Annotated in this window: 46 protein-coding genes and 4 tRNA genes; 26 read left to right on the top strand and 24 right to left on the bottom strand. The window is 63.3% G+C overall.

Annotation, left to right across the window (positions count from 1 at the left end; genetic code table 11):
* Positions 1–221 precede the first annotated feature (221 nt).
* The 5 genes from DI606_RS09045 (at position 222) to DI606_RS09025 (ending at position 4,789) form a co-directional block, all read left to right on the top strand.
* A tRNA-OTHER gene (locus DI606_RS09045) sits at positions 222–303 on the top strand.
* 155 nt (positions 304–458) lie between these two features.
* Positions 459–2,621, top strand: coding sequence for a TonB-dependent siderophore receptor (locus tag DI606_RS09040; RefSeq protein WP_293981856.1), 2,163 nt, complete (start codon positions 459–461; stop codon positions 2,619–2,621).
* Between the two features lie 13 nt (positions 2,622–2,634).
* On the top strand, positions 2,635–2,937 hold the full coding sequence (locus DI606_RS09035) for a hypothetical protein (protein ID WP_293981853.1): 303 nt from the start codon (positions 2,635–2,637) through the stop codon (positions 2,935–2,937).
* The gene (locus tag DI606_RS09030; protein ID WP_293981850.1) at positions 2,934–4,511 is read left to right on the top strand and encodes a PepSY domain-containing protein; all 1,578 of its coding nucleotides are present in this window, start codon (positions 2,934–2,936) and stop codon (positions 4,509–4,511) included. Before DI606_RS09035 ends, DI606_RS09030 begins: the two co-directional genes overlap by 4 nt.
* Positions 4,508–4,789 (top strand): hypothetical protein, encoded by a 282-nt coding sequence (locus DI606_RS09025; protein ID WP_293981848.1) that lies wholly within the window; start codon positions 4,508–4,510, stop codon positions 4,787–4,789. The genes DI606_RS09030 and DI606_RS09025 overlap by 4 nt, the downstream gene beginning before the upstream one ends.
* Before the next feature lie 6 nt (positions 4,790–4,795).
* Here the strand turns inward: DI606_RS09025 and thiE are convergent, their stop codons facing one another.
* The 6 genes from thiE to tkt form a co-directional block, all read right to left on the bottom strand.
* Entirely contained in the window at positions 4,796–5,500 is a 705-nt protein-coding gene (gene thiE, locus DI606_RS09020) for a thiamine phosphate synthase (RefSeq protein WP_293981846.1), read from the bottom strand.
* Positions 5,493–6,005: a hypothetical protein gene (locus tag DI606_RS09015; RefSeq protein ID WP_293981843.1), complete on the bottom strand. Its 513-nt coding sequence runs from the start codon at positions 6,003–6,005 to the stop codon at positions 5,493–5,495. The genes thiE and DI606_RS09015 overlap by 8 nt, the downstream gene beginning before the upstream one ends.
* A gap of 5 nt (positions 6,006–6,010) precedes the next feature.
* Positions 6,011–6,916 carry a fructose bisphosphate aldolase gene (locus tag DI606_RS09010; protein WP_293981840.1) on the bottom strand — a complete coding sequence of 302 codons (906 nt, stop codon included), beginning with the start codon at positions 6,914–6,916 and terminating at the stop codon, positions 6,011–6,013.
* A 103-nt stretch (positions 6,917–7,019) separates the two neighbouring features.
* Positions 7,020–8,222: a phosphoglycerate kinase gene (gene pgk / locus DI606_RS09005; RefSeq protein WP_293981838.1), complete on the bottom strand. Its 1,203-nt coding sequence runs from the start codon at positions 8,220–8,222 to the stop codon at positions 7,020–7,022.
* A 71-nt stretch (positions 8,223–8,293) separates the two neighbouring features.
* Positions 8,294–9,304 carry a type I glyceraldehyde-3-phosphate dehydrogenase gene (gene gap / locus DI606_RS09000; protein ID WP_293981836.1) on the bottom strand — a complete coding sequence of 337 codons (1,011 nt, stop codon included), beginning with the start codon at positions 9,302–9,304 and terminating at the stop codon, positions 8,294–8,296.
* Positions 9,305–9,334: 30 nt separating this feature from the next.
* A complete protein-coding gene (tkt, locus tag DI606_RS08995; protein WP_293981834.1) occupies positions 9,335–11,305 on the bottom strand; it encodes a transketolase in 1,971 nt (656 codons plus the stop codon).
* Between the two features lie 161 nt (positions 11,306–11,466).
* On the opposite strand from tkt, the gene DI606_RS08990 reads away from it, so the two are divergent.
* From DI606_RS08990 to DI606_RS08975, 4 genes are all read left to right on the top strand, one after another.
* Positions 11,467–11,688 (top strand): hypothetical protein, encoded by a 222-nt coding sequence (locus tag DI606_RS08990; RefSeq protein WP_293981832.1) that lies wholly within the window; start codon positions 11,467–11,469, stop codon positions 11,686–11,688.
* Complete coding sequence (locus DI606_RS08985; RefSeq protein ID WP_293981829.1) at positions 11,681–12,016, top strand: cell division protein ZapA; 336 nt, start codon at positions 11,681–11,683, stop codon at positions 12,014–12,016. The genes DI606_RS08990 and DI606_RS08985 overlap by 8 nt, the downstream gene beginning before the upstream one ends.
* 201 nt (positions 12,017–12,217) lie before the next feature.
* Entirely contained in the window at positions 12,218–12,805 is a 588-nt protein-coding gene (locus tag DI606_RS08980; protein WP_293981826.1) for a 5-formyltetrahydrofolate cyclo-ligase, read from the top strand.
* A complete protein-coding gene (locus DI606_RS08975) occupies positions 12,802–13,038 on the top strand; it encodes a DUF2842 domain-containing protein (protein WP_293981824.1) in 237 nt (78 codons plus the stop codon). Before DI606_RS08980 ends, DI606_RS08975 begins: the two co-directional genes overlap by 4 nt.
* A 39-nt stretch (positions 13,039–13,077) precedes the next feature.
* On the opposite strand, the gene DI606_RS08970 is transcribed toward DI606_RS08975, so the two are convergent.
* The 3 genes from DI606_RS08970 to DI606_RS08960 all read right to left on the bottom strand — a co-directional run bounded on the left by DI606_RS08970 (position 13,078) and on the right by DI606_RS08960 (position 14,539).
* A tRNA-Asp gene (locus tag DI606_RS08970) sits at positions 13,078–13,154 on the bottom strand.
* A 90-nt stretch (positions 13,155–13,244) separates the two neighbouring features.
* Positions 13,245–13,321, bottom strand: a tRNA-Asp gene (locus DI606_RS08965).
* A gap of 42 nt (positions 13,322–13,363) precedes the next feature.
* Positions 13,364–14,539: an AI-2E family transporter gene (locus tag DI606_RS08960; protein ID WP_293981821.1), complete on the bottom strand. Its 1,176-nt coding sequence runs from the start codon at positions 14,537–14,539 to the stop codon at positions 13,364–13,366.
* A gap of 136 nt (positions 14,540–14,675) precedes the next feature.
* Between DI606_RS08960 and DI606_RS08955 the strand changes: the two genes are divergently transcribed.
* Positions 14,676–15,140: a hypothetical protein gene (locus DI606_RS08955; RefSeq protein ID WP_293981817.1), complete on the top strand. Its 465-nt coding sequence runs from the start codon at positions 14,676–14,678 to the stop codon at positions 15,138–15,140.
* 4 nt (positions 15,141–15,144) lie between these two features.
* Here the strand turns inward: DI606_RS08955 and DI606_RS08950 are convergent, their stop codons facing one another.
* From DI606_RS08950 to thyA, 4 genes are all read right to left on the bottom strand, one after another.
* The gene (locus DI606_RS08950) at positions 15,145–16,434 is read right to left on the bottom strand and encodes a dihydrolipoamide acetyltransferase family protein (RefSeq protein WP_293981814.1); all 1,290 of its coding nucleotides are present in this window, start codon (positions 16,432–16,434) and stop codon (positions 15,145–15,147) included.
* A 6-nt stretch (positions 16,435–16,440) separates the two neighbouring features.
* The gene (locus DI606_RS08945; protein WP_367119467.1) at positions 16,441–17,481 is read right to left on the bottom strand and encodes an alpha-ketoacid dehydrogenase subunit beta; all 1,041 of its coding nucleotides are present in this window, start codon (positions 17,479–17,481) and stop codon (positions 16,441–16,443) included.
* A gap of 50 nt (positions 17,482–17,531) precedes the next feature.
* Positions 17,532–18,827 (bottom strand): 3-methyl-2-oxobutanoate dehydrogenase (2-methylpropanoyl-transferring) subunit alpha, encoded by a 1,296-nt coding sequence (locus DI606_RS08940; protein ID WP_293981811.1) that lies wholly within the window; start codon positions 18,825–18,827, stop codon positions 17,532–17,534.
* A 121-nt stretch (positions 18,828–18,948) separates the two neighbouring features.
* Positions 18,949–19,881 carry a thymidylate synthase gene (gene thyA, locus DI606_RS08935; protein ID WP_293981809.1) on the bottom strand — a complete coding sequence of 311 codons (933 nt, stop codon included), beginning with the start codon at positions 19,879–19,881 and terminating at the stop codon, positions 18,949–18,951.
* Between the two features lie 176 nt (positions 19,882–20,057).
* Here thyA and DI606_RS08930 point away from each other — a divergent pair, with 176 nt between their 5' ends.
* The 11 genes from DI606_RS08930 to DI606_RS08880 all read left to right on the top strand — a co-directional run bounded on the left by DI606_RS08930 (position 20,058) and on the right by DI606_RS08880 (position 31,789).
* The gene (locus DI606_RS08930; protein ID WP_293981806.1) at positions 20,058–20,360 is read left to right on the top strand and encodes a JAB domain-containing protein; all 303 of its coding nucleotides are present in this window, start codon (positions 20,058–20,060) and stop codon (positions 20,358–20,360) included.
* A 109-nt stretch (positions 20,361–20,469) separates the two neighbouring features.
* Positions 20,470–20,546 (top strand) — tRNA-Pro (locus DI606_RS08925).
* A gap of 68 nt (positions 20,547–20,614) precedes the next feature.
* Complete coding sequence (locus tag DI606_RS08920; protein WP_293981803.1) at positions 20,615–20,839, top strand: hypothetical protein; 225 nt, start codon at positions 20,615–20,617, stop codon at positions 20,837–20,839.
* 269 nt (positions 20,840–21,108) lie between these two features.
* Positions 21,109–22,743 (top strand): TldD/PmbA family protein, encoded by a 1,635-nt coding sequence (locus tag DI606_RS08915; protein WP_293981800.1) that lies wholly within the window; start codon positions 21,109–21,111, stop codon positions 22,741–22,743.
* A gap of 25 nt (positions 22,744–22,768) precedes the next feature.
* Positions 22,769–24,103: a TldD/PmbA family protein gene (locus DI606_RS08910; RefSeq protein WP_293981797.1), complete on the top strand. Its 1,335-nt coding sequence runs from the start codon at positions 22,769–22,771 to the stop codon at positions 24,101–24,103.
* Positions 24,104–24,119: 16 nt separating this feature from the next.
* Complete coding sequence (locus tag DI606_RS08905) at positions 24,120–24,815, top strand: DUF4159 domain-containing protein (RefSeq protein ID WP_293981795.1); 696 nt, start codon at positions 24,120–24,122, stop codon at positions 24,813–24,815.
* 43 nt (positions 24,816–24,858) lie between these two features.
* Positions 24,859–25,848, top strand: a complete 990-nt coding sequence (locus tag DI606_RS08900) for a MoxR family ATPase (RefSeq protein ID WP_293981793.1) — start codon at positions 24,859–24,861, stop codon at positions 25,846–25,848.
* A gap of 19 nt (positions 25,849–25,867) precedes the next feature.
* A complete protein-coding gene (locus DI606_RS08895; RefSeq protein ID WP_293981859.1) occupies positions 25,868–26,746 on the top strand; it encodes a DUF58 domain-containing protein in 879 nt (292 codons plus the stop codon).
* Positions 26,743–27,888: a BatA domain-containing protein gene (locus DI606_RS08890; protein WP_293981790.1), complete on the top strand. Its 1,146-nt coding sequence runs from the start codon at positions 26,743–26,745 to the stop codon at positions 27,886–27,888. Before DI606_RS08895 ends, DI606_RS08890 begins: the two co-directional genes overlap by 4 nt.
* Positions 27,885–30,002, top strand: a complete 2,118-nt coding sequence (locus DI606_RS08885; RefSeq protein ID WP_293981787.1) for a DUF4175 family protein — start codon at positions 27,885–27,887, stop codon at positions 30,000–30,002. The genes DI606_RS08890 and DI606_RS08885 overlap by 4 nt, the downstream gene beginning before the upstream one ends.
* Positions 29,999–31,789 (top strand): carboxypeptidase regulatory-like domain-containing protein, encoded by a 1,791-nt coding sequence (locus tag DI606_RS08880; protein WP_293981784.1) that lies wholly within the window; start codon positions 29,999–30,001, stop codon positions 31,787–31,789. Before DI606_RS08885 ends, DI606_RS08880 begins: the two co-directional genes overlap by 4 nt.
* Here DI606_RS08880 and DI606_RS08875 read toward each other — a convergent pair.
* On the bottom strand, positions 31,765–32,223 hold the full coding sequence (locus tag DI606_RS08875) for a hypothetical protein (RefSeq protein WP_293981781.1): 459 nt from the start codon (positions 32,221–32,223) through the stop codon (positions 31,765–31,767). The genes DI606_RS08880 and DI606_RS08875 overlap by 25 nt on opposite strands.
* Positions 32,224–32,339: 116 nt before the next feature.
* Here DI606_RS08875 and DI606_RS08870 point away from each other — a divergent pair, with 116 nt between their 5' ends.
* Positions 32,340–33,011, top strand: coding sequence for a spermidine synthase (locus DI606_RS08870; protein WP_293981778.1), 672 nt, complete (start codon positions 32,340–32,342; stop codon positions 33,009–33,011).
* Positions 33,012–33,014: 3 nt separating this feature from the next.
* Here DI606_RS08870 and DI606_RS08865 read toward each other — a convergent pair whose 3' ends face one another.
* The 5 genes from DI606_RS08865 to DI606_RS08845 form a co-directional block, all read right to left on the bottom strand.
* The gene (locus tag DI606_RS08865) at positions 33,015–36,224 is read right to left on the bottom strand and encodes an error-prone DNA polymerase (RefSeq protein WP_293981775.1); all 3,210 of its coding nucleotides are present in this window, start codon (positions 36,222–36,224) and stop codon (positions 33,015–33,017) included.
* Entirely contained in the window at positions 36,221–37,690 is a 1,470-nt protein-coding gene (locus tag DI606_RS08860) for a DNA polymerase Y family protein (protein ID WP_367119466.1), read from the bottom strand. Before DI606_RS08860 ends, DI606_RS08865 begins: the two co-directional genes overlap by 4 nt.
* Positions 37,668–38,300, bottom strand: coding sequence for a hypothetical protein (locus tag DI606_RS08855; protein ID WP_293981769.1), 633 nt, complete (start codon positions 38,298–38,300; stop codon positions 37,668–37,670). The genes DI606_RS08860 and DI606_RS08855 overlap by 23 nt, the downstream gene beginning before the upstream one ends.
* Positions 38,301–38,540: 240 nt before the next feature.
* Positions 38,541–39,386, bottom strand: a complete 846-nt coding sequence (gene fghA / locus DI606_RS08850; RefSeq protein WP_293981767.1) for an S-formylglutathione hydrolase — start codon at positions 39,384–39,386, stop codon at positions 38,541–38,543.
* A 10-nt stretch (positions 39,387–39,396) separates the two neighbouring features.
* Positions 39,397–40,509, bottom strand: coding sequence for an S-(hydroxymethyl)glutathione dehydrogenase/class III alcohol dehydrogenase (locus tag DI606_RS08845; RefSeq protein ID WP_293981764.1), 1,113 nt, complete (start codon positions 40,507–40,509; stop codon positions 39,397–39,399).
* Positions 40,510–40,990: 481 nt separating this feature from the next.
* Between DI606_RS08845 and DI606_RS08840 the strand changes: the two genes are divergently transcribed.
* Entirely contained in the window at positions 40,991–41,179 is a 189-nt protein-coding gene (locus DI606_RS08840; protein WP_125998553.1) for a hypothetical protein, read from the top strand.
* A gap of 21 nt (positions 41,180–41,200) precedes the next feature.
* Here the strand turns inward: DI606_RS08840 and DI606_RS08835 are convergent, their stop codons facing one another.
* On the bottom strand, positions 41,201–41,497 hold the full coding sequence (locus DI606_RS08835) for an HU family DNA-binding protein (RefSeq protein ID WP_125998554.1): 297 nt from the start codon (positions 41,495–41,497) through the stop codon (positions 41,201–41,203).
* A gap of 254 nt (positions 41,498–41,751) precedes the next feature.
* On the opposite strand from DI606_RS08835, the gene DI606_RS08830 reads away from it, so the two are divergent.
* Positions 41,752–42,861 (top strand): helix-turn-helix domain-containing protein, encoded by a 1,110-nt coding sequence (locus DI606_RS08830; protein ID WP_293981759.1) that lies wholly within the window; start codon positions 41,752–41,754, stop codon positions 42,859–42,861.
* 91 nt (positions 42,862–42,952) lie between these two features.
* Here DI606_RS08830 and DI606_RS08825 read toward each other — a convergent pair whose 3' ends face one another.
* The 3 genes from DI606_RS08825 to DI606_RS08815 all read right to left on the bottom strand — a co-directional run bounded on the left by DI606_RS08825 (position 42,953) and on the right by DI606_RS08815 (position 44,967).
* Positions 42,953–43,552 (bottom strand): hypothetical protein, encoded by a 600-nt coding sequence (locus DI606_RS08825; protein WP_293981756.1) that lies wholly within the window; start codon positions 43,550–43,552, stop codon positions 42,953–42,955.
* Positions 43,549–43,728, bottom strand: a complete 180-nt coding sequence (locus tag DI606_RS08820; RefSeq protein WP_125998557.1) for a hypothetical protein — start codon at positions 43,726–43,728, stop codon at positions 43,549–43,551. The genes DI606_RS08825 and DI606_RS08820 overlap by 4 nt, the downstream gene beginning before the upstream one ends.
* 582 nt (positions 43,729–44,310) lie before the next feature.
* The gene (locus DI606_RS08815; RefSeq protein WP_293981750.1) at positions 44,311–44,967 is read right to left on the bottom strand and encodes a UPF0489 family protein; all 657 of its coding nucleotides are present in this window, start codon (positions 44,965–44,967) and stop codon (positions 44,311–44,313) included.
* A 314-nt stretch (positions 44,968–45,281) separates the two neighbouring features.
* Between DI606_RS08815 and DI606_RS08810 the strand changes: the two genes are divergently transcribed.
* Positions 45,282–46,511, top strand: a complete 1,230-nt coding sequence (locus DI606_RS08810; RefSeq protein WP_293981747.1) for a hypothetical protein — start codon at positions 45,282–45,284, stop codon at positions 46,509–46,511.
* Between the two features lie 128 nt (positions 46,512–46,639).
* Here DI606_RS08810 and DI606_RS08805 read toward each other — a convergent pair whose 3' ends face one another.
* Entirely contained in the window at positions 46,640–47,149 is a 510-nt protein-coding gene (locus DI606_RS08805; protein WP_293981744.1) for a lytic transglycosylase domain-containing protein, read from the bottom strand.
* Between DI606_RS08805 and DI606_RS08800 the strand changes: the two genes are divergently transcribed.
* A complete protein-coding gene (locus DI606_RS08800) occupies positions 47,136–47,384 on the top strand; it encodes a hypothetical protein (RefSeq protein WP_293981741.1) in 249 nt (82 codons plus the stop codon). The genes DI606_RS08805 and DI606_RS08800 overlap by 14 nt on opposite strands.
* Positions 47,385–47,442: the final 58 nt, after the last annotated feature.

Here is a 47,442-nt window from a genome sequence, read left to right as displayed (position 1 = left end):
GGTCACTGCTCAGCGGCAATCAACACCTCAGGCCGGTCACGATGCCATCAGCGACCTCAATTTGCCCGCTTGCAGGCGCTTTCAATCCTGCGATCCGAGCATCTGTCAAACCAACTTTGTTCGCCATATGATCCTGCTACCTTAGGTAGCTTTTTGTAGTGGATACTGGCGAACATTTCAAGAACAATGCGGACAATGAATCGCAGATTTCTGCCGTTGTTGGACGCATACGGAAGCGTAAGGACCCTCTGATTTCAGCTCTTAATCAGCGGGTCCTAGGTTCGAGCCCTAGTGCGTCCACCATTCCCCCTTTCCAATATCGAAATCGCTCCGCGCCGGCATGTCCGACGCGGATTTTTAGTGCATGGCATGCTGACCCCAAAGGGTGCTATTGCTAATGACTTGCATATCGATTCCGGCATGGCTAGAGACGGCCCAAATCAAAGGGACTCATCGATATGCCTGTTCTGCTGCCCATGCTCGTTGCCGCCACCGCCACGAACATGATGCCCGACGCTGCCGCCGATGGCAGCGCGCCCAGCGAGATCATCGTGACCGGTCAGCGTACGGAGGGCGACGATGACTATGCGGTGAAGAAGCAGACCACCACGATGCGCTTCCCCCTGTCGCAGCGTGAAACACCCCAGTCGGTGAGCGTCGTCACCCGCGCGCAGATCGAGGATTTCAAGCTTAACGACATCAACGACCTGCTCAAGACCGTGCCGGGCGTTCAGGTGCAGGCGCAGGAAACCGACCGCATCTATTATTCGGCGCGCGGTTTCGACATCCAGACATTTCAGATTGACGGCATCGGCCTGCCTTTCGCATTCGAGGTGCAGACAGGGTCCATCGATACCGCGATCTACGACCATATCGACGTCGTGCGCGGTGCGCCGGGCCTGCTGTCCTCCACCGGCAATCCGTCAGCGGTGGTGAACTTCATCCGCAAGCGTCCGACCAAGACCTTCCAGGCGAGCGGCAGCGCGCAATATGGTTCGTTCGACCATCTGCGGCTCGACGCGGACGTAAGCGTGCCGCTGACCTCCAACGGGAGCGTCCGCGCCCGTGCGGTCGGCGCCTATCTCGATGAGGACAGCTATCTCGACCGTTACGGCCTGCGCCGCTGGACCGGCTACGGCATCGTCGAAGCCGACCTGACGCCGCAGACGACGCTGACCTTCGGCTACGGGCATCAGGACCATCAGAGCCGCGGCGCGACATGGGGGGCGCTGCCGCTCTATTACACGGACGGCACCCGCATCGACCTCCCACGCTCGGCCAATACCGGGACGGACTGGGCAGGATGGAACGTCATCGACCGTCAGATTTTCGGTGATCTCGTCCATCATTTCAACGACGACTGGCATGCCAAGCTGACAGTCGTGCGCCGCGCCGTCAGCGAAGATGACAAGCTGTTCTATGTATATAACAACCCCAGCGCGGCCTTCCCCGACGGGATCGACCCGGCGGAAACGCCCAAGGGGTTAAATGTCCGCAGCTATCCCGGCGCGTTCAAGGCGCAGACCCGCAACCTGACCATCGACGGCTATGTGGCGGGCAAGATCAGCCTGTTCGGCCGCCAGCACGACCTCATGTTCGGCGTCAATCGCAGCGCCCAGCGCTATATTCAGCAATCGAGCTATGACTTCGGTAGCATCAATGTGGTCCTGCCGCTCGACCGGATTTACGATGGCAGCTTCCCATTGCCCGATTTCCCCACCACCTACAGCAGCGACCCTGCTTCAAGCAGCAATTACAACACGCGCCGCGAAACCGCTTATGGCCTGGTCCGCCTCAACCCGGTCGATCCGCTCAAGATCATGCTGGGTGGAAACGTCACTCACGCAACCAGCAAGGGCTTCTCCTACGGCGCGCTCCAGAATTACGACTGGACGCGGTTCCTGCCGTTCGTCGGCGCGACCTACGACCTGACCGACAGCGTCAGCGCCTATGCAAGTTTCGCCACCATCTTCAATCCGCAGACGCAGACCACCGCGGCCCGCGAACTGATCGCGCCGATCAAGGGCGACAATCTGGAAGCAGGGCTCAAGGGTGAATGGTATGGCGGGCGCCTCAATGCCAGCATGGCCCTGTTCCAGGCACGACAGAAGAATACGGCGGAACTCGCCGGGTTCGACAGCAGCATCGGCCAGAACGTCTATCGCGGCGTCAACGCCAAATCGCAGGGCGTCGAATTCGAATTCGCGGGCATGATCGCGCCGGGGCTTCAGGCGACGGGCGGCTACACCGTCATGCGGGTGCGCGGCGATGACGACCGCCCGGTGCGCACCTTCGTTCCGCGCCAGCTCGGCCGCCTCAACCTTACTTACTCGCCGCCCTCGCTCCCGGCGCTGAAGCTCGGCGCGGCGGTCCAATATCAGACGAAAATCTATCTGGAGCCGGGCGCGTTGTCGGTCACCACGCAACGCCCGATCCGCATCACGCAGCCGAAATATGCGCTGCTCGACCTTCTCGCCAGCTATAAGCTGACGGAGCAGGTGCAGCTGAGCGTCAATCTCAAAAACGTGACGAATGCCAAATATCTGACCGCGCTGAATTTCGATCAGGGCTATTATGGCGCACCGCGCACGGTGCTCGGCACCATCAGCCTGCGATATTGACGGAAGGATCGGGATGACCGGCGCAGGACAGAGATGGTTGCGGGTGGCGCTTGCCGGGCCGGGTGCCGTGATCGTCGCGCTCGTCATGATGGCGGGCATGGCGCTGTGGCTTCCGGGCGGCGCTGCGGGGATCGACAATCTGGTCCTGCCGCTGGTGCTCGCACCGCTGATCTGGGCTGCGCTGTTCTTTCACGCCTGCCTCGACCGGAGGCTGGGCCGCGTCGCGTTCATTGCCTTTGCGCTCTTCATCGTCCACGCAGGTCTGATCGCCAACCGGCTGCTCGATCATGACGCCGCGCAGGAGACGCACCGATGATCCATCTGCAAAAGGATGAGACCAAGGCGATGGTCGCCGTGCACGGCTGGTCGGGCGTCCTGCTCGGCCTGCTGCTTTATGCCGTGGTCCTGACCGGCACCGCCGCAGTTTTCGCTGAGGAGATCGGGGCATGGTCGGCAGGGCATGTCGCCACCCAGTCCGCGTTCGAACGCCCCATAGGCGCTGCCCTGCGCCGTTTGGGCGAGCAGACCCCGGCGAAATATCATGAGGGCGTCGACCTGTTCGAAGTCGGCGACCACGACATGGGTTTCTTTTTCCACCGTCACGAGATGGATCATGGCGAACTCGTCGCGCGCGGCATTTTCTACGTCATCGGCAAGGACGGACGGGCCATCCACCGGCAGGAAGGCACCAGCGAGGACGTCTACGGCGCGCGCAACGACAATGCACTGAGCGCTTTCCTGGTCGACACGCATGTGCGCCTGCACGTCCCCAATCCATGGGGCCTGCTGCTGACGGGCATTCTGGGTCTGTCGATGCTGGTCGCGGCGATATCCGGCCTTCTCATCCACCGCCATCTTTTCAAGGATATCTTCACCCTCCGGCGCAAGGGCAACCCTGTCCTCGTCCATCGCGACCGGCATAGCGTCGCCGGAACATGGAGCCTGCCCTTCGCCTTCATCCTCGCCTTCACCGGCAGCTTCTTCTCCTTCTTCGGCACCGTCGGCGTGCCCCTGGTGGCGATGGCGGCGTTTAGCGGCAATGTGCAGGCGCTTCAGGAAGCGGTTTACGGCAATCCCGGCAAGCCCGATCCCCGCCCCGCCGCCATCGGCAATTTCGACCGCATCGCCAGCGATGCCATAACCCGCGCGGGCGCGATCCCGACCTTCGTCACCATCGAGAATTTCGGGCGTGCCGACGCCAAGGTGACGACCTATCACCCCCCGCGCGAAGCCGCGATCGCACCCATGTCGCTGCTCTACAACGGCGCAACCGCCGCCTTCGAGCAGGAAAAGCCGCTCGTGGGCACGAAACCGTCCGCAGGGGGCACGCTGGCTGCCATCATGTCGCCTCTGCATTTCGGCAATTTTGCGGGGATCCTGTCCAAGGCTGTCTGGTTCGGCCTCGGCTTCGCCATGTGTTACGTCACCTATACCGGCATGACGCTCTGGCTGGCGCGGCGGCAAGGCGAAGCGCGCTCGCTCGGCTGGCTGGAGCGGAGCAACATCGTCGTCGGTATCGGCCTTCCCTTCGCACTGGCGACCTCCGCTGCTGCCTTCCTCATGACGATGCGGCTGGGCGAGGCGGTCTGGTGGACGCCTGCCGGATTCCTCATCGGCTGCGCATTAGCGATCCTCGCCGGGATCATCCTGCCCACCGCCGAACAGCTCATCCTTGCCCTTAGGCTCGGCACCGGCGTCCTTTTCCTCGTCCTGCCGATCCTGAGACTGCTGGAAGGCGGGCCGGGATGGGGCGAAGCGCTTGCCGCTGCGCAGCCGGTGATCCCTGCGCTCGATCTCGCCTTCATCGTCGCGGGAGCGTGGGCGTTGCAACCGCTGCTTTCGAAATCCTACGGTCGCCGCGACGCCGTGACGCTTCAGGCAGCCGAATGATGGTCAGCCTCCCTTATGTCGCACTCGCTGTTTCGACCGCCTTCATCCTGTGGCTCAGCCTTGGCGATCCCAAGCGGCGCCGCACCGAAAGGCTGATGGGGGCGGGGCATTCCGCCGCCGTGCGCCGGATGCTCACCCTCGCCGTCCTTGCGCCTGGCATCGCCTGCGCTCTTGCGGGCGACGCCGCCGCGTTCCTCATCTGGCTCGGCGGATGCGCCGTCATCGGCTGGATCGTAACGCTGATCCTGTCGAACCGCGCCCGCCAGCCTGGCGACTGATGCGCCTCAACCCGTCTGCCGCCCTGCTGCCAGCAGCGGAGCAAAGGCCGCAACGCCCGCCGCCGGGCCTTCGGGATGCGCCCAGACCGCGCTGCTCACCGCCAGGAAATCGGCTCCCGCCGCCACCAGCGGCGCGGCGTTGCTCGCGCTAATCCCGCCGATCGCGACGCAGGGCAGTTCGAATAACGTCGTCCACCATCCCAAAATCGACGGATCGGGCCGATGGCTCGTTTCCTTCGTGGTCGTCGGGAAGAACGCGCCGAACGCCACATAGTCCGCGCCAGCCTCCCCCGCCTCCATCGCCAGATGACGGCTGTCGTGGCAGGTGACGCCGATCTGCACTTTCGGTCCCAACAGCTTGCGCGCGTCCCTGGGATCGCCATCGCCCTGCCCCAGATGCACGCCGTCCGCGCCGATGCGATGAGCCACCGCGGCACTGTCGTTGACGATGAATGCCACCTCCCGCTCGGCGCAAAGCCGCTGCAACGGTTCGGCCGCTCGCGCCACTGCATCGTCATCCAGCCCCTTGAGCCGCAACTGGAATGCCGACACATCTCCGCCGTCGAACGCCGCGCGCAGCCGGTCTGCGAACGCCGCGTCAATGGCGGGCGGCGAAATAAGGTAGAGCTGGCAGGCGGGGCGAAAACCCCGTTCGAACTGGTCGGCGAAATGCGGGTCGAGCGCCAGTTCCTCGTCGGTGAAGTCAGTCATGCCTGCCCAGTAGAGCATCCAGCGCGGCGTTGAAAGCCTGCGGATCGTCGAGCCGGTGCGCCAGATATCGGATTGTTCTCCGCCCTTGTTGCACCGCGGGGTCGAGTTCAAGGACGATGTTGGGATGCGCGATCAGCGCTGCGTTGAACGCACCTTCTTTGCGGATCGCGGCCAGTGTCCAATCCTCGCACCGTGCCCGGACTTGCGTGACGGGCACCGCCACCGCGCGCAGATGGCCGGCGGGCCACATCAGTTCCTGCGACGTCAACCGAACCGGACGCGTCTTGAAGGACAGAATGAAGCGGACCAGCCACAGGGCGATGCCAAGGCTGATCGCTGAGAGAACAAGGGCGACTCTGCCGTTCCAGAGCGCGATGAGGCCATGCGTCACGGCCGCCTCGATCCCGACGAGGCAAAGGAGCACCCACATCATCGGCGCGACGGCGCGATGATAAGGGAAAAGCCGAACGCCGGGCGAAACTTCGTCGCGCCCGGCGTTCGTCATGGAAGTCAGACCGCGATCGGCTGCTTTGCGGTCGATGCGCCGTGGATTTCATCGATCGCTTCACCCAGCGATCCGTTGAATTCGTCGTCGCTCATCTGGTGGCGCAGGTCGTTCAGCAGCGCGCGGCTGAAGCTTGCGATGATCCCCCGGTTCTGGGCCAGTTGCGCGCAGGCTTCGGTGCGGCTGAACCCGCCCGAAAGCGCGACGACGCGAAGAACTTTGGGATGATCGACCAGCGGGTCGAACAGCCCCGCCTTCGCCGGCAGCGACAGCTTCAGCATCACCTGCTCGCCTTCGGGCAGCGCGTCGAGATTCTTGAGGATTTCCTCCAGCAGGATCGCGTCGGCTTCGGCGCGCTCGGGCGACTTGATGTTCACTTCCGGCTCGATGATCGGCATCAGCCCACCGGCCAGCACCTGACGTCCGACTTCGAACTGCTGGGCGACGACGGCAGCGATGCCCTCGCGATTGGCGAGGTTGATGACCGACCGCTCCTTGGTGCCGAACACGCCCAGGCCCTTGGCACGTGCGAGCAGGGTGTCGAGGCCGGGATTGGGCTTCATCAGTTGCACGCCGTTGGCCTCGTCCTCCAGACCCTTGTCGATCTTGATGAAGGGCACGACGCCGCGCTCGATCAGCGCCTGCGGGGTGGGCTTCCCGTCGACGGTGCCGTCCATCGTCCGTTCGAACAGGATCGCGCCCAGCACCTTGTCGCCTGTGAAGACGGGCGAGGTGATGATGCGGCTGCGCATCGCGTGGATGAGCGCGAACATTTCTTCCTCGTTGGCATAGGCATCTTCCTCAATGCCATAGCCCTTCAAGGCTTTGGGCGTCGATCCGCCGCTCTGGTCGAGCGCTGCGATAAAGCCGTTGCCCTTGGCGATCTTGGCCTTCATTTCCTGATCCAGCATCTGCACATACCTTCTTGAAAGATAAGGATATCGCCCCTGTAGCGACACCTGTTCCAGATGGCCTCCCACACCCTCTCCAAGGCGGGAAAGCCGTGTTCGGGCGTCAGGCGTGAAGCGCCTTGACCCCCGGCAGTTCCTTGCCTTCCATCCACTCGAGGAAGGCGCCGCCCGCAGTCGACACGAAACTGAAATCGTCCGCAACGCCGGCGTGGTTGAGCGCCGCGACAGTATCGCCGCCCCCGGCGACGGAGGTCAACTGCCCTTCCTTGGTCAGCGCCGCCGCCGTCCTGGCCAACGCCACGGTCGCGGTGTCGAACGGCGCGATCTCGAACGCGCCGAGCGGACCGTTCCAGACCAGAGTCCGGCAATTCTTGATCGCATCGCCCAACGCCTCGACGGCAGCAGGTCCGACATCCAGGATCATCTCGTCCTCGGCTACCTCATGCACGTTGCACGTGCGCACGGACGGAGGGTTCGCGGCGAATTCCTTCGCCACCACCACGTCATAAGGCAGGTGAATGGTGCACCCCGCCGCTTCCGCCTTGTCGAAGATCGCCTCGGCCGTATCGGCCAGATCCTTTTCGCATAGCGATTTGCCGACATCGACGCCGCGTGCGTAAAGGAAAGTGTTGGCCATCCCGCCGCCGATGATCAGGTGATCGACCTTCGCGACAAGGTTGTTGAGCACGTCGAGTTTCGTCGACACTTTCGCGCCGCCCACGACAGCCGCGACCGGTTTCACCGGCTCACCCAATGCGGCCTGCAACGCGTCCAGTTCCTTTTCCATCGACCGCCCGGCAAAGGCGGGCAGTTTGTGGGCCAGTCCTTCGGTCGACGCGTGCGCGCGGTGCGCGGCGGAAAAAGCGTCGTTGACATACAGGTCGCCGATTGCGGCCATCGCATCCACCAGCGCCGGATCGTTCTTTTCCTCGCCGGGGTGGAAGCGGGTATTTTCCAGGATCGCGATATCGCCGTTGCGCATGACCGCAATGCCGTCAGCGGCGGCCTGACCCTGGCAATCGGGAATGAACTGCACATCCCGGCCCAGCACCGCCGTCAGCGGGCGCGTGATCTTGGACAGGGAAAATTCCGGGTTCTTCTGTCCCTTGGGCCGTCCGAAATGCGCAAGGATCAGCACCTTGGCCCCCCGATCGGACAGTTCCAGCACGGTCGGCATCGCCGCGCGAAGGCGGGTGTCGTCGCTGACCGCCCCGTCGTTCATCGGCACGTTCAAATCCTCGCGGACCAGCACCACCTTGCCGGCGATGTCGCCCATATCGTCGAGCGTCTTGAACGGCTTACCCATGCGTCATCCCCTGTGTCGCCTTGTGTCAGATGAAAATCCCCGCCGGTGCGCCCGGCGGGGATGACGTGTCCTTAGAGGAACTTCGCCACGACACCGGTGGTGTCGATCATGCGGTTCGAAAAGCCCCATTCGTTGTCGTACCAGCTCAGCACGCGAACCAGCGTGCCGTCGATCACGGCGGTTTCGAGGCTGTCGACGGTCGAACTGCGCGGATCGCCATTATAGTCGATCGACACCAGCGGTTCGTCCGAATAGCCGAGCACGCCCTTGAGCGGGCCGCTTTCCGACGCTGCCTTGAGCAGCCCGTTCACCTCGTCCTTGGTCGTCGCCTTCTTGGCGATGAACTTCAGGTCCACGACCGACACGTTGGGGGTCGGCACACGCACCGAAGAACCGTCCAGCTTGCCCTTGAGCTCGGGCAGCACTTCGCCGACCGCGCGGGCGGCACCCGTGGTGGTGGGGATCATCGAGAGAGCGGCAGCGCGGGCGCGACGCATGTCCTTGTGCAGCTGGTCCAGCGTGTTCTGGTCGTTGGTATAGCTGTGGATCGTGGTCATGAAGCCCTTTTCGATGCCGATCGCATCGTGAAGGACCTTCGCCAGCGGCGCGAGGCAGTTGGTGGTGCAGCTCGCATTGGAAATGACGATGTCGTCGGCGGTCAGCTGGTCATGGTTGACGCCGAACACCACCGTGCGGTCGACATTCGTGCCGGGCGCGGAGATGACGACGCGTTTTGCACCGGCGGTCAGGTGCGCGCTTGCCTTCGCCTTGTCGGTGAAGATGCCGGTGCATTCCAGCGCGATGTCCACGCCCTGCGCCGCGTGCGGCAGGTTGGCCGGGTCGCGCTCCGCCGTCACGGCGATGCGCTTGCCGTCGATCACCAGCGCGTCGCCATCCACGCTCACCTCACCGGCCCAGTTGCCGTGCACGGAATCGCGCTTGAACAGCAGGGCATTGGACTGGGCATCGCCCAGGTCGTTGATGCTGACCAGTTCCAGGTCATGATCGGTGCGCGAAAGAATGGCGCGCGCCACCAGACGGCCAATGCGTCCGAAACCGTTGATTGCTACCTTCGTTGCCACTGCACTAGCCTCCTGATGGTGTTTTTCGGTTCAATTCTTGTCGAGCGCAGCCGCGATCTGCGGCGCGATCTTGACGGCGGTCAGGCCGAAATGGTCGTAGAGCGCTTCCGCCGGGGCCGACGCGCCGAAGCTGTCGATACCAAAGCGCAGGCCCGCGATGCCGGTGTGCCGCTCCCACCCGAACGTCGTGCCCGCCTCGATGGAAACGCGCAGCACATGATGCGGCAACAGATCGTTCTTATAGGCTTGATCCTGCGCCTCGAAATGCGCCCAACTCGGCATGGAGACGACATCGGCGCCGATGCCCTTCTCTTCCAGTAGCTTGGCGGTATCGACCGCGATCTCGACCTCGGAGCCGGTGGCGATCAGCACCACCTTGCGCTCTGCGGTCGCCGGGACGAGGCGGTAGGCGCCCTTCGCCGACAGGTTCTCGCTCTTTTCCGTGCGCAGTTGCGGCAGGTTCTGCCGGGTCAGCGCCAGCACCGAAGGACCGTTCGCGTCCTTGAGCGCCAGTTCCCAGCATTCGGCGGTCTCGACGATGTCGGCGGGTCGATAGACGTCGAGGTTGGGGATCATGCGCAGCGACATGACATGCTCGATCGGCTGGTGCGTGGGGCCATCCTCGCCAAGGCCGATGCTGTCATGCGTCAGCACGTGGATCACCCGCTGCTGCTGGAGCGCGGCAAGGCGGATGCCGCCACGCATATAGTCGGAAAAGACGAGGAAGGTGCCGCCATAAGGAATGACGCCGCCATGCAGGGCCATGCCGTTCATCGCGCAGGCCATGCCGAATTCACGGATGCCGTAATAGACGTAACGCCCGCTATAATCGGCGGCGGTCAGCGGGCCGGTGGACTTGGTCTTTGTGTTGTTGGACCCGGTAAGGTCGGCGGAACCGCCCAGCGTTTCGGGCAGCAGGTCGTTGATCGCTCCCAGCGCCAGCTCGCTCGCCTTGCGGGTCGCGACCTTTTGCGGAGCCGCGATCAGGCTGTCGATATAGGCTTCGAGCGAGAAATCTGCCGGCAGATCGCCCGCCATCCGACGCGAAAATTCCGTTCCTTGCTCGCTATTTGCAAGCCGTCCTTCCCACGCCGAGCGCACATCCCCGCCCTTCGCGCCAATCGCTTTCCAGGCGGCGGCGACATCGGCGGGAATCACGAAGGGTTCGGCGCTCCAGCCCAGATATTCGCGGGCCGCCGCCACTTCCGCATCGCCCAGCGCAGAGCCATGGACGCCCGATGTCCCTGCCTTGTTGGGCGCGCCATACCCGATCTTGGTTGCGCAGGCGATCAGGCTCGGGCGCGGATCGGCGATCGCCTCGTCGATGGCGCGGCGCACGTCCGCTGCGTCATGTCCGTCGCACGACACGACATGCCATCCCGTCGCTGCGTACCGCGCGCGCACATCCTCGCTGCTCGACAGGTCGACCGCGCCGTCGATGGTGATCTTGTTGTCGTCCCACAGCACGATCAGGCGGCCCAGCTTCAGGTGCCCGGCAAGCCCTATGGCTTCATGGTTTATGCCTTCCATCAGGCAACCGTCGCCCGCGATCACCCAGGTGCGGTGATCGACCAGGTCGTCGCCGAACTGCGCGTTAAGGTGCCGCTCGGCAATCGCCATGCCGACCGCGGTGGCCAGACCCGACCCCAGCGGTCCGGTCGTCGCCTCGACGCCCGCCAGTTCGAAATTCTCCGGATGTCCCGCGCACGGGCTGTGCAGCTGACGGAAATTTCGGATATCGTCCATCGTCGGGCGCGCGTAGCCGGTCAGGTGCAGCAGCGAATAGATCAGCATCGACCCATGCCCCGCCGACAGCACGAAGCGGTCGCGGTCGGCCCATTTCGGCGCGGTCGGATCGAATTTCAGATAATCCCCGAACACCACGGTTGCAACGTCCGCCATGCCCATCGGCATTCCGGGGTGGCCACTGTTGGCGGCTTGCACCGCATCCATGGAGAGCGCCCGGATGGCGTTGGCGAGCGACTTTTCGGAAACGGTCATCGTGGGCAGGCGTCTTTCCTGATCGGGAGGCGTCATCTGTGCCCGCGCGCCGGCGGGCGAGTCGAGTTTCGCGATCCCTTTGTATGGTCAGGCCCGATGCGTCAACCACGGGCCGCCCTCTCGCGCCGACAAAGCGGGACGGATGACGCGGATCGCCGCTTTTGCAACCGCCCCGCATCGGCTATGCCGACCCTATGGCAAGCGACCGCATGATGCAGGCGATCGGCACGCTGGAACGTGCTGTGACCCGGCTTGAACAGGATGTGGCCCGTCTCGGCACGACCCCGGCGGCCTCCCCATCCATCGACCACGACGCCGCGCGCGAAGCGCTCCGGTCGCTCGACGAACTCATCGATTCGCTGAAGGATCGGGACCATGGCTGAAATCATGCTTCAGATCGCCGGGCGCCCCTATCCGATCCGCTGCCGCGACGGGGAGGAGGCCCATCTGGTGCACCTCGCAACCCTGGTCGAGGAAAAGGCCCGGCAGGCGCAGCAATCGACGCCCGGCCTCACCGAAGTGCGCGCATTGCTCTTCGCCGCGCTGTTTCTGGCCGACGAACTGAACGATCTGCGCGCCGAAGTCGCGGGGCATCAGGCGCAGCTTCCGCTGGAGGATGAGGACGCGCCGGCAGCCCGTGCCGTCGAAACGCTGGCCGTCCGCATAGAAAAGCTGCGCACGGTGCTTGCCCCGCACCTCCCGGACGCCTAGATTGCACCGCGACGGGCACTGCGCGGCACGAGCTTTAGCGAACATCCCTGAGGCGATAATCACATCCAAGGGGGCTGTCCCTGGGCGGGTTCCGGCCCGATCTACATGGTCCCCACCTGACGTTGAGGCGTCAGAGGATATTCCAGCAAACGACCGAGGCGGTCCCGTCACCCTCACCGCCCGCTTTTCCTTCGGACGATGATGAGCCAGGACATATCCACTCCCGACAAGAGCAGCCTGCGCGCCACCGCGCGCCAGCGCCGCCGCGCCTTCGTTTCGACGCTCGATCCGCTGGCGCACCGGCTGTCGTTCAAGGCCGTGCCCTCTCCCCTCGCCCGCCGCATGGCCGATGTGCAGGTGGTCGCCCTCTATATGGGGCTGGAGGACGAAGCCCCGGCGCAGCGCCTCGCGCCGCAGCTTCAGGCGATGGGAAAGACCCTGGCCCTTCCCCGCGTGCTCGACCGGCTCGGCAGCATGGACTTCCTGCGCTGGGAACCGGACGCGCCGCTGCGCCCCGGTCCGTTCGGCACCAGTCACCCGGAGCCGGGCTACGGCCCTGTCGTGCCCGATGTCATCATCGCGCCGCTTGTCGGCTTCGACCGCGCGATGAACCGCCTCGGGCAGGGCGGCGGCTATTACGACCGTGCCTTCGCCCGCATGTCCGACGCGCTGCGCATCGGGCTTGCCTGGTCCGCTCAGGAACTCGACGCGGTGCCTGCCGATCCTTGGGATTTGCCGCTCGACATGATCCTGACCGAGGTCGAACTGATCGAAGGCGTCGGGGCATGAGCATAGACCCGCGCCATTATCATCAGCCCAGTTGGCGCAAGCCTGTCGGCATGATCGGCATCGTCGCGCTCATCATTTTATGGGCCGTGCTGGTCGGCAGCCTGTCGGGACTGATCGGCGCCCTGCCTATATGGGCGCAGGTTCCGGTCTATGTCGTGCTGGGGATCGTCTGGATCTGGGTCCTGCCGCTGCGGCGCATCCTGACCTGGATGGAAACCGGCCGCTGTCGGTAACGGACCGACTGAAAAGAACACTTCCCTGGACAAAGGAAGTGGCGCGAGTGACGGGGCTCGAACCCGCGACCTCCGGCGTGACAGGCCGGCACTCTAACCAACTGAGCTACACCCGCGCATGGGTGGTATCGCTTCGAACCTGCGGACAGGCTACGGGAGGACACGTCTCCCTGATCCAACCAAAACCCACTCTCCTTCAAGGAAAGTGGCGCGAGTGACGGGGCTCGAACCCGCGACCTCCGGCGTGACAGGCCGGCACTCTAACCAACTGAGCTACACCCGCGTTCGGTGTGGAAGCGCCGTCTATGAGCGTCGGGCGGGGCTGTCAACCGTCCGTCACCCTGCTTTCGTCTTTCTCGTCATTTTCTTTGCGGCGCGGCACAGTCAACGTGCCTTGCTCGAAAAGGAAACCGGCGATGTCGGGCGTTCCGGCGGCCCCTACGACGGTCTGGATGATGATGAGCAGCGGCACCGCCAGCAGCGCGCCGGGCGTCCCCCACACCCATCCCCAGAAGGTCAGCGACACGAGAATCAGCAAGGGGTTCATCGTCAGCCGCCGCCCCAGCAGCATCGGGGTAATGACGTTCGCCTCGACCAGATGGAAACCCACCTGAAGCGCAGCGGGCAGCAAGGCCACCCAGACGTCGTCGAACACCATGAGGCCGCCCAGCCCCAGCAGCACCGCCGCCAGCATCGGCCCGAAATAGGGCACGAAGTTCAGCAGCGCCACGATTCCGCCCCACATCAACGGCGAAGGCATGCCGATCAGCGACAACGCGACCGCGACCGCCAGCCCGAGGCAGGTGTTGATGAGGGCGATGGTGATGACATAGGCCGATGTCGCATCGACCACATTCTGGATCACTCGCGCGACCGCCATCGCCCCGTCGAAGCTGCCCCGGCTGTTGATCGTGCGCCGACGCAGGCGCGTCCAGCCCGCCAGAAAGAAATAGATGATGAGGAGCGCGAACACCATCTGGATGATCGCGGCGGGCGCGCTGGTCGCGGCGAATTGCAACAGCGACCGGGGCGCTTCCACCGCCGACGCCTGCGCCGCGGCCACCGGGCCGCTCGCCAGCATCTGGACGGTTTCGTCGACGAAACGCTGGAGGTTGGCGTAGAAGTTGATGACGGGCGCCAGGTTCGCCTGGATCTGCGGCAGACGCTGGGGCAGCACGCGGAACCATTCGGTCGCAGGCACGATGATGAGCACCAGCGCGGTGTTGGCGACCAGCAGGAAGCCCACGACCGCCGCCAGCGCCGCCATCCCGGACGGGATACCGCGCCGCTCCATCCATTCCAGCAACGGCACCAGCGCGATCGCGATCACCAGCGCGGCGGTCAGCGGCAGGAAGAATTCCGCCCCCGCCCGCAACGCGAACGGCAATGCGAGCATGACGCCGATCCCGGACGCAAGTGCGATCGACGCCAGCAGCCGGTCGCGCCTGCGGTTGATTTCCTGCAAATCCTGTTGGTTGCCGTCGGGCGATTCCCTGTTCACGGATTCAGATGTGCGCGGGTTGAACCGCAGCGTCAATTTGCAATAGGGCGATGGGCGAAGCGGGTGACGAAACCGCGCTTAACCAAATCTTGGTCAGCCCCCGCTACATTGTCATCCGAACAGGGCGGGGAAGGACATGAAGCGAGCAGTAACGGCCATCGCGGCCGCGCTGGCATCGACGGCGGCCGGGGGGCAGCCATCGACCGTCCGGCTCGATACGCAAATATTCGTGGAGCGGGTCGGCGCCGACATCAACGGTCGCCCCCGCCGCACGCTGATCCCCTCCGATCAGGCCGCGCCCGGCGATACGGTCATCGTCATCCTGCACTGGCGCAATGGCGGAAGCCGCCCCGTGCGCGCTTTCACGCTCAGCCGCTCCGCGCTGCGCGGAGCGACACCAGACCTCACCGATCCCGCACTGCTCGTATCGATCGATGGCGGCGCGCGATGGGGCCGATTCGACACCATCTGGCTGCCCACGCCGCTCGGCGGCGTGCGCCGCGCCGTGGCGCAGGACGTGACGCACATCCGCTGGACCTTGCCCGACCCCATATCGCCGGGCGGCGCGGCGCGGATGAGCTACCGCGCCACGCTGCGCTAGCGCATCAATCGACGAAGAGAAAAGCCGGCGCTTCCAGCCGCTTCTTGACCGCCTGGACGAAGCTTGCCGCGTCCCAGCCGTCGACCACGCGATGGTCGCAACTGATCGACAGGTTCATCAGCTTCGCCGCAACCACTTCCTTGCCCCGGAACACCGGACGCTCGATCACGCGGTTGGGACCGATGATCGCCACTTCCGGGCGGTTGATGACCGGCGTCGTCGCGATCCCGCCGAGCGGCCCGAGCGACGTCAGCGTCAGGGTGGAGCCGCTCAGTTCCTCCGACTTGGCCTTGCCCGTCCGCGCGGCGTCGGCCAGGCGGCGAATTTCGCTCGCCAGTTGCCAGACGTTGCGATCCTGCGCGTCGCGGATCACCGGCACCATCAGCCCCGCGTCGGTTTGCGTCGCCAGACCGAGGTGCACCGACCCATGCCGCGTCACCACGCCCGCCTCGTCATCATAGCGCGCGTTCAGCATGGGAAATTCGGGTAGCGTCCGGCAGATCGCGACGATCAGCAGCGGCAGCATGGTCAGCTTGGGCCGCTCCCCTCGCCCGGCGTTCAGCTGCTCACGCAATTCTTCCAGCGCCGTCACGTCAATCTCGTCGACATAGGTGAAGTGCGGGATATGCCGTTTGGACGCGGCCATATTCTCCGCAATGCGGCGCCGCATCCCGATCACCTTGACCTGTTCGTCGGCACGTCGCGCGGATCGACCGGCGGGCGCATAGCCCTGCCCCGACCCATAGAGCAGATAGGCGTCGAGGTCGGCGTGGCGGATGCGGTCCCCGGTGGGCTTGACCTGCGCCAGATCGATACCCAGCTCCTTCGCCCGCGCACGCACGGCAGGCGACGCAAGCACAGCTTCCTGCGGCGCGGCGGGTGCGACAGGCACGACAGGTTCGGCCTTCGCCGCCACCGGTTCCGCCGCACGTTCCGGCTCGGGTGCGGGGGAAGCCATGGGGGCCGCCGCTTCCTCGATCAGCGCCTCGCCCGGCGTTTCCGCGTCGATGGTCTCCGCACTGGGCGGCGGCGGCGCGGCGACGGACGCTTCGCCCTCCACCTCGATCTCGACCAGCATCGAACCGATAGGCACCTGATCGCCCGGTTCACCCGCCAGCCGCACGACCGTACCCGCGACGGGGCTTTCCATCTCGACCGTCGCCTTGTCGGTCATCATGTCGGCAATGGGCTGGTCCTCTTCGACCCGGTCGCCCACATTGACGTGCCAGCCGACGATCTCAGCCTCTGAAATGCCTTCGCCGATATCCGGCAGCTTGAATATGAACAGCGCCATGACGCCTTAGTCCTTCATGATCTTGGTGATGGCTTCGCGAATGCGCACGGGTCCGGGGAAATAGGCCCATTCCAGACTGTGCGGGTAGGGCGTGTCGAAACCGGTGACTCGCTCGATCGGCGCTTCGAGATGATAGAAGCAGCGCTCCTGTACCTGGGCGAGCAGTTCCGCGCCAAAGCCGCTGGTGCGGGTCGCTTCGTGCACGATCAGGCAGCGGCCCGTCTTGCGAACCGACGCCTCGATGGCCTCGATGTCGAGCGGGACGAGCGTGCGCAGATCGACGATCTCTGCATCGATCCCCAGCGCCGCGACGGTGTTTTCCACCACATGCACCATCGTGCCGTAACACAGGACGGTCAGCGCCTCTCCCGCCCGCACGATCCGCGCCTTGCCCAATGGTATCTTATAGTATCCGGTCGGCACCTGCGCGTCCGCGTGACCGGCCCAGCTCTTGGCAGGCGTGTCGTAATGGCCGTCGAACGGGCCGTTGTAGATGCGCTTGGGTTCGAAGAAGATCGTGGGATCGTTATCCTCGATCGCCGCGATCAGCAGCCCCTTGGCGTCATAGGGCGTGGACGGGATCACCGTCTTGACCCCCGACACATGGGTGAAGATGCCTTCGGGCGACTGGCTGTGCGTCTGACCGCCGAAGATGCCACCGCCAAAGGGCGACCGCACCGTCATCGGCGAAATGAACTCGCCCGCCGACCGGTATCGCAATCGTGCCGCCTCGCTCACCAGCTGGTCGAGCGCGGGGTAGATATAGTCGGCGAACTGGATTTCGGGCACCGGGCGCAGGCCATAGGCACCCATGCCGACCGCCACGCCGATGATTCCGCATTCGGTAATCGGCGTATCGAACACGCGGTTCTTGCCATATTTCTGCTGCAAGCCCGCCGTCGCACGGAACACGCCGCCGAAATAGCCGACATCCTCGCCCATCACGACCACGTCGGGGTCGCGATCCATCATCACGTCCAGCGCGCTGTTGATCGCCTGGATCATATTCATCTGGGTGGCGTCGCCCTGCACAAGGGCTTCGCTCATAGCCGCGTTTTCGTTCGCTTCGCTCACAGCCGCGTTTTCGTTCGCTTCGCTCACAGGCCCGCCGCCTTCCATTCGTCCAGCATCTGCTGTTTCTGCTCCTCAAGATGCCAGGGCATCTCTTCGAACACATCCTCGAACATGCTCTCCATCGGATGGTGCAGGCCATGGCCCAGAATGCCGTTCTTTTCCGCTTCGCGTGCAGCGTCGCGGACATATTCGGCCAGTTCCTTGTCCATCGCCGCGTGCCGCTCCTCGTCCCATATGCCAAGGCCGATGCAATGCTGCTTCAGGCGATGGATCGGATCGCCCAGCGGCCATTGGCTGCTTTCCTCGGCGGAGCGATAGGCGCTCGGATCGTCGGAGGTGCTGTGCCCCTCTACGCGATAGGTGAAGTGCTCGATCAAAGTCGGCCCGCCATTGGCACGCGCCCGGTCGGCGGCCCAGCGTGTCGCGGCATAGACCGCCAGCACATCGTTGCCATCGACCCGCAATCCCGCAATGCCATAGCCGATGGCGCGTGCCGCGAAGGTGGTCGATTCGGCTCCCGCAAAACCTGAAAAGCTACTGATAGCCCACTGATTGTTAACGACATTCATGATAACAGGCGCGCGATAGACGCTGGCAAAGGTGCAGGCCGAATGGAAGTCGCCCTCTGCGGTCGATCCTTCCCCGCACCATGTCGCGGCGATCCGGGTGTCGCCCTTCGCCGCGCTCGCCATCGCCCAGCCCACGGCCTGCGGATACTGCGTCGTCAGATTGCCGGAAATGGAAAAGAACCCGGCATCGCGTGCCGAATACATGATCGGCAACTGGCGGCCCTTCATCCGGTCGCCCTTGTTCGAGTAAATCTGGTTCATCATGTCGACGATGGGCCAGTCGCGCGCGATCAGGATGCCCTGCTGGCGATAGCTGGGAAAGCACATGTCGTCCCGCGACAGTGCCAACGCCGCGCCGATCGACACCGCCTCCTCGCCGGTGGACTTCATATAGAAACTGGTCTTGCCCTGGCGCTGCGCACGGAACATCCGCCCGTCGAAGGCGCGGGTCAGCGCCATGTAACGCAGCATCTTCAGCAGCGTTTCGGGCGGCAACTTGGGATTCCACGGTCCGACCGCCTGCCCGTCATCGTCCAGCACGCGAACCAGCCCATATGCCATTTCGCGCATGTCGGCGGGCTGCGCGGCTTCGTCCGGACGCGTCTGCGCACCGGCGGGCGGAATGTCGAAACGGGTGAAATCCGCCGCTTCGCCGGGCCGCGCGGGCGGCTCGGGAACGTGCAGCTTGAGCGGCGGCAGGTTGCGTCCGCCCTGCCCTTCGCCATCACCAAAACCGATAGGATCGCTCATCCTTGCTCCTATGATGCAATGCAATAATATTGCTTGTTGCAGTTATTAAATTACAACCTTGCAAAGGGCAAGTCTTACTGACCCAAATTTATCGTGTCAGCTGTCCACTTCGCTGTCTCGTTCACACTGCAACCGGCGCCGAAATGGCGCTTTGCGGCGCATAATCGGTCACTTCGAAATCTTCGATCCGATAGTCGAAAATGCTTGAGGGCCGTCGATCGATCCGCAACCGCGGCGCGCCTGCGGGCGCGCGACTCAGCTGTTCCTCCACCAACGGCGCATGGTTGAGGTAGAGGTGCACGTCACCGCCCTGCCAGACGATCTCCCCCGGCTCCAGATCGGTCTGCTGCGCCAGCATCCGCGTCAGCATCGCCAGGCCGAAGATATTGAACGCAAAGCCGAGGCCCAGATCGCAACTGCGCTGAAACAGCAGCCCATTGAGCCGCCCGTCGGCGACCTGGAACTGATAGGTCATGTGGCATGGCGGCAGCGCCATGTTGGGGACTTCCGCCACGTTCCACCCGGTAAAGAGCAACCGCCGCGATCCCGGCGTCGCGCGAATCGCCTCGACCAGTTCCGCGATCTGGTTCCGCCCCTTCTCCGCCCGCCGATAAAGGCCGTCGCTCACTGGCTCGTAGATCGGCCAGTTCACCCATTGCGCGCCATAGACCGGACCGAGATCGCCCCAGCGCGCAGCGAAATCCGCATCCTCCACGATCCGCGCTTCGAAGGCATCGCGGTCGATATCCTCGCCCGTCGCCCGGCGATAGGCGTCGAGCGGCCAGTCCGTCCAGATATGGACATTCTGCCGCACCAGTTCGCGGATATTGGTATCGCCGGTCAGGAACCACAGCATCTCGCGCGCCGCGACCTTCCAGTAGACACGCTTGGTCGTCAGCAAAGGAACCGCATCGTTCGCCAGCGAAAAGCGCATCGTCGCGCCCAGTATCGACCGGGTGCCGACGCCCGTCCGGTCGATCCGCTCGTCGCCATGCCACCAGATATGCCGCATCAGGTCGAGATATTGCTGCTCATAATGGGGTGTTTCGGTCAAAACGTCATCCTGCGCTGGCGAGTCCTCCCACCGATGTAGCCGAGCGCGCGGGCGTGGCCAATGTCCCGTCCTTTTCGAAAGGCAATGCGTCATTGCGGAGGCAATCGCGCGCGATTGCGCCGTATCGGACTTAGTTGAGGGTCGTTTTTTCAACGGCTTGCTGGCCTGATGTGCCGATGCAGGTGCCCGCCCCCCACCTTGTCATCGCCATCCTGGATGAAGAATGGCGGCTGCGGCGAACCGTTCCGCTCGACGCCTGTTGGCAGGATGCGCTGCGGCGGCTGCTGGCGGACGAGGGCAGCTGGGTCGCGATCATCCAGCGCCGCGCGCCCACTCTGTCGTCCAGCCCCGGCCCGGCCGACCTTGTCCTTACCCGTTCCCTCTTCCGCAGTCTGCGCGCGCTCGGCATCGGCCTTGCCGATCACATCATCGAAGCGGGGCATGACCGCTTCAGTTTCCGCAGCGCCGGGCTGCTGTAAAAAGGCGCGCCCAAAAAAAGCGCGATCCCCGCTTGCCAGCCTGCCCACCCCTCTCTATAGGCGCACTCCTGCCTCGCGGGGCCGCCCTAAAAGCGGCTCTGGCATCGGTCGGGGAATAGCTCAGCCTGGTAGAGCACTGTCTTCGGGAGGCAGGGGCCGGAGGTTCGAATCCTCTTTCCCCGACCACATTCTTCTTGTTCCTCCGCCGGAACCACCACGTGCCCCCGTGCGCTTAGAGATAAACGGAGGATGCCATGCAACACACTCAACCGGAAGACGCGGCCCACATCGACAAGGTGGACGCGCGCAGCGGCTCCCGCTCCAAGCTCAACCGCAATGTGTTGATCGTCAGCCTGGCGCTGGTGATTATAGTCATGCTTGTGGTCGTTGGATCGGGCTTTCTGTCCACCGACCGGTCCGGTGCCGATCAGGTGAATGCCGACAACGGCGCTGTCGCGACCGTCGCGCCGAACCGGTAACGTCCCAAAACAGACACGACCCTGATGGGCGGAGCGGCTTGACCGTCTCCGCCTTTCGGCGTTCGCCTTGTTTCGTCGTCGCCACTCCTTTTCGACACATGACATTTGTCGAAAGGGCACGCGCCCTTCTTGCGCGCTTGTAAAAGTTGTTTGACCCGGTCCGGACTGGCGGCAATGATCCGCCTTATCAAACCGGTACGGCACACCTGCCGCATCCCAACGACAATCCGACCCGTATCGCGCGGGCATTCAGGCAGGAGACACAAGCCTTGCACAGACGCAATTTTCTGGCCCTCGGGGCTGCCGGTATCGGCGGGCTTGCGCTGCCGTCGATGTTCGGGCGCGCGATCGCCGCGGAAGAACTGAACAGCACTCTGTCCGCATCGTTCAAGAAGCAGCTAGCGGATACCGCGATGAACAGCGCGAAGAGCGCGGGCGCGACTTATTGCGACGTGCGCGTCGGCCGTTACCTGCGTCAATTCGTCATCACGCGCGAACGCAATGTCGAAAACATCGTCAACACCGAATCGACCGGCGTCGGCATTCGCGTCATCGCCAACGGGGCATGGGGCTTTGCCGCGACCAACGATCTGACCCCCGATGCGGTGGCCAAGGCCGCGGCCCAGGCCGTCGCCATCGCCAAGGCGAACGCGCCGGGACAGAGCGCCCCGGTCCAGCTTGCGCCCACGCCGGGCGTGGGCGAAGTCGCCTGGCGCACGCCAATCGTCAAGAACAGCATGACGGTGCCGATCAAGGACAAGGTCGACCTGCTGATGGGCGTCAACGCCGCCGCGCTCGACGCTGGCGCGAGCTTCATCCGCTCCATCCTGTTCCTCGTCAACGAACAGAAATATTTCGCCAGCACCGACGGCAGCTACATCGACCAGGATGTGCATCGCATCTGGGCGCCGATCGAAGTCACCGCCGTCGACAAGGTAAGCGGCAAGTTCCGCACCCGCGACGGACTCTCCGCGCCGATGGGCATGGGCTTCGAATATCTGGACGGCGCGGCCAGCGGCAAGACCGTGCTGCCCAACGGCGTCACCGTCTACGGCAAAAGCTACGACATGAAGGAGGACGCCGTCGCCGCCGCCAAGCAGGCACAGGCGAAGATCAAGGCGACATCGGTCAAACCCGGCAAATACGACCTCGTGCTCGACCCGTCGCATACCTGGCTTACCATCCATGAATCGATCGGCCACCCGCTCGAACTCGACCGTGTGCTCGGCTACGAAGCCAATTACGCGGGCACCAGCTTCGCCACGATGGACAAGCTGCAAAGCCATTTCCAATATGGCAGCGACAAGGTGAACATCGTTGCCGACAAGACGCAGCCGGGCAGCCTGGGCGCGGTCGCCTATGACGACGAAGGCGTCAGGGCGAAGAAGTGGGACCTGATCCGCGACGGCAAGCTGGTCGGCTATCAGGCCATTCGCGATCAGGCGCATATCGAGGGCAAGAAGGAATCGGACGGCTGCGCCTATGCCGACAGCTGGTCCAATGTGCAGTTCCAGCGCATGCCGAACGTCAGCCTGGAACCGGGCAAGCAGAAGATGAGCGTCGGCGACATGATCGCCAATGTCGAAAACGGCATCTACATCATCGGCGACGGCAGCTTTTCCATCGATCAGCAACGCTACAACGCCCAGTTCGGCGGTCAGCTCTTCTACGAGATCAAGAACGGCAAGATCACGCAGCAGATCGAGGATGTCGCCTACCAGATCCGCACGCCGGAATTCTGGAACGCCTGTGCGGGGGTCTGCGACGCCAGCGACTATCGCCTCGGCGGCTCCTTCTTCGACGGCAAGGGTCAGCCTGCACAGGTGTCCGCCGTGTCGCACGGATCCTCGACCGCGCGCTTCAACGGCATCAACGTCATCAATACCGCCCGCACGCTCGGCTGACAGACCGCTTTAGGAGACAGAAAAAATGAGCATCCTTCCCGAAGTGCAGGCCAAGGCTATCCTGACCAAGGTCGTGGGCTTTTCCAAGGCGGACGAATGCACCGCCCAGTTGAACGGCATGACGCGCGGCAATGTCCGCTTCGCGCGCAACGACGTGTCCACCGCCGGTGTGACCGACGATATCCAGCTTCAGGTGCAGGTCGCCTATGGCAAGCGCGTGGGCACCGCCACCATCAACCAGTTCGATGACGCCGCGCTGGAACGCGTCGTTCGCCGTGCGGAGGAACTGGCGAAGCTGGCACCTGAAAATCCGGAATTCATGCCTGCGGTGTCCAAGCAGGCCTATATGAAGACCGACACGTTCAGCGCGTCGACGGCAGGCATCACGCCTGCCTATCGCGCCAAGGTTGCGACGGACTCCATCGCCCCCTGCCGCGCGGAAAAGCTCGTTGCGGCTGGCTATCTGGAAGATCAGGCGGGCTTCGTCGCCTTCATGAACAACAAAGGCAATTACGGTTACCAGACCGGCTCCAGCAGCGACTATACCTGCACCGTCCGCACCGAGGACGGGCGCGGTTCGGGCTGGGTCGGCCATAATGTGCAGGACGTGGCGCAGTTCAACGCGGGCGAGGACATCCGCGTCGCCATGCGCAAGGCGAGCGCATCGGCGGGCGCGCAGGCGCTGGAGCCGGGCAAATATACCGTCATCCTCGAACCTGCCGCCGCCGCCGGTCTGATCGCCTTCATGATGTTCTTCTTCGACGCCCGCTCCGCCGACGAAGGCCGCAGCTTCCTGTCGAAAAAGGGCGGCGGCAACAAGATCGGCGAACAGGTCTACGGGCCTCAGGTCAACATGTTCGCCGATCCCGCCTATCCCGGCGCGGCGGTCTACCCCTGGGATGACGAGGGCCTGCCCCGCAAGAAGATGCCGATCATCCAGAACGGCAAGCTCATGAACATGAACTACAGCCGCTACTGGGCGCAAAAACAGGGGAAGCCCGAACAGGCCGGTTTCGGAAACGTCATCATGCAGGGCGGCACCAAGTCCACGGCCGACCTTATCCGCTCGACCGAACGCGGCATCCTCGTCTCCCGCACCTGGTATATCCGCATGGTCGATCCGCAGACGGTGCTGCTCACGGGCCTGACCCGGGACGGCACTTTCTATATCGAGAACGGGCAGCTCAAATATCCGATCAAGAATTTCCGTTTCAACGAAAGCCCCGTGATCATGCTCAACAATGTGGAGGAATTCGGCAAGCCAGTCCGTGTAAAGAGCGACGAAAGCGACATGGTCATGGTGATTCCGCCCATGAAGCTGCGCGATTTCACCTTCACCTCGCTGTCGGACGCGGTCTGAACATGTCGGTCGGAGGATGACGCGCGGCGAATTTCTTCGGCTGATGGCTGGCGGTCTGGCGAGCACGCTGCTCGCCCGGCCGCTCGCCGCAGCGGGTGGCTACGACTTCTGGTTCACCCGCCTGCGCTACGATTCGGGCGACTGGGACGTGGATCAGCGCGCCCCGTCGAACATCATCACCTCGCTCATCGACTATACGACACTGCGGGTCGATCCCAAGGAACATGTGATCCCGCTGTCCGACCCCCGGATGCTGACCGCGCCCTTCTGCTACATGGCGGGGCACAAGCTCGTCGAATTCTCCCCCGCCGAACGCCGCAATTTCGAACGCTATGTCCGCAACGGCGGCTTTGTGATGGTGGACGATTGCAACCACGACATAGACGGCCTGTTCGCCCGATCCTTCGAAGCGCAAATGGCGAAAATCTTCGGGCCCAAGGCCCTGAAACCCTTGCCCAAGACCCATGGCATCTATCGCAGCTTTTTCCAGTTCGACGGCCCGCCCAACACGGCGTTCGAACTCAACGGCTGGGGCGACGACCTCGTCCACGATTATCTCAAGGGGATCGAGGTGAACGGGCGGCTCGGCATTCTCTACAGCAACAAGGATTATGGGTGCGAGTGGGATTATGATTGGCGCAACAAGCGCTTCCTGGCCGAAGATAACACCCGGTTCGCAGTAAACATCGTGATGTATGCGCTGACGGTGTGATGCTTCCCGCCCCTCTGTAACTATGCCCAGCAAGGGACTGCAAATGAACGATATCACCGAAGCCGAAATCGAAAGCCGCCTCGCGCGTCTGGGCGACTTGCGCGCCGCGATCGGGCAGGCGATCGTCGGGCAGGCAGAAGTGGTCGAACAACTGTTGATCGGCCTGCTCGCGGGCGGGCATTGCCTGCTGGAGGGGGTTCCGGGCCTTGGCAAGACGCTGCTGGTGCGCTCGCTGGGCGAAGCGCTGAAGCTTGAATTCCGGCGGGTTCAGTTCACCCCCGACCTCATGCCCAGCGACATTCTGGGCACCGAATTGCTGGAGGAGGATCACGGCACCGGGCATCGCAGCTTCCGGTTCCAGCAGGGGCCGGTCTTTACCAATCTGCTGCTCGCCGACGAACTCAACCGCACTCCTCCCAAGACGCAGGCCGCCCTGCTCGAAGCGATGCAGGAAAAGACGGTCAGCTATGCAGGCGTCACGCACCGCCTGCCCAACCCCTTCTTCGTGCTGGCGACGCAGAACCCGCTGGAGCAAGCCGGCACCTATCCCTTGCCCGAAGCACAGCTCGACCGCTTCCTCCTCCATATCCGCGTCGATTATCCCAGCGAGGAGGAGGAACGTGCCATCCTGGCCCAAACGACCGGCGCGGGCGGCGCCGCGGTCCCCGCCGTCATGCAGGGGGAAGAAGTGCTGGCGCTTCAGGCACTGGTGCGCGACGTGCATCTGAGCGACGACCTGCTCGCCTGGGTCACGCGCCTTATCCGCGCGAGCCGTCCCGGCGAAGCGACGCCAGAGGAAATTCGCAAATATGTGAAATGGGGTGCCGGGCCGCGTGCCGGGCAGGCGCTCATCCTTTGCGCCAAGGCGCGTGCGCTGCTCCACGGTCGCCTCGCCGCGACACGGGACGATATCGCCGCGCTTGCAGCGCCGGTGATGCGCCACCGCCTGCTTCTTTCCTTCGCGGCCGAGGCCGAGGGACGCAGCGCGGACGATGTCGTCGCCGCCCTGATCCGCGCCGTTCCGCTCGGCTGAAAGCCCCACCGTGACGGACATGCTGCCTCCCGACGTCCGCAGCCGCCTGCGCGGTTTGCGCATCGTCACGCGCCGGGCCATCGGCGCGCGGGGCATAGGGCTGCATCGAAGCCACAGCAGGGGCGCAGGCCTCGAATTCGCGCAATATCGCGCCTATGAACCCGGCGACGAACTGCGGCAGATCGACTGGAAGCTCTACGCCCGGTCCGACAAATTCTTCGTCCGCGAGGCGGAACGGGAAAGCCCGGTCGCCATCTGGATATTGATCGACGCCAGTGCCTCGATGGCGCAGGCGGATGGCGACCGGCCCGACTACGCCCGCCTCGACGCGGCGAAAGCATTGGCCAGCGCCGTCGCCGAAGTCGCGATGGGCCAGGGAGATCGCTTCGGCCTCATCGCGCTTAGCGACGAAGGCCTGACGATGGTGCCCGCCGCGACCGGCCTTCGCCAGCGCGACCGGATGCGGATCGCACTCACGGCGCTTTCGCCTGCACGCCGGTTCGCCGATGCGGGGCAGCTTGCGCCGCTTTGGGACCGGATCGGCAAGCACGACATCGTCCTGTTGCTGAGCGACTGTTTCGATGAGGCCGCCGCCGCCCTTGCCGAAAAGCTGGCAGCGGCCGGACGAGAAACGCTGGTGGTCGAAATGCTGACGGTCGCGGAACGCGACTTCCCCTTCGATGGCGGGCATCGGTTCCGCGATCCCGAAACGGGTGAGGAATTGCAGGCGGACGGCGCAGCCTTGCGCGCCGACTTCCTTGCCCGCTTCGCGCAGGCGCGCGACCGGCTGCACCGGCGGCTCGACGGCGTGGGGATAGGCCATGTCACGCATGTCCTGGACGAACCGGTCGACCTTCCGCTCCGCCGCCTGTTCGGCAAAGGTGAGGCCCGGGGTTGAGCGTCACTCTTCTCTTTCCGCTCGGCCTTGCCGCACTCGCGAGCCTCATCGTGCCGCTCGCCATTCACATCGCGCGGCGCAGCGAGCAGCGCCTTACCGATTTCGCGGCGCTGCGCTGGCTGAGCGAAAGGCCAAAGCCACGATCCCGCCTGCGCTTCGACGAGCGATTGCTGCTGCTTCTGCGAATGCTGCTGCTGGCGCTCGTCGCGCTCTGGCTGGCGCAGCCCGTGCTGATCGGCGCGTCGGATAAAGCACCCTATGTCGCTGTCATTCCCGGTGCGCGATACGACGCCGAAAATGACCGGGGGCGGCGCGCGCATTGGCTTGCCCCCGGTTTCCCGCCAATCGACGCGCCCCGCCCCTCCGCCGCCCTGCCGACCGCGAGTTTGATCCGCGAACTCGATGCCGCCTTGCCGCCGGGCACGCCCCTCACCATTGTCGCACCATCGGTAATCGACGGTGCGGATGCCGAGCGTCCCCGCCTATCGCGACAGATCCGTTGGCAAGTCACGCGCGGGGCAACCCCCGTGCCGCTTCCCCCTCCGGCCTCGCTGCCACGCATTGCCATCCGCGCCGACGCAGCGCATCGCCCGGACATTCTCTATCTGCGCGCTTCCGCTTCAGCCTGGGCCGCTCCGGGTAACCCGCGCCCCCTTGATACGGCCTCGCCCTCTGCCCCGCTCCCGCCGATCGGCACGACGTTGTTCTGGATGGCGGGCGGCACGGTGCCGGACGCGCTGACAAGGTGGGTGGAGCGTGGCGGGCAGGCGATCGTCGCGGCCGACACGCGTTGGCCCGAAGATGCCGCCACTTTCCCGATCTGGTTCGATTATCGAGGTAACCTTTTGGCAAAAAAGGGAAAGATCGGCGAAGGATATGTGATTCGGCTGTCTCGTTCGTTGTCGCCTTCTCACATGCCCGTCCTGCTCGAAAGCGACTTCCCGGACCGGTTGCGTGACCTGATCGCTCCGGTGTCTCCGCCCATGCGCGCTGTCGCGAGCGACTACGCCCCGCTCCCCGGCGGCCCTGCGCCCCTGCCCCGTCCCGACGACCTGCGCCCTTGGCTTGCGGTGCTGATCGCGGCGCTCCTGTGCGCCGAACGCTGGATTGCCACGCGACGCCAACGGGGACCGACGCCATGACGGCTTTTGTCTCCGCAACCGAATGGATCGCTCCGGCCCGCCGCCGTGTGCTGATGGAAACAGGCGCATTCGCACTTCCCATTGTCGTCACATTGTGCGCCATCGTCCTCCGCATGGCAGGTCCGTTCGCCGCGACGGGCGTTGCGATAATCGTTTCAGCTGTCTCTTTCGCTGTCGCGTTTCGCCGCGCAAACCGCTTCACGACCGGTTGGCTGATCCGGGCGCTCGACACCCGTCATCCCGAACTGGAGGATAGCAGCGCGCTGCTGTTCGGCGAGGACGCACTCGGCCCGCTGCAACATTTGCAGCGCTCGCGGATCGCCCCGCGTCTTGCCACCGTCAATGCCGAGGAACTGGCACCCACGTGGAATGTGCGACCGCTGGCCTTGGTCATCGGCGTTGCCGCATTGCTTACGGCGCTTGCCCTGCTATGGCCCCGTTATCCCCATGACGCGCCGATACTCAGCCTCAGCAGCGAGGGATTGGTCACAACACCCGGCATCCCGGCACTGGTGGGACAAAATCTCCGCATTCTTCCTCCCGCCTACACCGGTTTGCCGATCCGCGATTCCGCCTCCCTCGACGCGCGGGTGGCAACGGGTTCGCGGCTGGAATGGCGACTGCGCTTTTCGCCAGACGCTCGCGTGCCTCGCCTTCTCCTGCTCGGCGGTCAGCCGCTGACGCTGCAACGCGACGGGCGGGATTGGATTGCCAGCCGCGTGGCGGAGGGCGCATTCCTTTACCGCGTCGATCCCGCTGAGGGGCGCGGTGCGACCCCGCCGCTCCACCGGATCGACGCCATCCCCGACATGCCGCCGCAGGTGAAGGCCGTATCCCCCGCCAGCGGGCTTACGATGGTGTCTGCGGGCCAGCGCAGTTGGACCCCGGTTTTCGGCGCTACCGACGATTATGGCGTCAACGGCACCGCCCGGCTGCGCATTACGCTGGCGCTGGGCGAAGGCGAGAATGTCACGTTCAGCGAACGGGAAATGGCGGTGAACGGCAGCGGCGGCGTGCGCGAAAAGCGCTTCTCGCCGACCTTGGACTTTACGCGCTTGGGCTTCTCCGCAGGCGGCGACATGGTGGTACAGCTCATCGTCCGGGACAACCATAGCCCCAACCCCCAGGAAACGCGCGGCCCCAGCCTCATCCTGCGCTGGCCGTCCGCGAAACAGCCTGAAAGCGGCGGCCTGACCGGCATGGTGAACACGACGCTCCCCGCCTATTTCCGCAGCCAGCGGCAGATCATCATCGACGCGGAGGCTTTGCTAAAGCAAAAACGGTCGCTGACCGCCGATCGCTATCTCGGTCGCTCCGGCCAGATCGGGAACGATCAGCAAATCCTGCGCGGTCGCTACAGCCAGTTTCTGGGCGGGGAGCACGAAGGTGAGCCGGAGCTTCCGGGGGCGGACGAGGATGGCCATTCGGAGGGCGACGGCCACGATCATGGTGGCCCGCCCAACCAGCCCCGGGCCGGTTTCGGCGCGCCTGAGGACGTGCTCGCCGAATTCGGCCACCCGCATGACGATGCGCAGGCGTCCAGCCTTCCGCCCGAAACACGCGCGGTTCTGAAACAGGCGGTCGACCAGATGTGGCTGTCGGAACGGGAACTGAAACAAGGGCATCCCGACCTCGCCCTTCCCTTCGCTTACAAGGCTCTGCGCTTCATCAAGGATGTCCAGCAGGCAACGCGCATATTCCTCTCCCGCGTCGGTCCCGAACTGCCGCCGTTCGATCCATCGCGACGGATGACGGGCAAGCGCGAGGGGATCGCCAGCCGCATATTGGCGACGCCCCCGGTGGAGCGTGGCGACGGTCCCGCCGCGGCGGCGTGGCGGGCGCTGGGTGACGGGCCTGACGCGATCGCGGGCGCTATCGACCTTGCGCCGCTGGAAAGCTGGAGCCGCGCGAATGCCTCGCGTCTTCCCGACGCGCTGGCGCTGTCGGGCGCGATCGACGCGGTTCGGCGCGATCCCGGTTGCAAGCGATGCCGTGACGCGCTGCGCGCCCAAGTTTGGCGCGCCATGGAGCGACCGATGGGCCAAGCTACCCGTCGCAGCACGCCCGATGCGCGGGGCAAACGCTATCTCGGCATGATCGGAGCCAGCCGATGACGCCCCAGACCATCGTGGCCGCTCTGCTGGCGCTAGGGACGCTGGGCGCCACAGTTCGCCTCACCCTCTGGCAAAAAGCGGCAGCACTCCGCGCGGAGCCGCTTCGACTTGCCCTACTTATCATTCTTCAACCGATCACCGCGATCCTTCTTTATGGCGCGCTTTACCCGCCGAGCCGGATGGGGAGCGCTCCGTCGCTTCGCATTGCAACGGCGGGTGCGCCTGTCCTGCCGGCCGGCAGCGGCGATCCGCTCATCCTCCTGCCCGAAGCGCCTTCGGTCGCAGGGGGAGAGCGGATGCCCGATCTCGCTACCGCATTGCGCCGATATCCCGATGCCCAAACTGTCACTGTGCTGGGTAACGGCCTCAAGCCACGGGACGTGGACCATGCACACGGCCTTTCCGTGCGGTTCGATCGAGGCGCTTCCCCTACCGGCCTCCTCCATCTTGCTTCCCCGCGCGCAATCGCGCCCGGATCGCGCTTCGAGGTCGGCGGGACGGTTGCCGGTCTGGCGGATGCACGCGTGGTACTGCTCGACCCCGCCGGACGCGTCACCGATGCGCAACCTGTCGGTGAAGGCGGTAAATTTCTGGTGGCTGGAACGGCGCGGGCTGCGGGAACGGCGCTTTTCACGCTGCGCATCATGCAGGGCAAGCGGGCGATCGAACAGGCGGCAGTGCCGATATGGGTGGAGGAAGCCCCCCGCACCCGACTTCTGATCCTTTCGGGCGGACCTGGCCCCGAAGCCAAATATCTGCGGCGCTGGGCCGAAGATTCAGGTTTCGACGTGGTGGCGCAAAGTGCGGCAGGCGGCGGGGTGTCTTTGGGCGACGCGCCCGTTTCGCTCGATGCTGGCAGCCTCAAGCGGTTCGACGCCGCCATTGTCGACGACCGCAGCTGGCCGGCCGCTCGCAACGCCCTGACCGCAGCGGCCAAAAATGGCCTTGGCCTCATCCTGCACAGCGCGGGCCCCTTGGACGTGACGACGCGAGGACAATGGCGGGGCCTTGGCTTCACGCTCGACGGTACGAACCGCCTGGCTCCCCTCGCGCTCCCGAAGCCGCAGTCTACCACTGTCGCTGCCACCCGCCAGGGCATCGGCAACGACGATACACCGCCAGACTTGGCCTCGCCCGATGATCCGCTGCCCGATGTCAGCAGGGTCGATTTAGTGCCCGGTGGCACGGGCGTCGTTCCCCTCCTTCGCGACGCTGGCGGTACCGTGCTGGCAGGCTGGCGCACGATGGGCGCCGGACGGGTGGCTATCTTCACCCCAACCGACAGCTATGGCCTGACATTGACGGGACGACGCGACCTGCATGGCGACTGGTGGAGCGCTTTGCTGTCCGCCGTAGCCCGGCCCGTAACGACCAGCGTCATCGACACAGCCGCCTATTGGGTGGGGGAGCGCGCAACGCTATGCGGCGTCCAAAAGGCTACGCAATTGGAAGCGCCGGGGGGAAGGCGCTTGCGGCTGATCCCGGTAAATGGTTGCGCGGCTTTCTGGCCGGAGGAGCCTGGCTGGTATAAGGTCGCAGACGGTAAGATATGGCGAGCTGTTTATGTCCGTGACCGCGACGCCCTTGCGACTATGCGGCTTGCCAGAGACCGACAGGCAACAGCGCTGCTTGCGACCCCCACGACCGCCAGTCCTGTCGAGACTCACGCTTCAGCGTATGTTCCGGCATGGCTCTGGTGGCTCGGCTGGTTTGGGGCGAGTGCTCTGCTTTGGTGGCTGGAACGCAGCCGCAGGGGTAGAAGTCAGGATACCCGGTCGACCATGTAGAAATCGCGCAGCGCCCTCGCATCGTGAAGGGCGTTATGCGGCACCCGGCTGTTTGCCGCCGCGCTGAAACCCGCTGCGTTGATGAGTTCGAGCCGCAACCCGAAATCCACGCCCGTCATCTGGCCCGGCCCCGTCACCAGCAGCGCGCAGAAATGGGCGAGATCCTCGGGCCAGTCCGCGATAATGACGGGATCGGCATCCCCCGCCAGATAGGCGGCGATCATATCCGCGGCCTCCACGCGATCGAGCTCATGGTCGACCCCCGCAGGCACCAGCCGCAGATAGGGGATGACATGCTGCGCAACCCAGGGTTCGACCGCATCGGGCAGGGGCAGGGAGATGTAAAGTTCCTGGTCGCCATCCTCCGGCACCAGCGCGACGCTGATCAGCGCGCCGCCAAAGCCGTTGAATTCAGTGTCGAGGAAATAGCGCATCGTCGAAAAATCTGCCTGCAAAACGGATGGGACGGGGTGCCCCAGCCTGTAGCATTTGCGCGGCGGAAGCCAAGCTGCCATGCGCAGCGACGTACATGGGAAAGAAGGACGCGACCATGATCCCGCGGGAATATCTGGGTTCGGCGCATGTGCCGGGCGGGCAGGAACTGAAGCTCTACCGGCGTGGCAAGGATCATATGATCGTCCTCGACCGCAACGAGTTGATGAGCAGCCGGATGAGCGGATCGGAAAAGCAGTTGGCGCTGATGACGATCGAACGGCTGAAGGACCGGAGGGCGCCGCATCTTCTGGTCGGTGGATATGCCATGGGCTTCACCCTGCGCGCGGCGCTGGGCGTGCTGGACGGATCGGCCCGGGTGACGATGGCCGAACTGGTGCCCGAAATCATCGAATGGGCGCGCGGCCCCATGGTCGATCTGATGGACGGATGCCTGGACGACCCGCGCGTCGAACTGCTGATCGAGGACGTCGTCCCGGTGATCGGGCGTGCGCACAACCGCTACGATGCGATCCTGCTCGATGTGGACAATGGGCCGGACGGGCTGACGGCGGCGGCGAACGATCGCCTCTATTCCGCCGCCGGGCTGGAAGCGGCCAAGGCAGCGCTCAGGCCCGGGGGCATTCTCGCGATCTGGTCGGCGGGGTCGGACGATGCCTTTACCCGCCGCCTGCGCCAAAGCGGCTATCTCGTCGATGAAGTGGCGGTCAAGGCGCGCGACAATGGCAAGGGGCCGCGCCATGTCATCTGGTTCGCGACGAAACGGTAACGCTCAATGAAAGTCTCGTGAACGGGGCAGGATGCGCACATCGCGCGGATGACGGCGTGGGGAAGGCAGGGCGCGCGGATGCACGGGATGCGCAACCTCGTCGCTGCGCATCATCGGCTGTTCGTGCAGCCAGTCCAGCATCACGCTCGCATCGGTAACCCGGTCTACCATCAGATGCACAACATCCTCCTTGCTACGCTGAACCACGCCATCGATCAGCATGAGCCGCGAAGCCATCACCGCGCGCCGCTGCTTTTCCATCTCCCGCGCCCATAGCAGCGCGTTGACGATCCCGCTTTCATCCTCGATCGTGATGAAGATCGCATTCCCTTTGCCGGGCCGCTGACGGATCAGCACGACGCCAGCCACGCGTATCTTCGTCCCGTCTCGCGCGCGATTGACGGCGGCACAATCGATGACGCCATGGCGGGCGAAACGGTCGCGCAGGAACTGCATCGGATGTCCTTTGAGCGAGAGGCGATGCGTCTGGTAATCGATGGCCACTTCCTCCGACAAAGGCATGGTCGGTAAGTCGGCTTCCGGCTCCCTTCCCAGTTCGGGCAGATCCTGCGCAGCGAAAAGCGGCAGTTGCGCAGGCGGCACCCGCCGCACCTCCCAACCTGCCTGTCGCCGGGTCTGGCCGATCGACTGCAGCGCATCGGTATCGGCGAGGAGGTGGAGCGCGCGCGAAGGCAATCCCGCCCGCCGCGCCAGATCCTCCATATCGCGGATCGGTGCCTGCGTCCGGGCGACGGCCAGTGCGCCTGCCCACTCCTCGCGGAAACCGTCTATCCGGTTGAGGCCCAGCCGCAGGATGCGTTCCCCCTCCAGACCGCTGTTCCATTCGCTTGCCTGCACATCGACTGGCCGGACTTCCACGCCATGCTCCTGCGCGTCGCGGACCAGTTGCGCGGGGGCGTAGAAACCCATGGGCTGGCTGTTGAGCAGCGCGCAGGTAAAGACCGCGGGATAATGGCACTTGATCCATGACGATACATAGGCAAGCCACCCAAATGCCTGCGCATGGCTTTCGGGGAAGCCATATTCGCCGAACCCCTCGATCTGCTTGAAGCAGCGTTCGGCGAAATTGCGTTCATATCCCCGTTTCACCATGCCTTCGATCAGGTCGGTCTGATATTTGCTCACCTGCCCCGTCCGGCGAAAGGTCGCCATGGCGCGGCGTAGCCCGTCTGCCTGCTCGGGGGTGAAATCGGCCGCCACGATGGCGAGCTTCATCGCTTGTTCCTGAAACAGCGGCACGCCCAATGTCTTGCCAAGTACGTCCTTCAACTCATTCGGATTGTCCGGCGGTCCGGGAAGCTCCGCCGCTTCCTCCCCGTTTCGTCGCCTCAGATAGGGATGTACCATGCCGCCCTGGATCGGCCCCGGTCGCACAATCGCGACCTGGATGACGAGGTCGTAGAGTTCCTTGGGCTTCATGCGCGGCAACATGGCGATCTGGGCGCGGCTTTCGACCTGAAAGGTGCCGATGCTGTCTCCCTTCTGGAGCATGGCGTAGGTGGCGCTGTCCCCTGCGGGAATTCTGTCGAGGTCCATCTCGCCAAGGCCATGTCGGCGCATCAGGTCGAAGCTTTTGCGGATCGCGGTCAACATGCCGAGTGCCAGCACATCCACCTTCATCAGTTTCAGCGATTCCAGGTCGTCCTTGTCCCATTCGATGAAGGTGCGGTCGGGCATCGCCGCGTTATGGATCGGCACCAGTTCATCCAGCCGCCCCTGACTCAATACGAAGCCGCCGACATGCTGGGACAGATGGCGCGGCGTGTCGTAGAGCCGATCCGCGATATCGCGCAGTCGCGCCAGTTCGGGATTGGCTGGATCGAAACCCGCCTCCGCCACGCGGCTTTCGGGCAGTCCCTCCCCGCCCCAGCCCCAGACCGTGCCCGACAGGCGGGCCGTGACATCCTCCGTAAGGCCAAGCGCCTTGCCCACTTCCCGCACGGCGCTGCGCTGGCGATAGCGGATCACCGTGGCGGCAATGCCTGCGCGGTCGCGCGAATAGCGGCGGTAGATATATTGCATCACCTCCTCGCGCCGTTCATGTTCGAAATCGACGTCGATGTCGGGCGGCTCGCTGCGCTGCTCGGTCAGGAAGCGGGAGAAGAGGAGCTTTTCCTTCACAGGGTCGATAGGGGTGATGCCCAGCAGATAGCAGACGAGGGAATTGGCTGCCGACCCGCGCCCCTGACACAGGATCGGCGGCTCAAGTCCGCGAGCATATGCGACGATGTCGTGGACGGTCAGAAAATAATAGGCGTATTTCTTGAGGCGGATCAGCCGGAATTCCTCGGTGAGCACCCTGCGATAATCAGCGAGTAGTCCGTCGGGAAACTTCTCCGCCGCTTTCCGGCGCACCAGTTCCTCAAGCCAGTCCTGCGGCTCCCATCCATCCGGTACCGGTTCGTGCGGATACTCATAGCGAAGATGATCCAGCGTGAAATGGATGCGGCTCAGAAGGTCCTGCGTCGCGGCAATCGCTTCGGGACAGGCTGCGAACAGTCGGGCCATTTCCTCCGGGGGCTTGAGGTGCCGTTCGGCATTGGCGGCCAGACGCCGGCCTGCCGTCTGGACGGTCACCCCTTCGCGGATACATGTCAGCACATCCTGCATGGGCCTGTCGTCCGGGCAGGCATAAAGCGGATCGTTGGTCGCGATCAGCGCTACGCCGCATCGTGCTGCAAGCGCCTTGCGCTCCGCCAGCATGCGCGCGTCCCGCCCGGAACGATGCATCGTCGTCGCCAGCCAGAGATGCGGCGTCGTCTCCCGCAATCGTGCCAGCAATAACTCGTCGCCGTCCATCGCGATCAGCGCCATGTCCTGCACATGGTCGAGAAGGTCATCCAGGGCGATTTCGCATTCGCCCTTCAACGCCCGCCGATTGCCCAAGGTCAGCAGCCGCGTCAGCCTGCCCCAGCCATGGCGTGTCGTGGGATAGGCGATCATATCGGGCGTGCCGTCGGTGAACACCAGCCGCGCGCCGACGATCAGCCGCATGGACGCGCCCAGCGGGCTAATATCCTTGAGCGCCTGATGCGCACGCACCACGCCCGCTACACTGTTGCGATCAGCGATGCCAAGGCCGGTCATGCCCAGACATTCCGCCTGCCTCACCATCTCATGCGGATGAGAGGCGCCGCGTAGAAAGCTGAAATTCGTGGCTGCAACGACTTCCGCGAAGGGGGGCGCGATCATGGAAACAGACCGTGCAGATACCAGTCGATCCGCGCCTCGTCGCCATAAAGGCCGTAGCGGAACATCCAGTAGCGCCGCCCCTCGCTATCTTCGATCCGGTAATAGTCACGAACGCGCCCCGCTCCGCCGGGCTGGTGCCCCTCGCGCCTGCGCCACCATTCCGCAGCGATCCGTTCCGGTCCTTCGGCCAGCTTCACCTCATGCAGTACCCCGCCCCAGCGGAAGCGCTGCGGTGGGCCGTCGGGTACGCCCGCTATGACATCGACGCCTTGAGGCGGGTCGAAGAAAAGCAGCGGTCGTGGCAAATCCGTTTGCGCTATTGGCCACGCCAAAGGCAGGGCCTGCGCAGCCGGAACCATGCTCTGCGCTCTTTCCGGGAGATGGCGATCGCACGGGACCAGACGCAACACCCGGTCGGGCCCGAGCCGGACGCCGAGACGGTCGATCAGCGCTGCAACCTCTTCCCGCTTCGCCTCCTCCGCTCCTCCTTCCCAGGATCGCTGGCGTTCGATCAACGCTTCCGTCCATGGCACCGCCAACCGCACGGCATCGAAACCGAAACCGGGATCAAGCGGATCGGCCAGCGTGTCGATCCGTTCCCGCAGAAGGCGCATGACGGAATCCGGATCGCGCACGGGGTGTCCGGTTTCGATACCCAGTTCCTGCCGTGCACCATCGCTGCGCAGCAGGAGGACATGAAAGCGACGCCCACCCTCGTGCCGCGCCTCCATCTGTCGGGCCGCATCGAGCAACAGGCCCTCGATCACATCCATCACATCCTCGGTGCGCGCGATCGGTTCGGCAAATCGCGCCTCGCATCGGATCGGGTCGATGGCGCGAGCAGGTGTAATGGGACTGCCTGCCTCTCCCATCATCTGCCGCAGGCGCAAAACGGTCTGCTCGCCAAAGCGCGCGGCGATCATGCTCATCGGACGCCGGGTCAGATCGCCGATGGTCCGTAATCCCGCCCGCCGCAGCGCCGCCAGGGCATGATCATCCAGGTCCAGCGCGGCCACGGACAGCGGCCCGACATCTTCCCCCTTCCCTCCATGTCGCGCAAGAGCCCGCGCCGCCATTGCCGTAGGCGAAAGTCCATGGCGACAACTGTAGCCCGCCCGCAGCTTCGCCTGAGCGACCAGCCCCGCCTCTCCCCCGAACAGATGCGCGCAGCCGCTGATGTCGAGGATAAGGCCATCGGGCGGATCCAGGCTCACCATCGGCGTGAAGCGGCGCATCCTTTCCAGCAATGTTTGCAGTTCACTCTCATCGCCTTGAGGGTCGGCGGGCCGCGTCAAGAGATCGGGGCAGCGCGAGCGTGCATCCGCCAGCGTCATGCCCGCGACAAGCCCGTGCCGGAATGCCGAGCGATTAAGGGACATCAGGCGCAGGGCGTTGCCGACCCGTCCGACCAGTGCAAAAGGCAGCGCCTCGCTCGCCCGCGCCTTACCCGCTTCCGCCCGTTGCACTCTTTCGCAGGGGAGGAAAGGAAACCACAGCGCCAGACACCGTCTCTGGCTGAGCTGTATCTCGAAACTGCCCATGTTCTAAGTCCCACATCAAACGCCACTGGCCACCAGCAGCGCCGCCCCGACGGCGCAACAGCCTTGCATCGAGCGACGGCAAGCCCGGTGCGTCCGCCTCCAGCGGGACGGAAGGAGCGCTGGCGACAGACCAGCGCGTATGCGCGCCGCTCGACCGTGGTTCGGCATCGCAGCGCAGGACCACGATCCCCGTTCGCGAAGCTTCAGCGGCCAGAACCAGTCGTCGACTGGCGGTCAGGTCATAATCTGCAAAGCTTCCCCGGCTTTCGATAACGACCGTTCCGACACCGGGGCAGCGCGCGGCGTCCAGTCCGGCCCGCAGCATGTCGATTTCGCACCTTGTCCGAACGATGGTCACATGCTGCGGATCGATCCCCAGAAAAGCCAGTGCTTCCCCTGAAGGAATGAAGGCTCGATATGATCGCTTCTCGGCTAAAAACAGAAAGATCGCTTCCCCGGCCTTGCGATCCATCGTTGCCAGAGCGAAGGCAAGCGCCGCCGCACGATCCTGCCCCACGCAATGGATTTCGTGCAAGCGTCCGCGTTCCAGTGAACCGGAAGCATGTAACATCCGTGTTGTATATCGTGTCGAAAGGCCACGGTCGGGGAAGGAAAGGACAGCTTTCATATCTCGAATCGCTCACAATGTTCACTTTATGTTCCCATTGTGGACGCACGTCTATCCCGAAACGGTAAAACGATACGCATCGACATGCGAGGCGTGCGCTGCCGTGCCGCTGCTACCCCTTGCCTTGGCGGACAGCATTCCCTTCTGTCAAAGCGAACGGCCTAACCGATTCGCATGCCAGCGCAGATGATTTTCCATGAAGGTGGAAATGAAATAATAACTGTGGTCGTACCCGTCGCGCAGGTTGAGCGTCAGGTCGATACCTGCCGCCTCACATGCATTTTCAAGAAGTTCGGGCCGTAGTTCCTGCGCCAGAAAAGGATCGTCGATCCCCTGATCGACCAGTATTGCCGGAACTCGTGCCCCGTCCTCGATAAGCGCAACGGCATCGTGGCGACGCCAGGATGCCGGGTCATCCCCCAAATAGCCGCCCAGCGCCTTTTGCCCCCAAGGCACGCGACCGGGCGCGACGATAGGGGCGAAGGCCGATACGGCGGCAAATCTTTGCGGATGCCGCAACGCCACCGTCAACGCTCCGTGCCCGCCCATGGAATGTCCCATGATCGATTGCCTTTCCATGTCGGCAGGAAATCGGTCCGCAACCAAAGCGGGCAATTCCTCGGTGACATAGGACCACATTTTGTAATGACGGTCATAGGGGCTGCGCGTCGCATCGACATAAAAGCCAGCCCCCAGGCCGAAATCATATGCACCCGCCGGATCGTCCGGCACCCCTTCTCCGCGCGGCGACGTGTCCGGTGCAACAAAGATCAGGCCCAGTTCCGCGCAGAGACGGCGGTACTCGCCCTTTTCCGTCACATTGGAATGGGTGCAGGTCAACCCCGAGAGATACCAGACAACCGGAAGTTTCGCCGCCGGATCATGCGGAGGGACGAAGACCGAAAAGGTCATTTCCGTTCCCGTGGCGGACGACGCATGCTTGTATACGCCTTGGAGCCCGCCAAAGGCTTTGTTGCTGCTGACCTGCTCCATAGTCATCCCTTCAGAATACCACGACAGAGCGGATGCTCTTGCCCGCGTGCATCAGGTCGAAGGCTTCGTTGATTTCCTCCAGACCCATCACGTGCGTGATCATGGGATCGATCTCGATCTTACCGGTCATGTACATGTCGACGATCTTGGGCACGTCCGTCCGGCCCTTTGCACCGCCGAACGCGGTGCCGCGCCAGTTACGCCCAGTAACCAGCTGGAACGGGCGCGTAGCGATCTCCTTGCCCGCTTCTGCCACCCCGATGATGATGGATGTGCCCCAGCCGCGATGACAGGCTTCAAGTGCGGTGCGCATCACTTCGGTGTTGCCGGTGGCGTCGAACGTATAGTCCGCCCCGCCATCCGTCATCGTGACGATCTTCGCTACCACATCCTCGCGGCTCATGCCCTTGGAGTTGAGAAATTCCGTCATGCCAAAACGGCGGCCCCATTCCTCACGATCGGAGTTGATGTCGACGCCGATGATCTTCGCCGCGCCCGCAAGCCGCGCGCCCTGAATGACGTTTAGGCCGATACCGCCCAGACCGAATATGACGACATTGTCGCCGACCTGCACCTTGGCGGTGTTGATGACGGCGCCAACACCCGTGGTCACACCGCACCCGATGTAACAGCTGGACTGAAACGGCGCGTCGTTCCGAATCCTCGCAACGGCAATTTCAGGAAGAACAGTGAAGTTCGAAAAAGTCGAGCAGCCCATATAATGATAGATTGGCTGGCCCTTGTAACTGAAGCGGGTCGTGCCGTCGGGCATTACCCCCTTGCCCTGCGTCGCACGGATTGCCGTGCACAGGTTGGTCTTGCCCGAAAGGCAGCTTTTGCACTGGCGGCATTCGGGGGTGTAGAGCGGGATCACGTGATCGCCAGTCTGAACGCTCGTCACGCCCGCGCCGACCTCTCGCACGATGCCCGCACCTTCATGCCCCAGAACGGACGGAAAGATGCCCTCGCTGTCGAAACCGTCGAGCGTGTAGGCGTCGGTGTGGCAGATACCCGTCGCCATGATCTCGACCAGCACTTCGCCCGCCTTTGGTCCTTCCAGGTCCAGTTCCACGATTTCTAGCGGCTTCTTCGCTTCGAAAGCTACGGCGGCACGGGTCTTCATGTCCTGGTCCTCAATCTGATGGCGCACCTCTCTAGCAGCCGAACCGCACGGCAGTCATCCGGCTGAACGCAAATATGTCCTGCGGAGAGATTATCGGAATGGCAAAGTATTATGGTGGGCCCGGCAGCAACCGAAATTATTGACTATCCGATTGAAAACAAAGGATTTTTTCTGCGGCACCTGCGAATATACCCGCAATTATGCCCGCAGCCAAAATCCACTCCGCAGCACAGAATTTTCTCCTTATTTATCAGCCTTCTATATCAAATTCCTCCCCCCTTCAACCCCTCCTGATCGGTAGACATCAGCTAGGTTGCGAGTTTGGTTGGCCATTCGCCCCCGTTCATGCCCGCTTCCCCTGACTGGAAAGCCGCTCTGGAAGCCCCTGGACATTAACGCATGAGCATCGAGCGGCCAACATGGTCGGCATAACTGAGGCGGCTTTCTTGACCGAGGGTTCAGGCACCCATATCCTGTACAAATGAAGGAGCCGCAATTCTATGACCCTGCGGAACGGGCTCGCGAGAAGCAGCGAGCACGCGACAAAGACGAGGCTGACCTGCGGAGCGGCAAAGTGACGCGTGACGAGCTTGCCGCGCGTAACGGGTTTTTCAGCAGCGTTGCGATCAGCCAGGGCCGCATCAAATTCCCCGGCTCGTTTGACGGCTGACGCATTGCTGTCCCCTCTCGCCTAGCTTTCGAGCGGCGCCCTGGGGTTCAGTCTTTCGAGCATGGCCTTGCCTGGCTTGAAATGCACTCTCGATTTGGGTTCAACGGGGACCGCCGCGCCGGTACGCGGGTTACGGCCGTTGCGGGCCTCATAGGCTCTGACCGAAAAAGCGCCGAACCCACGCAGTTCGACTCTGCCGCCCGACCGAAGTTGCTCGGCAATCGAACCGAAGAATGTCTCCACGATCGTTTCGGCGTCCGCCGCAGACAAATCTGGATACTCTTCTGAAATACGCGTGATCAATTCCGATCGAACCATCAATTCCCCCTACCCGGCTCTCTGCACTTACATGCACAAATCGCAAAAGGCGCAGAAGAGGCTTTTCGTGGGGCCCGTCATTTTACTTGGCAGCAACGCGCGCGCTGCGATTTACCAGGCGATGCAGCCCTTGCAATTATCATCAGATTACAGTCAATCTCAAGAACATGACAGCCACCGATCCCGCGCCGTTCGACGATGTTCCGGAGAATCTTCGATGGATCGATGCTGAGCTTTCGGCCCAGCTTGCAGAGTTGGCCGATCGTGGCGAGAGCGATACAGCCGAGTTCAAGCGCGGCCTGCCGGAACAGGCATCCTCACTTGCCAAGGAAATCGCAGGGTTTGCGACGAGTCGCGCCGGGCGCATCTTTCTGGGCGTCGAGGATGATGGCGCGATTGTCGGGATCGAGGATTGCGACACCCATGACGGGCGCAACCGGATCAGAAGCCGCATCGAAGGTATCGTCAAGACGGTCCTACCACTGGTCCATGTCCGCCTTTCCTTTGCCGCTGCAGGAGAGCGAATCGTTGCCATACTCGACGTACCCAAGGGCAAGCAGCCGATCTATTATTCAAAGGATATTCCTTACCTCCGCCAGATGACGGCAACGCGGCCGATGACGCCGGATGAGGTGATTGCTCATGTGCGAGAGTGGGACAAGCAGAGCAGGCCTAGCGCCGAGTCGCGCTATCGGGGCGACCTCGCCACCTTTCTTATCGATGTCGATGTCATGATGGCCGACAAACGAGCACGTCGCATCAATCCATGGGCGCAAAGCCTGCGTCACGACGCGGGCGATCTTGCTGACAGGGCACGATCAATCAGCGCAACCGCGCCGGCCAGCCTCGCCGAGACCGAACCGCCGCTCGAAAAGATGGCGCAGGCGCTCGAAACTCTCGCGCGGGAAAGGCCGGTCCTCAGCGGGCCCGGCGCTGAGATCTATGGCGCCATGGACGAGATCGACCGGCTCGTGTCGTACATCAGGTCAAAATGGGCGCCGCCAGAGACTTTTGGTGACGACACGATCGCGCAGGTGCAGGCCCTGGTTCAATCGTCAGCCAAGCAACTTGCCGGGCTTGCTCTGCGGCTGGCCACGAGCGATCTCGACATGTCCTTCGAGGATGTGAAACGTGAGGCAGGAAGGCGGGGCATGGAACTTCTCCGCTGCGCATCGCTGGGTGTAGGCCTTGGCGCCCAGGACAGGGTTCAGGCTCTCCGCGAGATCGCCCTCTCGGTTCGGGCATTGGAGACCCAGCCCATCTACATAGATGGAGGGCGATCGGTTCGCATCCTGATTGACGGCATCAGGTCAGAGAGCGAGCGCCTCGACAACTGGCTTGGCAGCAACAGTTTGCCGGATTGAAGGGGCCTTCCTTCAGTCGGCAGCCGTGAAGCAGTAGGCTCAACCAGCCTATGAATCCGCACCGAACCTTCCCCAGGTGAACCCTGGACATTCAGACGTCTCTGGGCAGGAATATCCCAATGATGCAGGCGTCGTTGCGAACCGCAATCTGCGTGTGGGTGTTGATGTTGAAGCCACACCCCTCGTAAATTGGTTCACCCTCGACAAACATACCCCGAACTGTGTCGAAGGGCTCCACTCCCATGCCCGCAGGCGCGCTGTCCATTGTGCTGTGAAGATGCTTGATGACGGCGCAGTCCAGGTAGCGCAGAAGACGATCTTTCTTACGGGTACCCTTGGGGCTCAGATTTTCAGGAAGTTCGAGTCCGGCCGCCTCCTGCTCCTTGACGAAGCTCTCATGGGCGCCCTGAACCAGCGCAATATTCTCGCGCACGGTAAGGTCGAGACAATTTCGAAGATCGATGACCGCCCCAATGACAGCAGCCTTCATTCCCTTCTTGCGGGCCGCTCTCTCGTCTGCCCATTCTCGTGCCCGCTGGGGATCAGCCTCCCAGAAATATGCACCAGGCCCGAGCCAGTCATATTCTTTCTCGCTGTGAATGAGGCTGGTCTTACCTTTAAGCAGCTCATCGGCAATGGCCGCGTCGCAGCCATGATATCCCAGGACGAAGGACGGCCGCAGGCGGCTCAAGCGACGGACTTGGCCTTTTTGCCCTTGCCGCCATATTCTTTGCGGAGCTTGCCCTTGGCGGTGTAGATCCCGTCGGAAATTAACGCCTCTCGTGCCTTCTTGCGAGAAACGGTATTGCGCTCGGTCCGCTGCTTGAGCAGGCCAAGTATCACAACATTGCGATCACCAAGTTGCATCTGCGTTCGATCCTATTGACCATATCGTCAATGCGCCTATCGCATGAGGCTGTCAACGAACAGCAGGCCGAGCGGTTCAACCATCGAGGCCGGGGTGTTGCGACCGTGATGCTTCGCGCAGCGCCTGACCACCCTATCATCCATCAGACCGGTTTTCGACCCAAGCTCGCATTATGCGAAAGTCCGCTTCTATGCCCACGGCACATGCTAAGTTCTGGCTCTGATGTTCAGGAAACCCCAGACATCAAGCGACCGCTGGCTTTAACCGCGCCTTGAGATTAGGCTGGGACGATGGACCCGCAGACTCTTCGGACAGTCGCCAATCTCGCGCGTCAGCGCGCGCAGCGAGGCGCCTCTGGAACACAAGGCGATGGCCTCATGCGACTAGGGGCCCGTCGTGCATTGGAGCAATTGGCTGCGGACCTCGATGCGTCTGCCGATGCGGTCGCACCTCGTAATTCTGGCCGTCACTCCAACAGCTAATCTCCCATCGTTTCGCCAGCAGATCCGCAGGCGCCACGCAGATCGAAAATGGGCCAACGGCCGGCAAATCGACGTTAAGCTATCTAGCGCAACTGGCTCTCAATCGGAGACGGGCGAAAGCGCGAATTGGTGGCCGAGGCTGGCGCAGATACGGGTTGCCAGAGCCTCGGCCGGCCCCCAACCGTCAGTGAGATCGTCAGTAGCGGTGAGTGCGATCGTGATCACCCGCAATTTGCCGGCCCTATCAAGGGCAGCGATGCCTTCGCCCACCCGGTCGAAATAGCTGTCATCGAGAATGCGCAGTGCCCGGTCCCCATGCGTGGCCGCATCTGGACCAAAAAAATAATCGAGATCGAGGTTGAGGATGAAGGGGCAACCTTGCCTCGAAATATCGCCGGACAGCCGTTCAGGGAGTTCAGCGGGCGTCAGATCGATGACAGCCGGGTGATTTGGCCGGTCCCCTTCGCCATGGGTTGCAAAATAGCAGTCCGTAACCCGCTGCCCAGCAAGGGCGAGGTAAATCGAGAGATAATTGTCCCATCGGAATACCGGTGCCTTGCCAGCTATATCGAGATCCTGCGACATCGAGAGATACTCCTCAATTGTCTGCGGGATACCGGCAGGAAGCAGAGACAGCCAGGTTTCCAGCTGCGACTGGAGTGTGTCATTGTGACGATCGATATGGATCAGTCCATGGTCCTCTCGCGCATCGACGCATTGGCTCCAGCACCAGGCCGCTGCCCGGTGATTGTCCATGACGAAGAGGTTACCCGACCGCCAAAGGAAATTTTGCCGATAGACCCCCGTCCTGTTTCTGCCGGCAAAGGGTACGATCCATTCTCCAGTCATCAAGCGCCTCCTGGTCGCCTCGATAGGGTTCATAAGCGCACATGGCCAGAGGCGCCCCAAGCATAGAGGCGCGCCTTTTTTCAGCCGAGAACGCGACTAACCTCGCCAAACTCCCAATGCGCACCGAGCAAAGAACATTCCTGTTGCAATGCCTTGCCGCGGGACAGCAAAAGGGAACGCAGACGCAATGAAATGAAGACGTTAAGGGAGGCGCCACAGCGATGGCGACGACGATATTCTGGGCCTGGCAATCTGACCATGACCCCCGCACGGGTCGCCACCTTATCAAGAGCGCGATCGAGGAGGCGCTTAAGCAACTGGCAACGGATGCCAGTTTCGATGAGCGGCCGCAAATTGACCACGACACAAAGGACGTACCCGGTCTGGCTGCGATCGCCGAAACGATTTTCAAGAAAATCGATCGCTGCTCCATGTTCATTGCCGATCTGACACCGATTGCAAGTCGCCCACCCAAGGAAAAGGGAGGGAAGCGCAAGTGGGTGGCGAATCCGAACGTCCTGATCGAATTGGGCTATGCGAAACACGTCCTGGGTTACGATCCATTGATCTTGGTTTGGAACGCTGCACATAGGGGGACGCAGCCGACAGATCTTCCCTTTGATGTTGCGCATCGCCGGGCCCCGATTGCCTACCGGGCAGCAGAAGGCTGCTCTAGGCAAGAGCTTGATGCGGCACGAAAGGGTCTCGCAACCGATCTTCGCGCTGCAATATCTCTTAACCTGAAACGCCCAGAATTGCCTGCATTGAGTTGGAGCCGCCAGAGCATAGGGATGCCTGGGCTGTGGTTCGATCGAACGAAGTTGTTGCCGATCATCGTCGAGGGCGAAACGCAGGATTGGCGGGTCGATGCCGCTCCAAAATCCTGGATGCGGATACTCCCTGCAACCTGGCCGAAGCACGTAACCGCCAGTGATTTGCCAGAGACAATGACGCTCGGAAGACCAACAACCAGGAGTGACGGACGCATCACAGGCGCCGCCTTCACCTGGTCAGGCAGCCATGTCGAGAAGCGCATTCGCACCGGCACTGCATGGTTTCCATCCGATGGCGAGATATGGGGGTTTGACTCCTCTGCTTCGCATGGCGAGGGAGACGCGAAATATATTGTGCCGGAGGATTTGCTGGATCGCTGGTTCCGATTTCTCAAGGCAAACCAGGACCACCTCCGGTCATGGGGAAGCAGAGGTCCATATCTTGTCCAGCTGGGCTTTGGACCTCTGACAAATGTGAAATGGCGGCTCGATGAACGGAGGGGGCGAAGCCCGATCTCAGCGGAAGAAACCGTCACTCGTCAATTTCATACAGGATCTGACGAGGACACTATTGAGGAGATGTGGCAGTTTTATCGCATGTTATGTGATGCATTCGGGCGAGCGGGCGAGAGTTTCGACGGCTTTCGGAGTTTCGCGCTTGGGAGGCTGAAAAGCTGAGCGCTCTCGGCATCCCGTGGCTTGTGCGACCTCCGGCAATGTTTGCGTCCAGGCGTCGCGGCGCAGAAGGCCTGACTGGAAATCATCAGTCTGCCCATTGGAACGGGCCATTTGAGTAATCCCATATTTCAGGAATGATTCTGCGATCGCTGCTGGTCGCTCTGGACAGGAGAGAAAATCGCCTCGCCGAACCGGCGCTTCAGATGCTCCGCAACACTGTGCGCATATCGCTTCTGTCGATCAGAGCTCGGACTGTGATAGACACCAACGGCTTTCCAAAAGCTGCCAGTGGACGCAAGGCCGGCGACAAAAATCCATCGAGCCGCGTTGGCGTTGAAACATGGATCATAGCGCAGCCAGTGGCGAACGTCTTGCGGCGGACGTTTCAACATCTCAGCGATTTTTGGCACCCACCAGCTGTTGATCTGGAGAGGTCCCAGGTCGTGGCTACCGTTGCGATTCGGCACCGCCGCGCCGATCCACCCTCCTTCCTGGTCGCGCAGTCCCCACAAGGTCACTTCGAGCCACTTCTGTCCACCGGCTGCTTGCCTGATGCAATGGGCTACCCTCCGTTCATCGGCCGCATCATGACCGGACGTTGCTGCAAGACCATCCGATTGCCAGATGATCAGCACCATCAGGACGGCTATCCTCTTACCGATCGTGACCATAGGATCGCTCCTCAATGTTCCGGTCTGTGGCACGGTCCTCCGCCTTGGGCGCATGGGCTTGCCGATTCTCCGCAATCGTCTGCAGGTGACGATCGAGCGTCTCAAACAGCGATCGGGCATTGCCCGCAAGGCGTCCGGCAAATCCGCGAACTGGCTCTCGCTTGCTGATTCCGAGGGAAGCCGCCCCCTCATTCCGAAATGATGCCGCCCCCCTGTTCCGAGAATTACTCGCCCCCTGATTCCGAGATGATGTCGCTCCC

The organism is Sphingobium sp. (assembly GCF_003248505.1).
Classification (GTDB): domain Bacteria; phylum Pseudomonadota; class Alphaproteobacteria; order Sphingomonadales; family Sphingomonadaceae; genus Sphingobium.
Note: the sequence above shows the minus strand (reverse complement) of the source record. Positions and strands in the feature narration are given on the sequence as shown.

Bases quoted from the DNA above. Each gene is read 5' to 3' on its own strand.
- DI606_RS09040 (WP_293981856.1), top strand. From the start codon at position 459: ATGCCTGTTCTGCTGCCCATGCTCGTTGCCGCCACCGCCACGAACATG.
- DI606_RS09035 (WP_293981853.1), top strand. From the start codon at position 2,635: ATGACCGGCGCAGGACAGAGATGGTTGCGGGTGGCGCTTGCCGGGCCG.
- DI606_RS09030 (WP_293981850.1), top strand. From the start codon at position 2,934: ATGATCCATCTGCAAAAGGATGAGACCAAGGCGATGGTCGCCGTGCAC.
- DI606_RS09025 (WP_293981848.1), top strand. From the start codon at position 4,508: ATGATGGTCAGCCTCCCTTATGTCGCACTCGCTGTTTCGACCGCCTTC.
- thiE (WP_293981846.1), bottom strand. From the start codon at position 5,500: ATGACTGACTTCACCGACGAGGAACTGGCGCTCGACCCGCATTTCGCC.
- DI606_RS09015 (WP_293981843.1), bottom strand. From the start codon at position 6,005: ATGACGAACGCCGGGCGCGACGAAGTTTCGCCCGGCGTTCGGCTTTTC.
- DI606_RS09010 (WP_293981840.1), bottom strand. From the start codon at position 6,916: ATGCTGGATCAGGAAATGAAGGCCAAGATCGCCAAGGGCAACGGCTTT.
- pgk (WP_293981838.1), bottom strand. From the start codon at position 8,222: ATGGGTAAGCCGTTCAAGACGCTCGACGATATGGGCGACATCGCCGGC.
- tkt (WP_293981834.1), bottom strand. From the start codon at position 11,305: ATGACCGTTTCCGAAAAGTCGCTCGCCAACGCCATCCGGGCGCTCTCC.
- DI606_RS08985 (WP_293981829.1), top strand. From the start codon at position 11,681: ATGGCTGAAATCATGCTTCAGATCGCCGGGCGCCCCTATCCGATCCGC.
- DI606_RS08980 (WP_293981826.1), top strand. From the start codon at position 12,218: ATGAGCCAGGACATATCCACTCCCGACAAGAGCAGCCTGCGCGCCACC.
- DI606_RS08975 (WP_293981824.1), top strand. From the start codon at position 12,802: ATGAGCATAGACCCGCGCCATTATCATCAGCCCAGTTGGCGCAAGCCT.
- DI606_RS08955 (WP_293981817.1), top strand. From the start codon at position 14,676: ATGAAGCGAGCAGTAACGGCCATCGCGGCCGCGCTGGCATCGACGGCG.
- DI606_RS08950 (WP_293981814.1), bottom strand. From the start codon at position 16,434: ATGGCGCTGTTCATATTCAAGCTGCCGGATATCGGCGAAGGCATTTCA.
- DI606_RS08945 (WP_367119467.1), bottom strand. From the start codon at position 17,481: ATGAGCGAAGCCCTTGTGCAGGGCGACGCCACCCAGATGAATATGATC.
- DI606_RS08940 (WP_293981811.1), bottom strand. From the start codon at position 18,827: ATGAGCGATCCTATCGGTTTTGGTGATGGCGAAGGGCAGGGCGGACGC.
- DI606_RS08930 (WP_293981806.1), top strand. From the start codon at position 20,058: ATGCAGGTGCCCGCCCCCCACCTTGTCATCGCCATCCTGGATGAAGAA.
- DI606_RS08920 (WP_293981803.1), top strand. From the start codon at position 20,615: ATGCAACACACTCAACCGGAAGACGCGGCCCACATCGACAAGGTGGAC.
- DI606_RS08910 (WP_293981797.1), top strand. From the start codon at position 22,769: ATGAGCATCCTTCCCGAAGTGCAGGCCAAGGCTATCCTGACCAAGGTC.
- DI606_RS08905 (WP_293981795.1), top strand. From the start codon at position 24,120: ATGACGCGCGGCGAATTTCTTCGGCTGATGGCTGGCGGTCTGGCGAGC.
- DI606_RS08900 (WP_293981793.1), top strand. From the start codon at position 24,859: ATGAACGATATCACCGAAGCCGAAATCGAAAGCCGCCTCGCGCGTCTG.
- DI606_RS08895 (WP_293981859.1), top strand. From the start codon at position 25,868: ATGCTGCCTCCCGACGTCCGCAGCCGCCTGCGCGGTTTGCGCATCGTC.
- DI606_RS08885 (WP_293981787.1), top strand. From the start codon at position 27,885: ATGACGGCTTTTGTCTCCGCAACCGAATGGATCGCTCCGGCCCGCCGC.
- DI606_RS08880 (WP_293981784.1), top strand. From the start codon at position 29,999: ATGACGCCCCAGACCATCGTGGCCGCTCTGCTGGCGCTAGGGACGCTG.
- DI606_RS08875 (WP_293981781.1), bottom strand. From the start codon at position 32,223: ATGCGCTATTTCCTCGACACTGAATTCAACGGCTTTGGCGGCGCGCTG.
- DI606_RS08870 (WP_293981778.1), top strand. From the start codon at position 32,340: ATGATCCCGCGGGAATATCTGGGTTCGGCGCATGTGCCGGGCGGGCAG.
- DI606_RS08865 (WP_293981775.1), bottom strand. From the start codon at position 36,224: ATGATCGCGCCCCCCTTCGCGGAAGTCGTTGCAGCCACGAATTTCAGC.
- fghA (WP_293981767.1), bottom strand. From the start codon at position 39,386: ATGGAGCAGGTCAGCAGCAACAAAGCCTTTGGCGGGCTCCAAGGCGTA.
- DI606_RS08845 (WP_293981764.1), bottom strand. From the start codon at position 40,509: ATGAAGACCCGTGCCGCCGTAGCTTTCGAAGCGAAGAAGCCGCTAGAA.
- DI606_RS08840 (WP_125998553.1), top strand. From the start codon at position 40,991: ATGAAGGAGCCGCAATTCTATGACCCTGCGGAACGGGCTCGCGAGAAG.
- DI606_RS08835 (WP_125998554.1), bottom strand. From the start codon at position 41,497: ATGGTTCGATCGGAATTGATCACGCGTATTTCAGAAGAGTATCCAGAT.
- DI606_RS08820 (WP_125998557.1), bottom strand. From the start codon at position 43,728: ATGCAACTTGGTGATCGCAATGTTGTGATACTTGGCCTGCTCAAGCAG.
- DI606_RS08815 (WP_293981750.1), bottom strand. From the start codon at position 44,967: ATGGACAATCACCGGGCAGCGGCCTGGTGCTGGAGCCAATGCGTCGAT.
- DI606_RS08810 (WP_293981747.1), top strand. From the start codon at position 45,282: ATGGCGACGACGATATTCTGGGCCTGGCAATCTGACCATGACCCCCGC.
- DI606_RS08800 (WP_293981741.1), top strand. From the start codon at position 47,136: ATGATCAGCACCATCAGGACGGCTATCCTCTTACCGATCGTGACCATA.
- DI606_RS08805 (WP_293981744.1), bottom strand. From the start codon at position 47,149: ATGGTGCTGATCATCTGGCAATCGGATGGTCTTGCAGCAACGTCCGGT.